This window comes from Pectobacterium betavasculorum, from assembly GCF_000749845.1.
Taxonomy (GTDB): Bacteria; Pseudomonadota; Gammaproteobacteria; order Enterobacterales; family Enterobacteriaceae; genus Pectobacterium; species Pectobacterium betavasculorum.
This window is the reverse complement of record NZ_JQHM01000002.1, coordinates 115344-173014: the sequence shown is the minus strand read 5'-3', so window position 1 is coordinate 173014 and position 57671 is coordinate 115344. Positions and strand designations below refer to the sequence as shown.

Here is a 57671-nt window from a genome sequence, read left to right as displayed (position 1 = left end):
GATATCGAAGCACTTAAAGAACACCTTAGCGAGCGGTTGCCGGCATATATGGTGCCGGCGGCCTATGTCGTGCTGGCGCAGATTCCGCTGACACCGAACGGCAAGGTGGACAGTAAAGCGTTGCCGGAGCCGGGGGAAGAGGCCTTTTCTCGGCAGGCTTATACGGCTCCACAGGGGCGTGAAGAGGTCGTGCTTGCCGGGATCTGGCAGGAATTATTGGCATTGGAGACGGTGGGCCGGCAGGACGATTTCTTCGCGCTCGGCGGTCATTCACTGCTGGCGGTACAGCTCATTTCGCGCATTCGCAGTGAGTTAAACCGTGAGCTGCCGCTGGCGGAACTGTTTGCCCGTCCGGCTCTCAAGGATATGGCGGCCTCGCTCGGCACGGCCGGGAAGGGCGCGTTGTCGGCCATTGAACCGCTGGCGGCGGGCGAGATGCCGCCGCTGTCGCTGGCTCAGCAGCGGCTGTGGTTCCTGGCGCAGATGGACGAAGCAGCCGGTGCCGCCTATGTGATAGCGGGCGGGTTCCGGTTGTGCGGAAAACTGGACGTCGCGGCGCTGCGTCAGGCGCTGGATCGGATCGTGGCGCGTCATGCGGCGCTGCGCACCCATATCGACAGCCGGGAGGGCGCGCCGGTGCAGGTAGTGGAGCCGGCCGATCGCGGTTTTCCGCTGCGGCTGTGCGATGCCACGGGCGTCGGAACGCCTGCGCCGTTTGCGCCGGTGTTCGATCTGACACGCGGCCCGCTGGCGCAGGGCGAACTGGTGCGGATAAGCGATGACGAGCACTGGCTGCGGCTGGCGCTGCACCATGTTATCGCCGACGGCTGGTCCGTCGGGGTGTTGATGCGGGAGCTGGGGACGCTGTATCAGGCGTTCAGCGCGGGCGATCCCGATCCGCTGCCGCCGCTGGAGATTCAGTACGGTGACTATGCGGCCTGGCAGCACCGGCATGTGCAGGCTGAGGTGTTGCAGGCGCAACAGCGCTACTGGGTCGAACAGTTGCGCGGTATTCCGGCGTGCCTGACGCTGCCGACGGACCGGCCGCGGCCCCCGGTGCAACGCTATGCCGGGGCGCAGATTGAGGCGAGGCTGGACAGGGAACTGACCGACAGACTGAAGACGCTGAGCCGGCGTCACGGCTGCACGCTGTTCATGACGCTGCTGGCCGGCTGGTCACTGCTGATGAGCCGGCTGTCCGGGCAGGATGAGGTGGTGATCGGCACGCCGGTGGCCGGGCGCGGGCGGCGCGAGATCGAATCGCTGATTGGGATGTTCGTCAATACCCAGGCGCTGCGGGTGGATCTGTCGGCGTCGCCGGATACCGGTGCGCTGCTGGCGCAGGTGAAGACGGCGTCGCTGGAGGCGCAGAGCCACGCGGATATTCCGTTCGAGCAGGTGGTGGAGGCGGTTGCGCCAGCCCGCAGCCTGTCGTACAGCCCGCTCTTTCAGGTTATGTTTACGCTGCAAAATATGCCGGATAGCACCGCTGAACTGGGCGGCGTGACGCTATCGTCGCTGTCTGTTGAGACGACGACCTCCCAATGTGACCTGAGCCTGGAGCTTTATGAACGTGAAGGACAGATTGGAGGACGATTGCAATATGCCACTGCGCTGTTCGATGAAGACACGGTACGGCGTTATCTGGGGTACTGGCAGGCGCTGCTGCGCGGCATGGCGGATAATGCTGACCAGCCGATACGGTCACTGCCGATGCTGCCGGAGGCGGAGCGACGGCAGGTGCTGATTGACTTTAACCAGACGAGCGCCGACTACCCATCCACTGCCTGTATTCATTCGCTGTTTGAGGCGCAGGCGAAGGCGAATCCTGACGCTCTGGCGCTGATAGACGGTGACCGACGGCTGAGCTATGGCGAACTGAACCGACAGGCCGACAGGCTGGCGCGCTGGCTGGCTGAGCGCGGGGTGCGGCGGGAAAGCCGGGTGGCGATTGCACTGGAGCGTGGTGTGGATCTGATTGTGGCGATCCTGTCCACCCTCAAAGCGGGCGGCACCTATGTGCCGCTGGATCCGAGCTATCCGCAGGAACGCCTGCATTTTATCGTGGCGGACAGCACGCCGCAGGTATTAATCACCAATACGCCGTCACATGCCGCTTTCAGCATCCTGCCAGCGGAGCTGATCGTGCTAGACGTCGATATAGTGCGCCCTTGGGATGACGCCGATTCTGACGCGGACGAGATGCCGACGTCGGCTGCGGTAAACGCATCGACGCTGGCCTACATTATGTACACTTCCGGTTCAACCGGGCGGCCTAAAGGCGTCATGGTGCAGCACGGCAGTGTGGTGAAGCTGGCGCTCAACAACGGCTACGCCGATTTCCGGGCTGACGATCGTATCGCCTGTCTGGCTAACCCCGCATTTGACGCCAGTACCATGGAGCTGTGGGGTGCGCTGTTGAACGGCGGCAGTATAGCGATCTTCAGCCGCGACACGGTGCTGGACGCCAGGCTTTTCGGCGCACAGTTGCGCGAGCAGCGGGTCAGCATGCTCTTTATGACCACCGCCCTGTTTAATCAGTATGCGCACGCGTTGCAGGATTATCTGCCCAGCCTACGTTATCTGCTGGTGGGTGGCGAGTCGCTGGATCTTGGCTTTATCCGCCATACGCTACGCCACGGCGCGCCGCAGAACTTCATGCACGTCTACGGGCCGACGGAGACGACGACCTTCGCTACGGCCTATCGGATGAACGAGACCGATCCCGACAGCCCCTGCATGCCGATTGGACGGCCGATAGCCAATACTGCTGTCTACCTGCTGGACGAGTATAAGCAGCCGGTGCCGATCGGCGTGACGGGCGAGGTTTATATCGGCGGTAGCGGCGTGGCCCGCGGTTATCTGAACCTGCCTGAACAAACGGCGGAACGTTTCCTGAGCGATCCATTTGCGGTCGAGGTGGGGGCGCGGATGTACCGAACTGGGGATCTGGCGCGCTGGCGGGTCGACGGGACGCTGGAGTTTCAGGGGCGTAACGACTTTCAGGTGAAAATCCGCGGGTTCCGTATCGAGCTGGGGGAGATAGAGTCGGCCTTGCAGGCGTGCAATGGGGTGACGCAGGCGGTCGTGGCGGCGCGAAACAGCGGGGCCGACAAACAGTTGGTTGCCTATTACACCGCCGGCGACGGCGCGGAAATTAGCGCCGGGGAGTTGAAAGCGCAGCTTGGCGCACGGTTGCCAGCGTATATGGTGCCGGCGGCTTATGTGAAACTGGAGACGATCCCGCTGACTGTGAACGGCAAGGTGGATCACAAGGCGCTGCCCACGCCGGATGAGTACGCTCTGGCGCGCGGCGATTATGAAGCGCCGCAGGGGCGTGAGGAGCAGATTCTGGCGGTTATCTGGCAGAATCTGCTGGGCGTTGAGCAGGTGAGTCGACACGATGACTTCTTTGCGTTGGGCGGCCATTCGCTGCTGGCGGTACGTTTTATCAATGAGGCTCGCAAACAGGGTGTTGAGCTGACGCTATCATCGCTGTTTGCTGCACCACAACTGCGACTACTGGCTGAGAAAATACAACGCGGCGACGCTCAGAATGTTCACGAGCGGGCGGTAGCGTTCCGCGCCTCCGGTTCTCAGCGTCCGCTGTTTATCGTGCCAGAAGCCAGCGCTGAAATGCTCTACGGTCCGCTGCTGGCCTCCTGTATTGACAGTGATATCCCTGTCTATGGGCTGATGGGACCGGATCGCAACCTGCCGACATTCAAAACACTGGAAGGCGCGGCGGCACGCTATGTAGGGATAATCCGCTCGACCCAGCCGCAAGGGCCTTATAGGCTGCTTGGTTGGTCGTTCGGTGGTACGTTGGCTTACGAGATTGCTGCGCAACTGTTGGGACAGGATCAGCAAATCGAATTTCTGGGCATGCTGGATACCCGCTTGCCAGAGCGAGGCGATGGACACATCGTGCCGATGGATGAACTGTTCGCGCTGAGCGATGATGAAGCGATGATTGACTTCCTTATCCGAGGCGATATTGAGGCAATCGTGGGAGCGGATTGCCTTGAGCGTGCGGGTAGACCGGTGAGCTGGCAGGAACACTATCAACTGGGGCAAAAGATGGGGATGTTGCCGGCAGGTTGGTCGCCGGACTACTACCAAAACTGGATACGTCACCGTCTGGATTTGTTGCGGGTAAAATATCATGTCCCCACGCTGCCAGTGAATCTCGATCTGTTTATCGCGCGAGATGAGCCGAACGACGGCGGCCAGTATCTTGGTTGGGATCGGGTGCTCCCTCGCGAGGCGATCCGTCTCTTTTCGCTGCACGGAGAACACCGGATGCTGGTGTCAGAGCCCTATGTCCGTGAAACGGGTAAAATGGTTTCTGAAGCGATTCAGGCTCGCAGTCAAGGGCGTATCGCTGTGCCAGACGCGCGCGACGACGGACATGAGCCGATAGTGCCCTTACAGACAGGCGAACGCAATAGCCCAACCTTACTGTGTGTTCATGGCGCTGGAGACAATGTCTTCGCCTTTATTGATCTGGTGAAATCGGTGGCGAGTGACTGGACGATACTTGGGTTGCAGGCCCGCGGTCTGTGGGGGGATGACGTACCCCACTCCAGCGTGGAGACCGCTGCCGAGCACTACTTTCAGGCGCTTCGCCGCCAGACGCTCTCTGGTCCGCTATATCTGCTGGGGCACTCGTTTGGCGGTTGGGTGGCGCTCGAGCTGGCGACGAAACTGGAGGCGGAAGGGATTGCCGTCGAGTCGCTGGTACTGGCGGATTCGGACGCTCCAACGGGCGATGCGCGGGAGTATACCGACCTACAGGCGCTGACTGAACTGGTTGAACTGTTTGAGATGCAAGGGTACCGGTTAGGCCTGGATGCCGCTTCTCTCGGCGGGATGACGCACTCCCAGCGGCTTGTCGCGCTGCACCGTAGCCTGATGGCACAAGGGCTGATGCCGGAAAATACCCGCTTAAGCGTGGTGGAAGGCATTTTCCGGGTATTCTCGGCGAATATTCGCACCCGATATGCTCCAGCCAGGCTACCGGCGGTTACGCCTTATCTGATACAGGCTTGCGACGCAGATAACGAGCAACTGGAGGGATGGCAAACGCTGTTTCCTCAATTGCGGTATGCGCGCAGCGAAGGCAATCATACCCAACTGCTGAAATCGCCCTGCTCCGCATTGCTGGTTGAGGCACTGTTGCAGAAATAGGTTAGGAGGATAACAACCCAGCCCGCGTGCAATTTGATATTGGCGCGGGCGGTGGGTTTGCTGATGAAACGGGTTGATAACGGTAAGATTGACGCTGCTAACGATCTCTGCGCCAGCCCTTGCACCACAGGTATCAGAAATAATCATTATTTATTAATGATTATTTCTTTTGGGATAGGTTATTAGTCAGTCAATGACTGTTTGCAGTCGTGAGTTTCTCTTCATGAGAAATGCTTGAGCCGAGTTTCGGAGCGGTTGCATTGACCAGTACCGCTGCATTGCCGAATATACCTCCGTTTAATAACTCTTGGTGCGCATAAGGTATTTCATCAAAATGAAAGACTTTGTTCATGGTGGGGATGATCTTTCTTTGATTAACAAGATTAAGAAACTCATTACATTCACGGATATTGGCATAGTGAGAACCTTGTATTCTTTTTTGATGCATCCATAAATGGCGCACGTCAAAGTCACAATTATAACCAGAGGTCCCCCCCACTGTGACTACCATACCTGAGTGATCGCAGATTTGTAGTGATGTAGGGAAAGTATCTTGTCCTGAGTGCTCAATGACCAGCTTGGGCAGTTCTTTTTTTCCTAAGGCCTTAAAGAAGTCGCGTCTGAAATTGGCGAATGCTCTGGACCATGACGTATGTTCATCGGAAGTCACATCGGGAAGCCGGCCGAAATGTGAGTATTTTTTCCTGACGATATATCCTACGGCTCCCAGTTTGCGAACATATTCTCCTTTCTCTTCACTTGACACAACCGCGACGGGGAGCCCGCCGAGGGCTTTCACAATTTGTACCGATAATGAACCCAATCCTCCAGCTGCTCCCCATATGAGAACAGCATCGCCGGGTTTGACGTTATTTGGTGCCCAATGAGTGAGTTGCTTGTAGGCTGTGGGTCCATTGAGCATCAGGGTTGCGCTCTCTTCCCAGGTCAGAAAGTCAGGTTTGGGAAAGCACTGGTAGTCTTCAACGATTGTGAATTCTGCAAATGATCCGTAATTCCTTTCATAACCGTAAATTTCTTGACTGCGGGTAAACATCGGATCGTTCGAAAGGCGTGATTCAAGCGAGGTAGCGTCATATACCGAGCAGGAAACCACCACGGCATCACCGATGCTGACGTTACTAACATTATGACCAACAGAATAAACAATACCTGCCGCTTCTGAACCACCAATATGAAACGGCTCAGCATCTTTATTTCTTTTACGTCGCGCTGAGATAACATCGACGGGTTTTCCTAATGCGGCCCAGACATTATTATAATTCAGTCCTGCCGCCATCACTTTAATAAGAACCTGATTAGGTAATAATTTCGGAATGCTGACGATTTCCTGCTGAATGGCAGTAATAGGATCGCCATAACGCTCTGGACGAATCAGATAAGCTTTCATCTCTTGAGGAACGGAATAATTTGTCGTCATGTTGAACTCCTTGTCGCAACGAATATATCTATCAATCTGTTTTTATATCAGATCGCGTTGGTGGCATTACTCATCCGTGAAACGCCATGACTGGCGTTCCACTAACACGTATATACCCGTCATACTTCAAGCTGCTTGTGCGTTGTCTGCCCTTACTCACCCCAGTCACTTACTTGTGTAAGCTTCTGGGGACTCGCTCGGTTGCCGCCTTCACGCAACTCGAATTATTTAGGGTATAAATAAAATCGTTCTGCTACGCTTTAATAAGTGATTTTCATGGTATTACCTCAGTCGCTTTACTCTTGAGTACAATGCCGGTTCCTGTTGCGCAAATACCGCCTCTTGCGCTGATTAGCGTGGCAGAAATAAAAGCGACATTATTGTTTTTATTATCGACGTGCGCCTCGACTCGACATGGTTTTTTACGTATCACACGTAAAATTTTGACAGAAAGTTCAACCACGCCAGCGGGTTCACGACCCAAAGCGTTAAATCCACATAGGCCTATTGCTGACTCCAGCGCTGCGCTGATAACAGCACCGTTAATACCGAGAGAGGTGAGTACCCCAAAGCCTCCTTGATGGCAGGGGTTGTCGTCATTTATTTCCATAACAATGGCATCGTCCTTTATTTCAATAATGTTAAATCCCAAGGCCTTAAATAAAGCAGAATTATTGAAAAGAGAAGCCAGGTCATTTTCAGTCATAACCATTCTCCTGCATCACGATTCTCGTGATAGCTGATTTTTTCACCACGCCAATATATTGATTATTCATTTTTAATATATTCAGTTTTTCGCTTTCTTCTCGCCGAATCACTCTTCTTTAGGATCGGTTTTTTTTCTGTTTCACCAAGTAAATCAGATAAGTTTTTTGCCGTATGAGCGACATATTCCGTTAGCAGTTCAAAATGGCTCCCCGGCGTGATGATGCTTTTCACCAAATTTGGCCATTCATTCGCCCAACGTTCCGGTTGTGCGGACGCGGGATAATCTCTGGCCTGAAGCAGCAGCGTTGGTGTTTTCACGTGAGAGGGGGTCCACTGTCGGCCGAATAATTCGAGATACCAGGCCATCGCCATGACAGAGGTGTCCTCATCCGACCAGAATTCGCCTTTGGCTGCAAACCATGTACGCAGTACATCGCCCATTGTGGCTTCATTCATGGCTGATGGCGGAAAGCTGTCGATTAATACCACCGCTTTAGGCTGTCGGCCGCGAGTCTCCAACTGGTGAGCAGCGGCATGCGCGACGAGCCCGCCAGTTGAAAAGCCTACCAGCGTAAAATCGCGTCCTGATGTATCTCTTTCTATTGCCGTTGCCAGCGCCGCTGCCGCCGCGTAGTCGTTAGCGGGCAAGGGCTCGCCATGATATCCCGGCAACGGCACGGTCAGTACGCTGTACCGATCGCTCAAGGCTGAACTTAAGCGCTGATAGGTTAAATTTGCTGCGGCGGGAATGAATGAGTTAAGGCAAACCAGCAGCGGTTTCTCCCGATCGTTACGCAGCCACACTGTCTCTGGTGCGTGTTGTTCATGCTGTTGATGCGAGAAATGCTCGCGTAGCCGCGCTGCGCTGGCCAGCACGCTAAGTCCTTCCTGCGTCATGTTTTGTTGCACAGCTCGCCGTAGCAGGTGGTAGAACCTGTCGGCGTCTTTTTTTATATCAACGTGTGCCTCTGCTGCGCCAGCGTGCTTTTCCCCGGCCAGAATGCTCAGTAAGAATTGCGCCAGCGCTTGCGGCGTCGAATGGTCAAAAATTGCCGTGGCGGGAATACGGACGCCATATGTTTGTGATAATCGGCTTCCCATTTCCACCGAGGTAAGAGAGTCGAATCCCAGCGTAATGAATTCCACGTCGCTTCTTATGGACTTCGGATCGGGATGGCTCAGAACCTCACCTGCGCATTGAATGATCACGTTAAGCAGATAGGGTAACCGCTCTTTTTCCGGCATGTTTGCGATCTGTGGCGATGCACTGATGCTGTCCCTTGCTGCTGTGCGAGCAGGGAGTACCTCCGCCAATAGCGGGATGTCGCCTTGCTCGCGTAGCGCTTCCAGATTTAAACGTGCAGGTATCAGCAGCGGTGGATGGTTCACCACGTGTGTGCCGACAACGGTATCCAGGAAGGCCAGGCCTTGTGGGCGAGAAAGCGGGATTTGCCCTGTTGCGATAATATGTTGTATATCGTCGTCACCAAGTTGCTCCCCCATTTCCGAGCGTTCGGCCCACATTCCCCAGGCCATTGCGGTCGCAGGAAGACCCTGATATCGCCGATGGTACGCCAGCGCATCCAAAAAGGCGTTGGCGGCGGCGTAGTTTCCCTGTCCTTTCTGCGCAAGAATACTGACCGCGGAAGAATAGAGAACGAATGCCGCAAGGTCGTGATGCTGAGTGAGCTGATGAAGATGCCATGCGGAAACAGCTTTAGACTGTAAAACGTTATCTATCTGCTCTGCACTCATTGTTTTCAGTGTCGCCGTATCCACACTTCCTGCTGTGTGAATGACGGCGGTGAGCGGATGTGCCGTCGGTATGGTATCAAGCAGTGAGGCCACCGCCGCCGCGTTGGCGATATCACAGGCGACAATCGTCGCCTGTGCGCCAAGCTCGGCGAGGTCTTTTAATAACGCACTGGCGCCTGGCGCGTCCTTACCGCGTCGGCTGGCAAGAAGCACGTGACGAACGTCGTGATGCTCCACCAGATGTTTCGCGATGACTTTGCCCAGTGCGCCCGTACCGCCGGTGATGAGTACGGTGCCGTCAGGGTTAAGGTTACGGCTTGAGTTTTCCGGCTGGTCGGCGTGGTTGTAACCGGTAAGGTCGCCATTGTCGGCGGATTTTACCAGTCGCGGGGCGAGTATTTTCCCCTCGCGTAACGCCAGTTGAGGCTCATGGGACAGCGTGTTAATCGCGGTATGAATAGAAGACAATGCTGTGTTTTCTACCTCATTGATATCAAGCAGGCAGAATCGTCCTGGATATTCAAGCTGTGCGGTGCGTACTAATCCCCACACTGGGGATTGGGCCAGATTCGGGACATTCTCTCTATCATTAGTCGCTATTGCGCCTTGCGTCACGATAAGAAGGGGGACATCTGCGCTACGTGGCTCGTCGATCCACGTTTGCAGCGCATTAAGTACGCAGTGTGTCGGGTTATGATCGATAAACTCAGGGGTATCGTCGCCATCCGGCGCGATGAAGACGGCGATCTCATCTGGTTGTGGTGAGAACGTCGCCAGCGCTTGATGCATATCGTCATACGTGCAGGAAGCATCGTGCTCCTTGATGAGTCTGGATAAACGCTCCCGTAACCTGTTTTGCGGAACAATCCAGTGAATTTTCGGCTTTGTGATGGATGAGTTCGGTGCAATCTCACGCCATGCCAGACGGTAAAACGGCGGGCGCGATGGGGAAAGGCGCGGTGAGTTTGACGATTTCAGCACTATAGAGTCGATGATTGCGGCTGCTCGACCGGTATCATCCGCGAGTCGTAACGCATATTCGCTGTAGCCTGATGTCGATGGCTCAGTGGTTGTTCGCATCAGGTGGCCTCGCAGACGCTGTGCGCCCCTGATGTATTGCCGTATCCCGCTAAGGGAAAAAAGTAAACGGGGCTGAATGTTTTCTTCGCCTGGTTTCAGTTGCTCCAGTAATGCTGCTTGCATTCCCGCGTCTAGCAGGGTCGGGTGCAGAATGAAATCCTCTCCCAGTTCCGCATGACTCTCTGGCAACGTGGCTTCGATATACAGTCCGTCTTCGTGCTCCCACACGTTAATGAGCCTTTGAAACGCGTTACCTAGAATCACACCCTGAGCAGCGAGGTGTTCATAAATCGGGGTAAAATCAACGGGTTTGGCGTTGGCGGGCGGCCAGTTTTCATTATGGAAATCCGGCCACTCCGGTGATAACTTTTCGTCTGGTACAAGACGGCAAGTGGCATAGCGTTTCCAGTGCCCCATCTGATACCCGTCCGGTTCTGGATCGCCAGGCTGATGAAAATAGGCTTCCACCGTTCTACCGCCATCCGCTTCCGGCGGGCTGACATGGAGTTGGATGGACGTGGGAATACACTCATTCAGAGGCAAAATCGCGTGCAGGAAGAGATCGTCAAGACGCTGGCAGCCAATCTGCTCCCCGATAGACAGTATCATCTCTGCGGTCATCGTCCCCGCGCCTGCGGGGACGTCGGCGACCCGGTGCTCCAGTATCCAAGGCTGTCTGGCGGCGTCTAATTGTCCGGTAAAAATCCAGCTTTGCTGCGCGGCGTTGTCTATGCCGGCGTGTAAAAAAGGATGTTTAACTGTAAAAAAGCCACCATCTAACGTTGGTCGTGCTGGTGGCGCTTGCAACCAATAACGACGGTGCTGGAAGGGATAGGTGGGCAGCGGCACGATCGGTGTCTGGACGAACAGTTTTCTCCAGTCCAGCGGTTGCCCTTGTGCGTACAGTCTGGCCAGCGCGGCAAAGAAGGAGCGCCACTCATCCCGCTCTTTACGTAAGGGGGCAATCCACGCCGCGCTGGTAACGCCGCCGGATTCACTGACGCTACTGGCTCGCCCCAGCGCCGTCAGCACGCCGTCAGGGCCGACTTCCAGCGCGATGGCGGTATTGTGTGCCTCAAGCCATTGGACGGCGGCGTCGAATCGCACCGCGCAGCGGGCCTGATTCGCCCAATACTCAACGGAACAGGCCTGTTCGTTGGTTAGCCGTTGACCGGTCACCGTTGAAACAATGGGAATAGCGGGTGGCTGAAACGACAGCGTTGACAGCGTGCGGCGTAAGGCATCAGCGATGCCGTCAATATGGGGCGAGTGAAAGGCGTGGCTGGTTCTTAAACGGTGCGTGCGGTAGCCGCGTGACTGCCACTGTTCGGCGATATTTAGCACCTTGTCCGTGTCGCCGGATATCACCACAGCAGACGGCGTATTAATCACGGCGATCGTGACGTGTTCTTCATGTCCTTGCAACGACGGCAACATCTCCGCCTCGCTGGCTTCAATGGCAACCATCGCGCCATCGGCGGTAATGGACTCCATCAGCCGTCCACGCGTTGCAACGAATGTCGCGGCATCGGCCAGACTGAATACGCCAGCGATATAGGCGGCGGCGATTTCGCCGATGGAGTGACCGATCAGTACATCTGGCTGTACGCCGAGATGCATGACTGTTCGGCATAACGCGACCTCGAACGCGAACAGCGCCGCCTGGGTAAAATCGGTGCGATCCAGCAGTACGGCATCGACGCTGCCTTTTTCGGCGAACATCACGGTTTTAAGCGGTTGAGGCAGATGGGGGTCGAGGTGCTGACAGATTTCGTCGAGCGTTTGAGCGAATACCGGAGACAGGCGGTATAACCCTCTTCCCATCGTCGGCCACTGCGAAGCCTGTCCGGTAAAAAGAAACGCGACGCTGCCTGACGGAGAACGGACGCCTTGAATGATGCCGGGCGCGTAACGATTGGCGGCCAGTGCCTCCAGCGCGATGAGCGCATTGTTACTGTCTTCTGCGGTAATCACGGCACGATAGTCAAAATGGGTGCGGGTGGTGGCTAGCGAATAGGCGATGTCGGGCATCGAGCTCGCATTCTGAGTCAACCATGCGTGCAACTGTTTGGCCTGAGCGCACAGCCCGTCTGGTGAGGCCGCAGACAACGGTAGCGCGATGCCAGGCACGGGGAAAGCCCTTGCAGGTGCGGCTTCTTGCACCGGAGGCGCAATTGACGGAGCCTCTTCGAGAATAAGGTGAGCGTTGGTGCCGGAAAAGCCAAATGATGATACCGCTGCGCGTTTGGGACGCCCGGTATCAGGCCAATCGCGTGCCGTGTTGAGTAATTTAATGTTGCCTCGTGACCAGTCTATTTTTCCGGAGGGTGTCTCGGCATGCAGCGTTTTGGGCAAGCGCCCGTGCCCGAGAGCCATCACCATCTTGATGACGCTGGCGACGCCAGCGGCAAGCTGGGTATGGCCGATATTGGATTTTAGTGAGCCAAGCCATAGCGGTTGATCGTCAGACCGATGTTTGCCATAGGTGTTGAGCAGTGCATGTGCTTCAATAGGGTCGCCAAGCGTGGTGCCAGTGCCGTGCGCCTCTACGACATCAATATCGGAAAAGGTCAGCTCCGCATTATTCAGCGCCTGACGGATGACCTGTTCCTGCGCAGGGCCGTTTGGCGCAGTCAGCCCGTTGCTGGCACCATCCTGATTAATTGCGCTCCCTCTAATCACGGCGAGTACGCTGTGACCCGCTCGTAATGCGTCGGAGAGTTTCTCCAGCAAAATAAGCCCAACGCCTTCAGAAAACCCCGTTCCGTCGGCATGGTCAGAAAAGGCTTTACATCTTCCGTCGGCGGCAAGACCGCCTTGACGGGTGAACTCGGCAAAGACCTCTGGAGAAGCCATAATCGTTGCCCCGCCTGCGATAGCAAGCGAACACTCGCCGCTCTTCAGTGAGCGAATGGCTTGATGGATCGCAGTGAGAGACGCAGAGCAGGCGGTATCTACCGTGATAGCCGGACCGTTAAGTCCCAATGTGTAAGCGATGCGCCCGGAACTGATGCTGCTCAGGCTGCCTTGTAAGCGATAACCGTCGGCGGCGGGGTTGCGCCGCTCGATATCGCTGAGATAGCCGTTGTGCGTGGCGCCAATAAAGACGCCGGTCTGACTGTTTTTTAGCGTGGCGGGAACGATACCAGCACGCTCCAGAACTTCCCAACTCACCTCCAGCAGTAGGCGTTGCTGAGGATCCATCGCCAGTGCCTCACGATCGGATATCTTAAAGAAGCCCGCGTCGAAGCCTGCTGCATCCTCCAGAAACCCGCCTTTCCAGGCGTTGGCGACGGCGCTGAGTGCCGGGTTTTGTTCAAAGAGCGTCTTCACGTTCCATCCCCGATCGGCAGGGAAGGGGCCGATGGCGTCCTCATCATTGGACAACTGTTGCCAAAGCTGTTCGGGAGAATGAATGCCGCCGGGTAAACGACAGCCCATTGAAATAATGGCGATAGGTTCATGCGCCGCCTGCGTCAAATCCTGATTACGCTGTTTCAACTGTTCGTTCAGCAACAGGCTGTGGCGTAACGCTTCAACCAGACGCGGATCGGTGGTTCCTTCGCCCGCGGCGGTATTTTTCGTGGCGTGACTATCTTTTGGATGCGTCATAGCATTTTCTCCTTGTCAGACAGAGCCATAGACACCAGCTCTTCCAGACTTGCGGACTCAATATCGGTAACTTGAGGCTTTTTCGATGCGTCCTCCACGGGGGCGATGCCGTTTGCTATCTGAAGTAATTTATCCAGCAAGCCGGCATCACGTAGGCTGGCAAGCGGAATGCCGGCAATACGCTCGCGTAAGTGCGATTCATCCTCTTCCGCCATCACGGCGTTGGTCGTCGCATCCTGCCCCGCGAACAGTTCCGCATCGAGATATTCCGCTAGCGCGACAGGGGTCGGGTAGTCATACGTCAGGGTTGCCGGTAGACGCAGGCCGGAAACTGCCGCCAGACGGTTGCGTAACTCCAGTGCCATGAGCGAGTCGATACCGCTCTCTTTAAATGACTGTTCGGGCGCGAGAAGTGAACCGTTATCAAGGCCAAGTATGCTCGCGATGTTATCGGTGATGGCGGCCTGTAACTGTTTTAGCCGAGCACTGGATTCCAGCGTGGATAGCAATTTTCGTAGGTCGGGCATTTTTTCTCCGCCCGATGACGACCTACGCGCGATTGCGGGACCCGCCAACCGCTCAAATAACGGATGAAGGCGCCCTGACTGTGCATTTTTACGCAACATCTGCGGGTTCAACGGCGCTGCGGTATAAACCGCGTAAGGTAATGCCAGCGATGCGTCGATCATCGCATTCCCATGTTCTGGTGTGATAGGCGCCAGACCCGTTCGCGCGATCCGCGCGTTGTCGGTATCGCTGAGCCGGCTCGATAGCCCGGTGACTGGCTGCCACCAGCCCCAGGCAAGGGACGTGGCACTCAAACCCTGCTGGCGGCGGTTATGTGCCAGTGCGTCCAGTGCGTTGTTCGCAGCAGAGTAGTTGCCTTGCCCCGGACTACCCAGCGTTCCCGCGCTGGATGAGTAGAGAACGAAAGCCGCGAGATCATGTGTGCGGGTTTTATGGTGCAAATGCCAAACTGCGTCGATTTTGGGTGAAAATACTGTATCGAGGCTTTCCGCTGTCAGGTTGGCGATGGTGGCATCGGCCAGTACGCCAGCGGTATGGAACACGCCGGTTAGCGGATGTGTGGCTGGAATCGCTGCGAGTAGTTTATCCAACGCCTGAGGGTCGGTGGTATCGCAGGCGACGATCTTGACTGTTGCCCCTGCGCTTTCCAGTTCTGCTTGCAATTGTACCGCGCCATCGGCGCGTAAGCCGCGACGGCTGGCCAATATCAGGTTTTTGCTCTGGTGTGACGCCACCAGATGCCGAGCGAGCAGCCCTGCCAGCGTCCCCGTTCCTCCGGTAATCAACACCGTACCATCGGGATTGAGTTGCTGGGGGAACGTCAACACCACTTTGCCAGTATGACGGCCTTGTTGCATCAACCGGAATGCGGATACCGCTTCTCTGATATCAAAGGCGGTGATTGGCAAGGGCGCTAGTGACCCCGCGCGCATTAACGATAACAGCGTGGTAATCATCTCCGCGGTCAGTTCGGGATCCTTGTCCGGTCGGTCAAGATAGTGATAAATCAGATCCGTAGGAAAATCCTCGCGAATATCGGTTTTGCCCAGTTCGACAAAGCGACCCCCTGAAGCCATTAGCGACATAGAGGCATCGATAAACTCTCCGGTAAGCGAGTTGAGCACCACATCAATCCCTTTATCACTCAGTAACGGACGGAATTGCCCGGTGAACTTAAGGTTGCGTGAACTGGCGATGTGATCGTCGGCGATACCGAGCTGGCGCAGGACTGGCCATTTATCTGGATGTGCGGTGGCAAACACTTCCGCCCCCAGGTGATGCGCCAATTGAACGGCTGCTTGGCCGACACCCCCTGCCGCCGCGTGAATCAATACACGTTCGCCCTGACGCAGCGAGGCGAGTTGCATCAACGCGTAGTAGGCGGTAAGAAAGGCGATGGGGATGCCAGCGGCTTGCGCGAAAGTCCAGTCGTCAGGAAGTCGGAAAGTCGTCGCTCGGTCGGCGATGACCGTTGGCCCGAAAGCGCCTTCAGTCAGCACCATCACGCGATCGCCAATGTTGAAGTCTTCAACATTCGTCCCGACTTCTGTGATGACGCCGGATGCTTCTGTACCGAATTCATGCTGCGGCGCGATTAATCCCAGTGCGCATACGACATCATAGAAATTAACGCCGGCCGCACGCACGCTGAGTCGAATCTGTTCCTTACCGAGCGGCGCGCCAGCTTCAGGAGCGGGTTTCAACACCAGATTGTCGAGATTTCCGGCGTCCGAAATATCCAGACGCCACAGAGCGCTATCGGACGGTGGGGTTAGCAGTCCGGTTTTCACTGTTCTGGTCAGATGCGGAATGAGCAGTTGCCCCTGACGCACTGCCAATTGTGGACGATCGCTAGCCAGCGCTGCGCTGAGTAATGCGGTATCGATGAAAGGACGATCGGTATCAAGCAGAACGAGGCGGCCTGGATTCTCGTTCTGTGCCGAGTGGAGTAACGCCCATGCGCTGCTCTGTGCGACATCCAACTGTTCATGTGAACCGTGTTCTGTCGCATGGTGCGTAATCACCAGCAGCGTGGTGTTGGCCATGCTTTCATCGGCCAGCCAGGGTTGCAGATGGTTGATAACCTGTTCGCACATCGCACGAGTGGAGAGAGGCACATCGTCAGTCTGCGCCGGATTGTTACCTGGCAACGGCCAAACGAGTACCGTTGGTGCCGTGGATGACGCCAGTGCCGCGTTTAAGGCCGACAATGAATCATAGCGGGTGGCGATGTCTAGCGGACTGGTGTCGGTGGGATCGGTATCCAGCAACGCCCAACTGGCGGTTGAAGGAACATCTTTTGCTTTAGATGCGCTGGGCAGAGGGCTCCAGGTCGTGCGCAGCAGATCATACTCCGGCTGGATGCGTAACTGATTACGCAGATTATCCCGCGTAGTTTCCCGTAAGCTAAGCGTTTCAATGGCAACTACCGTTTCGCCCGACTCATCAGTAGCAATCAGGCTGATATTCTCTGGCGTTTTCAAATGCAAACGTGCGCGTAACTGGCGTGGTTGTTTGTCAGCTATCGTCACACCGCTCAACGCGAACGGGAGTCGCAGCGTTGTCGCATCCTCGTTTTCGCTATCGGGCAGCGCCATGGTATGCAGTACGGTATCGAGCAGCGCAGGATGCAGAAGATGTCCGTTCGTCGACAGTTCTTCAGGCAAACTGGCTTCGGCATACAGGCTATCGCCATTGCGCCAGGCTGCGCTAAGCCCTTTGAAGGCTGAACCATATTCATATCCAGCGGCGGAGAGCCGTTGATGAAGGTGGGCGAGATCCAGCGGCTCACTGCCGACTGGCGGCCAGTCCGCGTTGTCGAATGGGCGTTCCTGTTTTGAGGCGTCGCGCTGTAATAACGCGTTGGCGTACAGTGTCCATTCCGGGGTGTCGATCTCCTCGTCGCTATGGCGCCGGGCATGGATCGTAACGGTACGTTGCCCGCGATCGTCAGGCCGTCCGACTTTGAGTTGCAGATCCAACTCCCCTTGTTCAGGCAGCACCAGAGGAGTTTGTATCACTAATTCCTCGATTTTTTGGCAGTCCGTCAGTAACGCGGCATAGCGCACCATATCCAGATAAGCGGTTCCAGGAACCAGAGCAACACCGGTGGCGGCGTGGTCGGCGAGCCAGGGCTGGCTGGCTAGCCCGATACGTCCTGTCAGCAGCACGCCTTCGTCGTCTGGAAGGTCGATGATAGCGCTGAGTAATGCATGCTCCGTCGGGCGTTGTCCGACGGTGGCGACATTGCTGGCGGCGGGAGGCGTCAGCCAGTAGTGACGATGATCGAAAGGATAGGTGGGGATGTCCACGAGGTTGGCGGTAGGGTGAAGCGCACGCCAGTTGAGGTTATGCCCGTTGACGTACAACTGTGCCATTGCCTGCGTCAGGCACTCAACGGCGGGTTTGTTGCGCTGCATCGAACCGACGATCGTTGCCGTGTTGTCTGTCGTTTCTTCGAGCGCCGGCAGCAGCACGGCGTGCGGGCTGCACTCCAGAAAGGTTACTTTACCCGTTTTGCTCAATGCCGATATCGTGTCGAAAAAACGTACCGGGCAGCATAGGTTGTCACACCAGTATTTGGCGTTGAGGGTTGTGCCATCAAGAAGCGTATCGGGCGTGTGGCCGTCCACGGTGCTGTAAAAAGGAATGCGGGTGGCGCTAGGTTTTAAACCGGAAAATAGCTCCATCAGAATAGGGCGTAACGTATCGAGCTGCGGAGAATGGCCTGCGACATCCACCGCAATGCGTTTGGCGCGGATTCGCTCTTTTTTACAGCGACGGAGCAGCGTCTCGATTGATTTGGCATCGCCTGAAACCACGGTTGATGACGGGCTGTTGAAAACCGCGAGGGTAATTTCCCCATCATCTGGAGTGAGGAGGGCGCGAGTCTGTTCTTCGGAAAGGCCGAGCGTGGCCATGGCGCCGTGCCCTGACTGGCTGAGCATAAGTCTTGAGCGTAACGCCACGATCCTGATCGCATCTTGTAGCGACAAGGCACCCGCGATATAGGCGGCAGCGATTTCGCCCTGAGAGTGCCCCACGACGGCGTGCGGCGTAAATCCGAAAGATTGCCAGAGGCGAGCCAGTGCGGTCATCACCGCGAAAAGCGCTGGCTGCACGACGTCAACGCGGTCTAAAGGCGGAGTGTCTGGGCTGCCACGCAGCACGTCAATCAGCGACCAGTCGACATACGTGCGCAGCGCGTCATCAACCTCGTCGATAGCCTGCCGGTAAACGGAAAAGGCGTTATACAGCTCCATTCCCATTTCAGGCCACTGCGACCCCTGGCCAGGGAAGATAAATAACAGTTTTCCTGATTCGCCAACGGGTGAGGCACCGACAGTTAGCGTCGGGTGATCCTGCCCGTTTTCAAGCGATTGTAGCCCTTTTAACAGAACTTCTTTTGATTGACCCCTGACGGCGGCGCGGAAGGGGAACTGACTACGTGAGATACCGAGTGAGTAACCCACGTTAATGGGATCAAGCGCTTGTTGGTTAGTCAGATACTCCCGTAGTTGCGCGGCTTTTTTACGCAGCGCCGTATCGGTTTTTGCGGCAATTGGCCAGAGCATCTCCTGTGGCGCAGCGGTAGCCTCGGTTTGCATGTGGCCATCCGACGTCGATACTGGAGATTGTTCCACGATGAGGTGACTATTGGTGCCAGAGACGCCGAATGAAGAGATTGCCGCACGATAGGGCCGATCGCCGACCTGCGGCCAAGGGCGCGAAGCTGAGAGTAGCTGTATCGCGCCGCTTGACCAGTCGACTTCGTGAGAAGGTTCCGTAATGTGCAGACTGCGCGGCAACATATTGTGGCGGAAAGCCATCAGCATCTTGATTATCCCGGCAACACCGGCGGCAGCTTGCGTGTGTCCGATGTTGGATTTGATTGACCCCAGAAGTAACGGCTGTTCGGCTGAGCGCTGACGGCCATAAGTTGCCATCAGCGCATTCGCTTCGATAGGATCGCCAAGACGAGTACCGGTGCCGTGCGCTTCTACCACATCGACATCCTGAGGCGTCAGGCCTGCGTTGACCAGGGCGTGGCGAATCACCTGTTGTTGTGCGGAGCCATTGGGCGCGGTCAGTCCGTTAGAGGCACCATCCTGATTGACTGCGCTGCCGCGGATGACGCCCAGAACCGTATGCCCGTTGGCCTGTGCCTGAGACAGCGGCTCAAGTAATAGCATGCCGATGCCTTCCGAGAGCCCTACGCCGTCCGCTGACGCAGAAAAGGCTTTGCAACGCCCATCGGGCGCGAGCACGCGCTGTTGGGAGAAGTCGATAAGTACACCGGGTGTTGGCATAATAGTGATACCACCCGCTAATGCAAGTTTACAGTCATTGCTGCGCAGTGCTTCACAGGCTGTATGGATAGCCACTAACGAGGAGGAGCAGGCGGTGTCAATTGTGACCGCGGGTCCATGCAGGCCAAGGCTATAGGCTACTCTGCCGGAGGCGACGCAAGTGGCGGTTCCCATATAGCCGTAGCCTGAAACGTCTTCTGAGGCATGCTGAATCTGGGATCCATACTCTGTCGCCATGATGCCGGCGTATATTCCGGTGTTGGAACCATATAAGCTCGACGGTTCGATGCCTGCCCGTTCAATGGCTTCCCACGAGACTTCCAGCAGAAGTCGTTGTTGAGGTTCCAGCGTCAGGGCTTCACGTGGTGAGATGCCGAAAAATCCGGCGTCAAACAGCGGAGCGTCATATAAAAATCCGCTGGTGCGGGTGGATATTTTACCTAGTCGGCCCGGTTCCGGATCATACAGCTTGGTGATATTCCATCCACGATCCGACGGGTAATCACCGATTGCGTCTCGCTCGTTAACGAGTAAATCCCATAATGCTTCTGGACTGTTTACGCTGCCGGGATAACGGCACGCCATACCGATGATGGCAATAGGTTCATTGTGGTTACGTGTCTCTAGTGTCTCCTGCTCGTCATCGGATGATGAGAGGCCAAGCGCTTGTCTCAGATATTCGCTTAATGCACGCGGTGTCGGGTGGTCGTAAACTAGCGTGGAAGGGAGTTCTATCCCTGTGGCGACTGAGAGTCCACGTGAGAACTCGACAACGGTCAATGACGTAAATCCAATATCACGAAACGCCTGCATGTCCGAGGAAAAGGTTTCGCCCAGTAGCGCGCTGATTTCTCGTGATACGAGTCCTAGCAGGATGTCGTATTGCTCCGATGGGCTACGATCTTGCAGCGCTAACCGATCGATATCGTCGTCTAGCGCCGTATTAAATGCATTAGCGGAAAGCGAAGAGGGCTTATCGGCCATGGACGCTGTTTCATTTGCGTTGGTTAGTGCAGTGCGATAGTGCTCTGCGTGCTCAGGAATAAGTTGATCGAATACGCTTGCCCAATCAACCGATGCGCCGTTGATAAATGCGTGAGTCAATGATTGAAGGAAACTCTCCCGATCGCTTTTCCGGCGATCGAGCGTGGAGATGGCTGCACCTTTAACGCCGGCTTCGCGCAGATGTTCTTCTATGATGGAGGTCAGAACGGGGTGCGGGCTGACTTCAATAAAAAGACGATGCCCGTCGTTGATCAATGCCCGGATGCTGTTTTGGAACAAAACAGGCTCCCGCAGGATACGAAACCAGTAGTCTGGCTGAAAATCTTCGGCGCTGTAGCGCACACCGGAGACGGAAGAATAGTATGCCGCATGCGCTGAAGAGAGAATATTGTGCGGCGCGTGCGCTATCACCTCGGCTTTCAGTATGTCCACCTGAGGGGAGTGCCCTGCAACCTCTCCACCCGGCACTTTCCAGGCCCAGAATCCCGCTTTAGTTAATTTGTTGAGTAGGGCGTCGGTGTCTGCTGTGCCGCCACTTAATGTAACGCTTTTATTGCTGTTGATAGCGGCAATAGCCAGCCTGCCATCCCACTCTTTGAGTAATGGCGTAACATCGTCAACGGAGGCTGCGACCGATACCATCGCACCTTGTCCTTCAATGTTTGAGAGCGTTTTCCCCCACAGTGTCACCAGTTTGGTGGCGTCCTCCTGGCTTAAATAGCCAGAGGAATAGGCTGCCGATGCTTCGCCGACAGAATGTCCGACCACGGCAGCTTCATGGATGCCAAAAGCTCTCCATGCATCCGCAAGCGCGGAGGATATCGTGAACTGTATGGGTTGGATTTGTTTCAGACGTGAGAAAGGCTCACCCGCCGCCAGTGTATCTGCTGGGTTCCAGTTCAGGTTGTCCTGAAATAGCGCACCGTTTATATCCGCGCTTTGACGATAAGCGGGCAGTGCGTTGAGTAATTCAGAGGTCATTCCTGGCCACAGCGGTCCCTGCCCGGAGAAAACCAGCACTGGGTTTTCCCCCGCAGCAGCATTCCCTGTTAAAACGTTGCGCGCTGCGCGGCCCTGCGCAAGTGACGTCAGCCCTTTGATCAACCCGGCTTTATCCGTCGCGAAGATGGCGCTACGAATTTCCTCATGCGGAACGGCGAATTGATGCAGGCAAAACGTCGTTAATTCAGCGTCTGATAGGAATTCGATCTTGGTTCGCCAATGTTCGGCTACGCTGGCGAGAGCCGACGCTGATTCGCCAGAGAGTATAAGTGGCAGGTTTAAGGCATCCATACGTGAACTCCTGTTATTTGGTGGCGACGTTTTGACGAGCGGTTTTTCTCCACCCGATGTCTGAAGAGGAATACAGCGTGATAATTTTCGGCTGCTCACTGCGAAGCAGAATTTTTCCAAGCTGGCGTCGAATTTCTCCTTCGCTCAGTGAGCTGTCTTGACAATAGACATCCAGCGTGAATTCCACACCGCTGGTCTCGGCGGCGTCGTTATGTACCCAGGCTTCCGCATGAGAAACGCCTGCAATGGTTTCGGCTATTTCACTGATCGATTTCAAACACACCTTTTCGCCGCGGCTCATGACATAGGTTGGGTTGCGCTGTTTAAAGAAAAGATAGCCGTCCTCATCAATGGTGAAACGATCGCCGGTATGGATGATGCGACGCTCTCCATGGCGTGGTGTATCAATACCTTCATCCAGACTGCGGATTCGTCGAATCATGCCGGTATAGGTTTCAACGATGAGTTCGCCATCCTTGTCGTCAGGGTTGTCCTTACGCAGGTGAACATTAACTTCAGGGAAAGGCTTACCAACGGACGCATATTTATCGGGTGATGCGCGATGCGCAGCCAGTGTTGCAACACGCGGCCCTGCCTGAGTCAAACCATAGGTGAGATACAGTTCGATTCCGGGATTACGGGATAGAATCGCTTCAACTGAACTGGCTGAGAGAGCATCTCCGCCGATGGTCAGACGTCGTAGCGGAGTTGGGAGCTGTTCGGAACCGGATTGCAACCAGGCATTAACCATTGTTGGCGTAATGGATGACTGGGTGATTTGATAGGTTTCAATCGTTCGTTCGTAGTTGCCTGGCGTGAAAGGGGGGCCGGCAATAATCGCCGTATTTCCTAGCGTAAAAGAGGAGAGTAGTTGTGCGACGAAAGCATAGGAGTAGTACATCGGTAGATTGATCAATATCCGATCTTCCACGCGCTGTTCAACGGCTTGCGCATGATTTCTTGCATTACGAAATAAATCGTTGATATGAAATAAGCAGCCGCTGAAGATACCGGACGTTCCTGATGTGAGAAGAATGATCTCGCCCGGCTGATAACGATGTTCACGGGATATCTCTACGCGAATCAACTGACCCGATTGCGGCAGAGGCTGCGCAGGTTGCGTTTGCGCCAGCCCAGAGGGAAGGTGTAATGCGATCAGGTTTCTGGCGCCAACTACCTGCGCGATACGATAAATACGAGACGCTGGTGCAGAAGACGGCAGCAGAACGGGAACCGCGCCAATGGTCAACAGCGCAAAAATGATTACGGCGAAGTGCACGCTATTCGGGATTGCCACCATTACGGGATTGCCTGGTTCAATCCCTTGTTCACGAAGATGTTTTACCAGATCGACGAAAATCAACGATGGCGCATCATGCGGATTGGCATCGACCTGAATAAGCCCATCCAGAAAGTGCTGGGCGGAGCTGGGTGTGATTGTAGGTTGGGACGTCATTGATGTTCCCCTCCGTTCAGGGTGACGACAACGCTGCGAATCTGGTGGCCTGATTCGTCGACACGATGTTCGGTAATAATGACGTGAGTTGCCGAACCCTCATCCAGCCAGAGTTGCGCTAATGCTGTGGCATAGGGCTGCATGTTGTCCGGTGGCATACTCCATACGATACTCGGACCACTAAATCGTAGAAATTGCGCTGGAAGTCCGATGATCATCCCAGGACAGGCACCGGAAAAACGTAGAGGTGAAAGGTGTCCTGAGGGAAGTGTTTGTGAAATGTCGTGTATGGTCTTGAGAGTACATTGGTCGCTAATGGCGATATGCCCTACAGAAGAGCAGGCCGATGTGATGACATCTCGGTGCTCGTTGATAGCTTGCTCAACGGCTTCAAGAACAAGCCATGACAAAGGGTCTGCATAAAGTGAGGCTTTTTGTGCAGGTTTGTACGTATATAAATCAGGCGTACTTGCCATCCCATGACCCACGATATTGAGTGCTTTCAGGGTTAATGTTTCGACATTTGTCATCGTGCTGCGCTCCCTGCACTTTGGAAAACCAGACAGGTGTTAAATCCACCAAATCCAAGCGTTATGCTCAGCCCGGCTGTTGCCGTGCAGGGCATGTTTTTTTGATTGGCGATAGGTAAATCGGAGGGGGTAATGGGATCATACAATCCATGAATGGGGGGAAGCCGTTGTGTTCTTAATGCCTGTAGCACTGCAATGGCTTCAATGGCTCCCGTTGCGCCGAGTGTATGCCCAAATGCTCCTTTTGTGGCGAATAGCGTCGGCGGGTGTGGTAAGGGTGAAAAAAACGCTGAGTAAGCTTTTGCCTCAACACTGTCGTTAACCTGTGTTCCTGTACCATGAGCGTTTATAATGGAAATATCTTCCGGTTTTAAACTTGCGCTATTTAGCGCTCGTTCTACGGTAAGCATCACATTTTGCCCTGATAAATCGGGCGAAACTGCACTGGCTGCGTCGTTTGCGGAGCCTGCTCCTGCGAGGATTCCGTAAGGCTTAGCACCGCGACGTTTAGCATGCTCTTCGGATTCCAGTATCAGAAATGCAGCACCTTCACCGAGTACAGTACCGTTGTGGCTGATATCGAACGCACGTAAACCATCGGTAGACATTGTGCCTAGCCGTGAATGGCTGAGCCGTTTCCCCAGAGTCAGGACATCTGCTCCCCCGCATACACATATTTCGGTAAGGCCCGCCTTGATAAAGCTCAGCCCCGTTAAAATGGCATCAGAGCCAGCTGAACAGGCTGTACTTACCGTGATAGGAGACTTGACACAGCCGACTGCTTTGACAGCTTGTGTTGACCATTCTGATAACGAGAAAGTATCGGGTGAATCTAAATGATGGCCGTAGCTGGTTCCTAAAACTGGGAGAATATCTGGGTCATCCGCAGGAATAGAAGCATCCTCAAGCGCTTTACGTAAGGTTTTTACCGTTAATGCGTGTTGACGTCTTGCCCCGTCCCATTCTAAAGGGATGTCTGGTATTGGGGCTGCAAGGTTACTACGTAACGATAATGTGGAGTCCAGGTCGGTTATACCGGAGATACCCTCTAGCAAGTATTGCCAGACAGTGGGTATTTCATCACCTAACGCTGTAGACCAAGCCATACCGGTAACCCAAACAGGTGAGTGATGATTTACCATAACTGCTCTCCTAGCGTGGATATATTCTCGCGCACTAGCGAGCCTTTTAGCATTCCGACCGTTTGACCTGAGACTTCTGCTTTACAGGAAAAGGTCAGGAATTTATCTCGCAAACTTTCGCAATTGAGATTAAAAATAATTTGATCTCCGGGTACAACCACCCGTGTAAACCGAGATTTAATTGAGCCTACTAGCGTGATTTCATCATCAGCTAGCGGTGATGTTGAAAGCTGAAATAAAATAATTGCCGATTGTGATATGGCCTGCACCATATGGCTTGCCGGAAAAATAGCGCGTTCGGGAAAATGGCCAGCGATAGCATCTGTCTGACCCGAAACAGCCATAAGTGTTTTAATATATTTCCCTGGCTCGTAATCAAGAACACGATCGAGGTACACCATAGGATGTCGGTGTCTTAGCCATCCTTTAAGCTCCGTAAATCCCATTAATCGTGGTTGACGGCCATCTTTATCTTGGGATTGAATACTCATTGATTTTCTCCCTGATTATTTGATTTTAGGATTAGCTCTGAAATCAATTTTGTGAGCGTTTGAATTGAATCGAAATATTGAGGGGTAAAGTATTCATCTTCAATTTTGATGTTAAAGGCATACTCACACTGGGCTCGTAATTCACTGAACCCTAAGGAATCTAGACCAAGACCATCACGCATATTGATATCTGTTTCAATTTCTGAACGAGGGATGCCAATAAATAGATCGTCGATTAGAATTCCGATAATTGTGTTCTCGATATTTTTCAAAGTGATGACTCCTTTTGGTTGATAAGTTTTTAATGCATTAGATGTTATTGGTGTTATTTATTCATGGTTTATGAATAAATATCATAAGGTTTTTATATTGCTTGCTTATTTATAACGTCAGACGTTATTTTTTTCCTGACTCTTCAATGAATGGTATTCATCTGATAGTTTCCTACGGCTGATTTTTCCCGTGGCGTTGATAGGTATTTCTTTAATGAAAATGTATTCAGATGGGTTTTTGTAATGAGCAAGATTATCGGATAAGTATGATGCTATTTTTTCTGCATTAATTGAGTGGTCTTTTTTTTGTTGAATTAATGCAATAATACGTTCCCCAGCTAAGTTGTCTGGGATGCTAAATACTATTGAGGCGGCGATGTCGTTGTGTTGAATAAGAATGTGCTCAATTTCTATTGGGTATACTGGATAGCCCTCTATTTTTATTTGTTCTTTTTCTCTCCCGAGAAAAATTAAATTTTTATTATTTCCCAGTCGAACAAGATCACCGGTAGCGAGCCATCGATCAGAAGGAAATCGCTCAATATCATGTCCATTCCAAATCCCGATGGTTTTCGCCGGAGAACGAATGAGAAGTTCTCCACCACTTGATTGAGTTTCCTTTATTTTAATTTCTACGTCAGGTAGAGGCCAACCGATAGAAGGTTCGTTGATAGCGTAAAGATCGTGATGGTATATTACAGGTCCTCCTAATTCTGTTTGCCCATAAGAGCTTTGAAGACGAGAACCAAAAAGCTCGAAAAATTTCTGGCTTACTTCTGTTGCGCAGGAATCCCCCCCCGCAACACAAACCGTTTCACTAAGATCGAGTGAATTATTGTTCCTCTCTGCTTTTTTAAGAATTTTATGGAAGTTTGAAGGTGTTCCTGCAATCCATACTGGCTTTGTTTCATTTAATTTTTCTGTAATATTTTCTATGTCGATTTCTGAAAATAATAGTACTGAATAACCCTTGTGAAGAGCAGCGAGAGTAATAAGTATACTCCATGGGCTGATGAGATCGACTAAGCTAAGAATAGCTGGATTATCACCATCTGCTTTGGAAGGCTTGGGGTTTATGGTTGTTTTTGTTAAATTGATAGCATCAATTAGTGTTTTTTGTGAATAAACAATGCCTTTGGGGTGTCCTGTCGTCCCTGATGTATAAAATATAGATGCGATGTCGTCCGTGTAAGTATTATCTTCTGAATCATCATAAGATTGTGATATGATGTCTTCCCAATCATATGTATTATTTTCTTTGTCTTCACTTTTGAGACCGATTACCCATTTTTTTTCTAGCGTTGTGCATGATTCAATTTCTTTTTTTGTTTCATAAAATCTTTTTTTATCACCGATGTATGCACAGGATGAGCTATGTTGAATTAAATTTTTTACTTCTTTAGTTGACAATTTTAGGTTGAGAGGAACAAAGATAACTCCAGTTTTCAGACAGGCATAATATGTGGCTATAAGTTCAAAGCAGTTTCCCATGTGGATGGAAATTCGGTCTCCTTTTATTATCTTGGCATTCTTAAATCCTGCGGCTATTCGTTGGATTAAAAAAAGTAAATTAAAAAAAGATATATTGTGATTCATTGACTTTACTGCTATTTCCTTTGAGTGCAAAAGAGCGTGCTTTCTAAAGGATGAGAAAGTATTCATAGTTGCTTCCATTGCTCCATATAAAACTTAATAAAGTAAACTAAGTAACTGAGTTGCGAGATTTGTGAAGTAATATTTACTTTTGTTTATAGATGATACTTATCGGTTTAAAAATGGGAAAATAGTTATTGTTACTATTCTTTTTTTTCATGATTTAATTTATGGTTTTTTTTGAGATTATTCTCATGGTCAATGATTTTGAAGTAAGAGATAGCTAGTGTGCGTTTATTGGGATGTTTTTATATAATGGAGATGAATAAATGGACTGGACTAATATCCCTCCTCTTTACGCATTAAAGGCTTTTGAATCAGCAGCCAAGCATCAATCTTTCACTTTGGCTGCGAGTGAGTTATTTATTTCACAAAGTGCAATTAGCAAGCACATAAATACGATAGAAATTTTTTTTGGCAGGAAGCTTTTCTATCGTAAGGGACCAAAGGTTTTTTTAACTAAAGAAGGTGAGTCTTTTGCTGGGGATCTTCGCCATGCATTCGAAATACTAAGCAAGGCATGCGAAAATATTCACCGTGCCGGAAAAGTATTAACTATAAGTAGTCCATATACTTTCTCTATACGCCAGTTCATTCCTGTCTTAAGGAAATATAAAAATCAAGATGGCTTCCCAATAGTCACTGTCGAAACTATAAACGATGAATGTTCTTATCCTACGATCGATTCAAAGCATCATGACGCAACAGTAAAATATGGAGATGGTAAATTTTCTAATGAATGGGACTGTACTTTACTTTCACCAGAATGTTTAATTGTTGTTGTGTCTCCAAAATTGTTACATCTCTTTGAAAAGGATAATAGAATCCGAATTGATCTTGTCCATGTTAAATCAAGAGAGTTAGATTGGTTTTTTTGGTGTGAAGAAGCGCGTTTGAAAGAGCGGTTTCAAGTTATCAATAAGTATGAATTTGAGTCGATGGATTCAGCTATTAATGCTGTTATAAAAGGATTGGGAATAGCGGTTGTTGATATTGGTATGGTTTATGATGAATTAATTGATGGCGTTTTATTAACACCATTTAAATGTGCTTTTTATTCAGGTAAAGGATATTATTTTTTGAAGAGTAGTGATGGTGCTAATGATTTGTCTTCCTTGCTAGAATGCGTGAAGTTAGATTTATCTAGTAGAGGTTTAGCAGGGCTGTGCTTAAATGACAAATGTACTGTTAATAATCATAATTGTAGATTGCTAGTGTCAGAGAGTGTTAATAAATAGCTTTGCATCATCGTGCTAAACTTGCCGCAAGTTCACTCCGTCAGAACTGAGTTCGCTAGATGGTGGCGTGGTTTAGGTGAATGATGTTTCCTATCGACAAAGTATTTATCGGATAACAATAATTCGTTGTTTGTTATTTTTTGAATTTGGTCAGTAGCTAAATATTTTAACTCTAAAAATTTCCAAAGTGCAGAATTGGTTTTTAATGACGAAAAAAAGTACTTTCCGTTCCCACAAAAATTACAGGTCTTATGCCGTCAGGCGACGACGAATGAAAAAGACGCCGATGTTGTGGTGTCGACCGCGCATCGTAGCAAAGGACTTGAATGGGATACGGTGGTTTTAAACGATGATTTCTCGGATATTACCGACCCGTTGCTATCTGAAGCGGCTAGAACGGATGAAACCAATTTGCAGTATGTGGCGACCACCAGAGCCCGGAAATCTCAAAAAGTGTGTGGAACTAAAACCGGCGTGCTTACGCTATGAGCTCTATTTTCTTGCATTGCGACGCTCGGTTTTCAGCTTCTACAGTGAGGCATCTACTCAGGTGCTTCGCGATACTATACGGCGATTTGCTGATGAGAAGACGACCCAGGCTTTGACCGTGCTAGTGAATGGTTTTGTGATTGAGGGTCTGCTGTCCGCTCATACCCCAACGAGTCAGGCGTTGATCACTGCGATGAGTGCAGTGATGACGGGGCAGTCGAATGATCGAGTGATTTGTGAGGATCGCTTTCGGTAGTGATAAAAGAACACTTCTGTAAAACTGGCTTTTATTCGATATATATCGTCCTGATTTCAAAATAAGCGCCACAACAAGATGGGGGATAATCAACGCCATAATTCCCTTCTAGACGTGGTTGTAACCCAAATGAAGACGTTCTTAATCCTCTTTTTGCATCAGGCCAGAGCATTTCTACTGATTTATGCCTGTTTATACCTCGGCATCGGGCTGTCTGCACTGCTACCTATTACGCTACCCGGCAGCATCATCGGTATGCTGATCCTGTTTCTGCTCCTGTCATTGCAGATTATTCCAGCGCAGTGGGTCAAACCAGGTTGTCATCAGTTGATCCGCTATATGGCGCTGCTGTTCGTGCCTGTAGGCGTCGGCGTAATGCAATATTTCGATCTTCTACGTGCGCAGTTCGCTCCGGTGGTTGTCTCTTGTGCTGTTAGTACGCTGGTGGTGCTTATCACCGTAAGTGCGTGTTCGCATTTAGTTCACCGACGCCAGTCGCCCCACCATCCCACGAAAACTCAAAAAGGGATAGATCATGCTCTATGATATCGTCTGGTCGCTGCCGCTGACGCTAGTGGTGTTTTTTCTGGCTCGCCTGTTGGCAATACGTTTGAATTCACCGCTGTTAAATCCGCTTCTGGTTTCCATGGTGGTGATCATTACATTTCTACTGATCGGCCATATTTCGTACGAACACTATTTTCGTGGCAGTTCAGTACTCAATAGTCTTCTGCAACCGGCAGTGGTGGCACTGGCATTTCCGCTATACGAACAGTTGCATCAAATCCGCATGCGTTGGAAGTCGATTATCTTTGTGTGCTTTATTGGCAGTATGACGGCAATGGTGAGTGGCACCTGGATCGCACTCAGTCTTGGGGCGACGCCAACAATTGCTGCTTCCATTATGCCGAAATCAGTCACTACGCCCATTGCGATGGCTGTGGGCGGCAGCATCGGTGGTATTCCCGCTATCAGTGCCGTATGTGTCATTTTTGTCGGTATACTCGGTGCCGTATTTGGGCACATATTGCTTAACGCCATACACATTCACACCAAGGCGTCACGCGGTCTGGCGATGGGGACGGCGTCACATGCGCTCGGTACCGCCCGCTGCGCGGAACTGGACTACGAAGAAGGCGCATTTAGTTCACTGGCATTAGTGATTTGCGGCATTATCACTTCACTGATGGCACCACTGCTGTTCCCGCTGTTAGTCGCGCTTGCACGATAACCATCAATAGCGCGTCGGCGGCACGCCAAACATTTGGCGGAAAGCAAAGGTAAACGAGGCGGTGCTGGCATATCCCAAATCCAGCGCCACCTGCGTGACACTACGATTGCTTTTTAACATCACTACCGACTCAAGCAGTCGCATACGTTTCTTCCACTCACTAAACGCGACTCCGGTCTCCTTTTTGAAATGGCGGGAGAAAGTGCGCACCGACATGCCGGAAAACGCTGACCATTGCTCAATGCTGTGGGCTTCATCCGGGGCCTGCTGTATCTTGTGACAAACTTTAATCAACGAAGGAGAATAAGGCCACGGCAGCGATAAGCCTGCATCTGGCAGTTGCTGTAATAACGTAATCAACACTCGCACAAGTTGAGCATCATTTCCTTCAGGAGCGTACTGTTCCGGCACGTGTCCCGTCGCGTAGTGGATAAATTCACGGATGAAATCACTCACTATCACAACTTTACAGCCTTTATGGTCTATAGCTGCAAAATTGGATTCGATGTAGAGGCTTTCCAACAGCACATCACTGCTTGCCAAAATACGATGCGGCACATGGGCAGGGATCCAAACGCCATACAACACCGGAACAATCATCGTCTTACCTTCAATCTCCACCCGCATGCTTCCCTCTCGCGCATAGAGAAACTCAGCAAACGGGTGTTGATGCAACTCCACTTCCGTCTCTTTTCTCAATGTATAACTGCGGAAATACACCGGACGCGGTAGCGATAGCAGCACTGGGGCTGGCTGCCCAGCAATTGGCTGGCTGGGGGATGACACGACCAAACAACACATAAAAACCTGACCTCAACTCGATGAAATTTGTCTTGATAGCGTAACGCCGGCAAGGCGGGTTTATTGAATAATTAGCGGGTAATCGGCAGGTTTCTGACAGAGACAAACACGTTACCACCCATACATCGGCGTAATCATTTTTTTTCGTAACAGATTATTCGCCGCGTGATGCATACATTACGTTGCCGACAACAGCAGGTTATTTTTTGCAACATCAAGGCCTTAGTCGCGAGTAGCTTTTTCTAACTTATTGAATAAAAAGTTAAAGGGAAAATGATGGGTAATGAATGTACCGTCGAGGATAGTAGTGAACAAAGTGAATGGCAGCGTAGGCATCCCAATACTCGCAGTGGCAACTTTGATTTATCCATTATTAATGGAAGTTGGGTCGCATCAAATGGTGGCAGAAGCCTGAAAGTCGACTGTTTTAAGTGGTAGCAAAACAAAATTTTCATATGGCGATATTGAGTTAAATATCGTCATTCTTCTCCGTATTTAGCACTGTACATACCTTATTATATTTGAAAGGGCTTTGTTCAGTGGCTACTGAGATATTTCCTGGTACAGCGTCGTCACCCAATGACGATGCGCCGCGCGCAAAAACGACTTCTTGGGGGCGTAATGCCGATCAGTTAAGGATCGGTTGAACGATCCAGTCATTGTGTAAAAATCCGGAAATGTCTTTCGTTTCGAGGGTGCTTTTTGCTATGTAGATTAGGTCCCGCCACTTGCGGTGTACTTCTCAACACCCATTTTAACCTCTTCAGCAAACGGATCATCTTCTTGAGTTTTAGTGAACGATGGTATTACGGTATCTGTAACAGAGGACTCAGTTGTCATGCCTCAAATCCTTACCTTTGGTTAACGGTTTTCGCCACTACTTTGCAAAAACCGAGAACCAGAGACGACAAACAACTGAATATCAGTGATGAGAAATTTAATTTACAGGAGAAAGAACAGATTATTTATTATCAAGGATAGACACTAAAAGTTTTAGACTCAATCATCTTGAGCATTCGCCTCCCCCACAGATAAGATATCCCCCAAATAATATGTTCTTAATAGTTTTTTCGTTTTTATATCTATCAATTCCAGCCGGGCACTAGAATATACAGAAATATTTAAATTCTCCCTCGTTATTACTTGATTGGATATACCCCCAACATCCATTATACGAGAAATAGCACGCCATCTAAAATGATGTCCGTCGTAACGAGGGTAATAATTCATTGCTGCACCACCCGTTAAATATGACAGATATTCAATAGCAACCTGAGCATTTCCCCTACTAGCGACCATCTGTGCGCTAACTGCCTGACCAGGTTCGAGGTAAACTTCCACACCTGCACCAGTACTTAGTTCGATAGTTTGTGATTGCTCACCACCGACTCCCCACTCATGCGTATAATCAAAAGATGTGCTACCACCAATCCCCAATATTTTATATTCAATTTCCTGTCCTACAGAGATTGAATGAGAAGATGACCAACTAGATGACACCGTATTAGATACAGTTGTAGATAGATTTGCATTAAAGGTTGCACCAATAGAGCTGTTATTTACTAGTTCTTTCTCTGAAACCAACTCAGGTACAGCATTATGTCCCACGAACCTAGCTGTTCTGACACTGGTATTTCTTTGTGTTTGAGCCCAATTATAAGTAACAAAAAGATCATTCCAGGGTGTTGGGCTGCGCAAGAAAGCATCCGTGGGTTCTTTTCCGACAAGTAATCCGCATGCTCTTTTCAACTGAGTATCTTCAAGATTAAATGTGCGGCGTTCTACATCTGTAATAATACCTGATGTAATACCGCTACCATTAACCACACTATTTTCAATATTTTCTTGGATTATTACATTTATTCTCATTGTCATTTTCACGTTCTCCTTTATACACACAAAAAATAGAATTAAAAATATTTCAAACCTTAAATGCATGCAACACAACCAATCAAACAACATACCATCCAAAAAAACAACAATAAAATAAAAAATAATTAGAATATGAATTATTAAAGAAAAACACTTGCCAAATATATGATATGTAGTTAAAAACTCTGGCAACAAAAAGTAATTTTTTTCAATAAATTGTTAGCTATGTATTTCAAACATATAGAAAAATCACACTTTAGCATCCCTGGTGATAAAAAACCGACCAGATACATTGATAATAAAAAACCGATATAACATATCAAACTGATCTTGATGTTTACATTAACACCTGCAATTATCAATAATCACAAGAGGGAACACTGAGTTATCTATTAATTATTCAACTTATTTAGCTGCCGATAATAAATAAAAATAAGACGAATATTAATATGAAGTCCATCATGCCCCTCTGTACTCCGTTTGCAGGCTTTCGATAAATTTCGGCAGTGCGACCTCAAACCCTGCATGAGTACCATCGTCATTAGATGAACCTGCAAACTGGCCAGGCTCTCCATAAATTTCCAGCCCTTTGATTTTCATATCGTCTTCGGCTTTGTTGAATAAATCGAACTTTTGCCAAACGGCAGGATCAGATCACGCATCATCCTGATAATACAGGCGGTGCCGTGGCAAAGCAGAAGTACAAAATCACCAACTGGAAGACCTACAATAAAGCCCTCATTCATCGTGGTTCCGTCACTTTCTGGCTGGACGAAGAAGCCATTCAGGTGTGGTACGAGTCAGCAACGCCCTCATCACGAGGCAGACCTCTGCGTTATTCAGACCTTGCCATCACGACCGTTCTGGTCGTTAAGCGCGTTTTCCGGCTGACCCTCCAATCGCCTTAACCAACTGTGCCAGATGTCGGGTTTCAACCTGAGCGATATCCAGCGTGCCAATCGCGGGGAAAACGTAGCGTTTCAGGCTGGTGAGAATTTTATCGGCGTGCGCGTCCGACCAGAGCTTGAGGCAACTGCTGTGCCATGCAGTGGCGATATATTGAAAGGTGTGGGATTCCTCAACGGTGGGATTGTTCGTTTTGCGAAGTTGAGAAGGACTAATGCCGGACGCCAATAGCTTACGTGCCGCATCACGCTTTTCGCGGGCTTCTGCCAGTGTGATTTGAGGGTAGGGGCCAAAGGCCAGACGGCTTTCTTTACCGCCGAAGCGATAGCGGAAATACCATAGCTTAGCGCCGCGGGTGGATACCGTGAGGTACAGGCCTTGCGAGTCAGTGAGTTTGTAAGATTTTGCGAGGGGTTTCGCGGATCGGACTTTGCTGTCAGTTAACCTATGAGGGTCACTCCCGTTCATCGAACTGAATGACCCGCAATCTGACCCACAAATTCCCCGATACGAAGGGATAAATCAAAACGCATCGGAAAAGATTCTCACGCCAACTTATTGAATCACAACAACATAGGGATTGATAAGGAGGCATAAAAAAGGAAAGGTGGTGCCCGGACTCGGAATCGAACCAAGGACACGAGGATTTTCAATCCTCTGCTCTACCGACTGAGCTATCCGGGCAACGGGGCGCATTAAACCGTATTGGCCGCGTGGCGTCAACGGGTTTCTGTCACAAAGCGGAATGCCTGCGCTATTTTCAGGCAATTGTATTATTTGCTAGCCAATTTCTGGCGATCCTTTCAGCACGCTTAGCGTGGTAATGTTTATTTCTGGGCCTTGTTGCATGTTTCGTTGCACTTTTTACCACGTGGAACGCGGGCTGCATTGTTGAATTTGATGAAGAATAATGCCACTATTGCGCGGTTTTTAACGTCTCGTTCACCTGAACGTCCCTTTAAGCGTAGTTAGCGTATAGCTAAAAGAGGATCGCCGATATGTCAGATTCATTGCTCATGGTGCAGAACGCTCGCGCCAGCTCGTTGATGACGTCATTGCGTGTATCTTCTTGTCACCACTGCGCGGTTTACTTTTCTTCCCGTCGATTATCCTCTTTCACCATGCGGTGAGGCGTTCGTTCGCTCGCTGTTAGGCATGAGTAAAAATAGAGTGCGGCTCTGCTTTTACTGATGTCTATCGGATGGTGCTGGTCCAGTTTTTCCATTCTTAGCCTACAGTTTACCTGTAGGGATCATACGCTTGTCGTTATTGATTGGCATTGTGATTGGTCGGGATTGTTATCCCTGAACGGTGTCTTCCAGGCACGTACATTTACCCTTAACCGTTTGGGTTTGGTTACATGAAACAGTTAAAAATTGCGGCGAATGCAGCGGTTGCCACCCGTTTAACCACGACGCGTGAGATTGTCGCGTTGAGTCAGACTGACTTCACTGATGTGGCGGCGGTCGTGGTTTCTATTGAGGAAGCCCGTAGCGGTATCCTGTCGATATTGCAGAACACCGGTTTTACCATCCCGGCGTTTGTCGAAGAGCCTGATGAAGATAAAGAGTCAGATGTTCTGCCTGCGGGCAGCGAATGGCTGATTCTTGATGATGAAGGTGAGCACGCGAGCGTGCTGGAGCGTGCGGCGAAAGCCTATCAGGATGCGCTGCTGCCACCGTTTTTCGATACGCTGACCAAGTACGTCAAAATGAAAAACACGACGTTTGCCTGCCCGGGGCATCAGGGCGGTCAGTTCTTCCGTAAGCATCCGGCAGGGCGTCAGTTTTTTGAGTTTTACGGTGAGAACGTTTTTCGTTCGGACATCTGTAACGCCGACGTCAAACTGGGTGATTTGCTGATCCATGAAGGGGCAGCGAAGAAGGCACAGAAGCACGCCGCGCGTGTGTTTAATGCCGATAAGACCTATTTCGTGTTGAACGGCACCTCCTCTGCGAACAAAGTAGTGACGAACGCGCTGTTGGCGCGTGGCGATCTGGTGTTGTTTGATCGTAACAACCATAAGTCCAACCATCATGGTGCGCTGATTCAGGCAGGGGCGACGCCAGTCTATCTGGAAACCGTGCGCAATCCGTTCGGCTTTATCGGCGGTGTGGATGCGCACTGCTTTGATGAAGCCTATCTGCGCAAGCTGATTGCGGAAGTTGCACCGGAACGCGCCAACGAACCGCGCCCGTTCCGTCTGGCCGTCATTCAGCTTGGTACCTATGACGGCACGATTTATAACGCGCGTCAGGTGGTCGATAGCATCGGGCATCTGTGCGACTACATTCTGTTTGACTCCGCCTGGGTGGGCTATGAGCAGTTCATCCCGATGATGGAGCAGTGCTCGCCGCTGCTGCTGGATCTGAATGAAAACGATCCGGGCATCTTCGTCACCCAATCGGTGCATAAGCAGCAGGCGGGTTTCTCTCAGACCTCGCAGATCCACAAAAAAGATACGCACATCAAAGGCCAGCGCCGTTTTTGCAACCATAAACAGCTGAATAACGCCTTTATGCTGCATGCGTCGACCAGCCCGTTTTACCCGCTGTTCGCCGCGTTGGATGTCAATGCCAAAATGCACGAAGGAGCCAGCGGGCGTCGTATGTGGATGGACTGCGTGAAGCTGGGCATTGAGGCACGTAAGCAACTGCTGACTCGCTGTTCGCTCATCAAGCCATTCGTTCCTGTAACGGTTGGTGGGGCGCTCTGGCAGGATCATGATACAGATACGATCGCGCAGGACGTGCGTTTCTTCAACTTTGAACCGGGCGAGAAATGGCACGCGTTTGAAGGATACGCAGAGGATCAGTATTTTATCGATCCGTGCAAATTACTGCTGACGACGCCGGGTATTGATGCAATTAGCGGCGATTATACCGAATTTGGTATTCCGGCGACGATCCTTGCCAACTATCTGCGCGAGCACGGCATCATCCCTGAAAAATGCGACATGAACTCGATCCTGTTCCTGTTAACGCCAGCGGAAGACGGTGCCAAAATGCAGGAACTGGTCAATGCGCTGGTGCATTTTGAAACGCTGATCGCCCGTGATGCGCCGCTGAGCGAAGTGTTGCCCAGCCTGTATCAGAAATACAAAGAGCGCTACCGTGGTTATCGGCTGCGTCGGCTGTGTCAGGAAATGCATGATTTTTACTCTCAGCACAATGTGAAAGATCTGCAAAAAGCGATGTTCCGCAAAACCGAGTTTCCGTCAGTGGCGATGTTGCCGCAGGATGCCAACAGGGAATTTGTGCGCGGGAATATCGAGCTAATTCCTATCGACGAAGCTGAAGGACGTATCGCAGCAGAAGGGGCGTTACCGTATCCGCCGGGTGTGCTGTGTGTCGTACCGGGGGAAGCCTGGGGCGGAGCGGTACAGCGTTATTTTCTGGCGTTGGAAGATGGGATTAACCTGTTGCCCGGCTTTTCACCGGAATTGCAGGGCGTTTACAGCGTCGCGGAAGAGGATGGCAGCAAACGGCTGTACGGATACGTGGTAGAAGAGTTATTACATTTATCTTCAGACCGTTGACAAGCTTATTTACCGAATGAAAACGGGAGTAACGGAATAATAGAAGAGTAAAGCGTTTGCGCCAGGGACAAAAACGTCAGGAACGTTTTTGAACGTCGCTTGCGACGGCCCTGAAAGGCTGAATCTCAGGGATGAGATTCATATCTGCGCAAGCCGAGCTTGCAGCGTCTTTACGATCTATCCGTTACTCTCGCTCTACGGACTGTGTCAGCAACCTCAAACTCAGGCTCGGAAACGAGCCTGAGTTTTTCTGTCTTAACGCAGGCTGGCTCCCTGCTGGTCGGCGAGTTTCACAGCTTCACGCTGCTTTTTCAGCCCGCGCCAGCCGATAATCAGCATGGTCGCCAGTACCGGAATCGTCGCAATCGTCCAGGTGCCGTTCGGGTAATCAAACGCCATCAGTCCTAGTACGCTCACCAGAAAAGCCAGCGTCATCCATGATGTGACTGGCGCTCCGGGCATTCTGAAGGCAACCGGTTTGGCTTTCCCTTGACGAATCGCTTTACGCAACTGCATCTGGCACAGAATGATAAATGCCCATGAACAGATAATGCCAAGCGAGGCGATATTCAGGACGATCTCGAACACCTGAGACGGCACCACGTAGTTCAGCACCACGCCGATAATGTGGATACAGACGGTCACCAAAATACCGGTATAGGGTACAGATTGGTTGCTCATTTTCGACAAAAAGGCAGGAGCTGAGCCACCCAGCGATAGCGAGCGTAGAATACGACCCGTCGAATACAGGCCAGAGTTCAGGCTGGACAGCGCGGCGGACAGCACCACGATATTCATGATCGTACCGATATAGGGAACGCCCAGCTTACTGAAGAAGGTGACGAACGGGCTTTGTCCAGCCTGATACGCATTCCACGGCAGCAGGCAGACCAATAGCACGATAGACCCGACGTAGAACAGGCCGATACGCCAGATGACGCTATTGACCGCTTTCGGCAGCACCTGCTCAGGATTTTTACATTCGCCCGCCGTGGTCCCGATGATCTCGATACCGGCAAAGGCAAATATCACCCCCTGAACCAGCACCAACGCGGGCAGAATGCCGTGCGGGAACAGGCCGCCGTTATCGGTAATCAGGTGCAGGCCGGGCGTGTTGCCGTCCAGTGGGCTACCCGTACCGAGATAGACCGTACCGACCACCAGAAAAATGGCGATGGCCGTGACCTTAATCAGCGCGAACCAAAATTCCATTTCGGCAAACCACTTCACGCCGATCAGGTTCATTAGCGTGACGATGGACAGCGCGCTTAGCGCGAACAACCACTGGGGGATATCGGCAAAGGTGCCCCAGTAGTGCATGTAGAGTGCGACGGCAGTGATGTCGACAATCCCGGTCATCGCCCAGTTGAGGAAGTACATCCAGCCTGCCACGTAGGAGGCTTTTTCGCCTAGAAACTCACGCGAATACGAAACGAAGCTGCCGCTGGTGGGGCGATGAACGATCAGTTCGCCCAGTGCACGCAGGATGAAAAAAGAGAAGATACCGCAAACCAGATAGACCAGTGCCAGCGCTGGCCCCGCCATTTGCAAACGTGCGCCCGCGCCAAGAAACAGTCCGGTGCCGATGGAGCCACCAATCGCGATCATCTGTACGTGACGATTGCCGAGAGTTTGGTGATAACCCTTTTCGTGGAGGTTCTGCCCAGCGGCATGATGCTCGCTATGAGGAGAGGTATGTTGTGTCATTGATGTCGGTGTTTTCCTGTCTGTCACGCATCCCGTGGTGACGTTCGCTATTATTATTTAAAACTCAAATGATTATGTTTTTACCTGCGACATTTCTTATTGTGCGTTGAACGCATGGCAGAAAACAACGGCAGCGATGCTACCTTTTCCTGCGTCCTGTGGCAAAAAATGGAGAGAAGGAAAGTGTGTCAGAGGATGAGGGCGTGTGGGAGACTCAACGGGAAATAAACCTCACCGCCCCAGCTACGCAATGGATATCCGGGGCGGGATGAACAGAAAAAGGTGATGAATTACCCGCTAGTATCCGCGCCAGCAACGTAGCGAGATACGGCGTTACTGTCTTTCGTTAAATTTTCTGTGAATTGGCCTGCATGGCATCTTCTTCCGCCTGCCGTAAAATGGCTTTGGCAACCCACTGCGTGACATCCTGAATGCTGTCCTCCTCCAGATTCCAGATATCTTTCAGTACCAGAAAAACTTCGGAACCATAAATGAGCGATAAGGCATAAATCACCCGCTGTTGCGCGTCTGGCGGGATTTTTCCTTCCAATGGTTCGGTGGCAATTTTGAGCAGCCGTTTACGATTCCCGCGTGTCAGCGTATCGGTATGAAGACGATTAGAACGGCGGTCTGCCCATTGTTGAAGTGAAAGGTGCAGTGCGGCACGCAGCGCACCTTCATGCTCCAGCATCCTTGGGTAAGCAAAACGCAGCAGTTCGGCAACGCGTTCGCTGGCGTCTGGTTGTGTCGGATGCCAAGCCAGAATCGGACCAAGGCTTTCGCCAACAACGGCTGAAACTAATGCGCTTTGCGTGGGAAAATAACGGTAGGCGGTCGCGCGTGAAAGTTGAGCCGCAGCGGCAATATCGGTAATGGAAGGGAATATGCCTTGATCAAACATATTCATGGCGGTATCAATCAGTAAACGACGGGTTTTCGCCCGTGTTGATGTCAGTTTTTCATCCTGTTCAATCACATAGACCTCATTGAATTTTTCTGGGCGCAAGCTATCAGGCAGCACGGCGTTATCGCCTGAACTATAGCAAATTGAGTGATTCTTGTGCCACGTCAAGCTTTCTTACTGGTAATGTGTTGGCATACATAACATTTTGAGACTTTTGTCTCATTTGGGTATTTAATGATTTGTCTTTATGATACTCAGGTCTCAATATGGCGATAAATTAATCTTTTCTGTTTTTGGTTTCTTATAGTTGTTAACTATATCAATATGTTAATTGTTTCGCTAACGGTGGGAGGGATACCAAATGGGAAGTGAAGTTGGCAGCGTTTATATTGCAAGTACAGCGGATACTAAAGGGAAAGAACAGGCTTATGTCCGCAATCTTATTATCGCGACGGGCTTGAAAACGGTCACTGTCGATCTGTCAACGCATTCACTGACGTTGGATACAACAGATATCAGCGCAGAAACGGTGGCCTCTTACCACCCGGAGGGGGCGTCGGCGGTGTTCAGCCACGACAGAGGGCGGGCGATTAGCGCCATGGCCATCGCATTCGAACACTTCATGCTGTCGCGCGATGATATTGCCGGGGTACTTGGTCTTGGTGGTTCCGGCGGTACGGCGTTGATCACGCCCGCCATGCAGGCTTTACCGATTGGTATGCCCAAGCTGATGGTCTCGACGATGGCCTCCGGCGACATTTCCGGCTACATCGGTGCCAGCGATATCAGCATGATGTATTCCGTTACCGATGTGGCGGGTCTGAACCGTATTTCTCGTCAGGTTCTCGGCAACGCGGCGCACCAGATTGCCGGAGCCGTGAAGTTTCATATTCAGGAACACCATGAAGATAAGCCCGCTATTGGCCTGACCATGTTTGGTGTCACGACACCCTGTATTCAGGAAGCCAGTAAATTGCTGGAAGCGGAATTTGACTGTCTGGTCTTTCACGCGACGGGCAGCGGCGGCAAAGCGATGGAAAAGCTAGTGGACAGCCATTTGCTCACTGGCGTGCTCGACCTCACCACGACTGAAGTGTGCGATTTACTGTTTGATGGCGTGCTGGCCTGTGGGCCGGAACGGTTTGATGCGATAGCTAAGACGCAGGTGCCTTACGTGGCATCCTGCGGTGCGCTGGATATGGTTAATTTTGGTTCTCCTGCCAGCGTGCCGGAGAAATACGCACATCGCCTGTTCTACAACCACAACGCGCAGGTCACCCTGATGCGTACCACGATAGACGAGAACATTGCGATGGCGCGCTGGATTGGAGAGAAGCTTAACCGCTGTGAAGGCGAGGTTCGCTTCCTGATCCCAGAAGGTGGCTTTTCCGCACTGGATGCGCCGGATCAGGCATTCTGGCATCCAGAAGCGCGTGACGCGTTTATCAGTACACTGGAGAGCGTCGTCCAGCAAACGGCAAGACGACAGATTATTCGTCTGCCTTTCCATATCAACGATCCTTTATTTGCCCACGCGGCTGTCGATGCGTTTCGGGCGTTATTGAAATAAGAAGAGAGAAGCATGATGTCAGGCATAAATCGTCAGGAACTGCTGGCAAAATTCCGCGCAATGATCGCCCGCCGTGAACCGATTATTGGTGGCGGTGCGGGAACGGGGCTTTCTGCAAAATGTGAAGAAGCGGGCGGTATCGATCTGATCGTGATCTACAACTCAGGACGCTATCGTATGGCGGGGAGAGGTTCGCTGGCTGGCCTGTTGGCTTACGGCAACGCGAATGAGATCGTCGTGGACATGGCTAAAGAGGTACTGCCGGTTGTGAAGCATACGCCGGTACTGGCGGGGGTGAACGGTACCGATCCTTTCTGTCAGTTTGATAAGTTTCTGGATGACCTGAAAGCGCTGGGTTTCTCTGGCGTACAGAATTTCCCAACCGTGGGTCTGATTGACGGTAATTTCCGCGCCAATTTGGAAGAAACGGGTATGGGATATGCGCTGGAAGTGGACATGATTCGTCTGGCACATGAAAAAGACATGCTGACCACGCCTTATGTGTTCAGTGCGGAAGATGCGGTCGCAATGACGAAAGCGGGCGCGGACATTATTGTGCCACACATGGGATTAACGACCGGCGGCAACATTGGGGCAGAAACTGCGCTTAATCTGGCAGATTGTGTTCCATTGATTAACCACTGGGCGGATGCGGCGAAGGCCGTGCGTAAGGATGTGATTGTGCTGTGTCACGGCGGACCGATTTCAACGCCGCAGGACGCACAGTTCATTATGGATCACTGCCCGCAGTGCGATGGTTTTTACGGTGCCAGCTCCATGGAGCGGTTGCCGACAGAAACAGCGTTAACAGCGACTACACAGCAATTCAAAAAAATTAAACGTTAACAGACTTTTTTGGCTCTATACCTAAGCTGACGTCCTAACGCAGGAAGAAAAACGGGTAAATTTTGCGCCAATATCAGGGAATACGGTCAGCTTATGCTGGCCGTAGTTTTTTGTGTATTAAGAAGAGGTACTAAATAGCGTTTTAGGTCGCATTGGTAAGAAAGCCATTGTTATAAATACTGTTTTTCACAGTGCAGAAACTTCGGAGAAATAGATATGACATGGCGTATCACGATAGGATTGCTCACAAACTTACTACTCAGTTTTGCTGTTATGGCGGATGCCGGTATTGGATTTCAACAAATAACGTTGGCCGATGGGGACAATAACCGGCCGTTGGACGTCGCCGTCTTTTATCCGGCTTCGTCATCACAACAGATAACGACAGTGGGGGGAAATGTTGTTTTTCCCGGTATCGCCGTGAGCCAAAATGCTGCGCCTGAAGCTGGTGAACATCCTTTGATTGTGGTTTCACACGGTTACGGTGGGAACTGGCTTAATCAGCTTTGGCTGGTACAGGCGTTGGTTACACAAGGCTATATTGTCGCGGCTCCTAATCATCCAGGAACCACTACTAAAGATATGCGGATGGAGAACGCTCAGAAGCTGTGGCAACGGCCTAATGACATCAGCCGTGTCATTACGGCATTACTCGCTACGCCAGAGAAAACGGGGCAGGTTGATGCGAAGCGCATTGCGGCTGTGGGGCACTCGTTAGGAGGATGGACGGTGCTTGAGCTTGCTGGTGGGCGTTTCAGCGTAGAACAATTTGAGCGAGATTGTCTGACGCATGTCGGGCTAGCATCCTGCAAAGCCTATGAAAAGATGCAGATCGCAAAAAGTGCCTCATCGCGTGCGCAACTTGATAAGTCACTTGCAGATCCGCGCATCAGCGCGGTGGTCTCGCTGGATATGGGGCTGGCGCGAGGGTTTACCGCAGAGAGTCTGGCGGCGATAAACATTCCCATCCTGATTATGGCGGCGGGGTATCCCAATGACGAGCTGCCCGCTGAGCTGGAATCCCACAATTTGGCGCGGAAGCTGTCACCCGCGCATTCAGCCTATAAGGAAATTGCTGACGCAACGCACTTTAGCTTTATGCAGCTTTGTAAGCCGGGTGCCGTTGAGATCATCAATGCTGAGAACCCAGGAGACGGCATGATTTGTCTCGACGGCGGTGAACGTTCGCGTGAGCAGATTCATCAGGAAGTGGCAAAGGATATCAGCGATTTTCTTCAGGCGGCGTGGCGGAAACGGTAGCCTGTTCCCGAAGTGGGTACTGACTACGCCAGACGCTAGGGCTCATGCCCGTTAGCCGCAAAAACTCTCGGTTGAAGTTTGATTTAGTCTGAAACCCGCTCTCCAGCATGATATCCGTGATGCGCGCATCCGTTTGGCTGAGAAGGCGCTTAGCCTCCTCGATTCGGTATTCGTTAATTACCTGCGAGAAATTACGGCCGTGAACGCGGTTGATGGTTTCGGACAGGCGTCTGAGTGGGATTCCCATGCGTCTGCTCAGGCGCTGAAGCGTCATCCCCGGATCGGTATACAACGCATGAGTGCGAATGAAATCATCTAACGTTTTCGCCAACTGGTGTTCATCATCGGTAGCGGGTGGCGCTTCCGGCTTCTGATTATCGGTAACGATAAGCTCAGCTTGCGGGCGTGCAGAATGCGTGACGATAAGCATTGCCAGGATCGCCAGCATGACAATGTGGAATACGGCAATGATGGTTACCGCGTGACTACCGTTGTTAAAGGCGATATCCAGTGCAATCACCAGATCGATAGCGCCGGAGATAAGGACATACAATCCTGCTATAAACGGTGCGCTCTTCCACATGGAGGCGGTCGTTTGATGGCGAGCGGTGTAAACCAGCGAGACTCCATAACCGAGGTAAACACTTACCAGCGTTATATCGATAAGCGGAATAGTCGTTCTACTTTGGATTACGCCTGCACCAAGGGTGAATAAAGGCGGTAGCAAATGGAGGAAGAACGCTTGTCGTCTACGGGGTAAGGTGTCAGGTTCGTGCTTGCTGTAGGGGAAAAGGCAAAGCCATAGCAGCGACGGAATTGATGCGGCAATCGCAGGCTGGATGAACGTAGGGAAAGCGACATTACTGCCCCAGCGTAACGCCACCAATGTCAGGGCAATACAGCTCACACCGATGAATATCACCTCTGCTTTGGTATTGCGTCTTTTAGTTTCTTTATTCTGAATCTTAAGAAACTGGATGCGAAAAAACAAAATAACCAGCAGAAATGCGGTAATAAACGGTAAGGGAATCGTGGTCATATTGTTCGTCTGGTGATGCCGCGCTGCCGGAGTAAAACCGGTAGCGCGGCGTTCTGTGGCTTATGTGAATTAACGGCGATAATTTTTCTGTGCCGTGTTCACTTTGTACAGGTAACGACGTGATTCACCAGACGGGTGCTTCGTCGTCAGCGTTTGGTAGACATCGCTCGGTGACATGTTGTTGATAATGCCAACGGCGCGATCCCGATCGCTGGAGAAGACGCGCAACACGCTGCCTGCGCCACCGTTATAAGCAGTGATGACGGCGTAGCGTTTCGACGTTGGGTTTTCAATACCGGCCAGATAGCTGTTCTTCAGAATTGACAGATAGGCCGTACCAGCATCGATATTTTGTTCTGGATCGAACAGGTAGCTACGGCTTGGCTGACCCCATTTTCCTTTCATCTTGAAGACATCACGGCCTGCGCTGTGCTGCACGACCTGCATCAGACCCAACGCATCGGAACGGCTGACGGCGTAAGGGTTGAAGCTGGATTCTGTCTGCATAATCGCCAGAATCAGCGACTCTTCAATGCCGTAACGCTCAGAAGCTTTACGCACCAGCGGCAGGTATTTGTGTGCACGCTTGTCCAAATGGTTAGGGACGAGCTGGATCGTGACCGACCAGATAACATGCAGGCCGGAGGTGCGTTTTTGCAGACGGTTTTGGATCAGGTAATCCGCGAAGCTGGCGGCACGGCCTTCCCAGCGGATCGCTTGTCCGGTGTTATCCAGTACCTGCCCGTACAGCAGCGGTTCGCGGCTGATTTGAATATCGTTAGCGTCGGAATACAGATCGGTGTTACTGGCGTCATCACCCATCAACAGAGTAGTGATAATCGCCTGACGCAGGCTGGCGACGGAGTTGGTCGCCGAAAGAGTTTCTATAGTGATCGAACCGGCATCAAAGTTGATGTGGCTACGCGTCTGATATTGATCGGTGTATTTTACGTAGTCTTTCGGACCGGCGATCAGAACTTCATTAATCCCCCAGATATTTTCGATGTTGTTGGCAAATTGCCCCATCAAAATATCGAAGGCGTTGGTATCCTTGAGAAACTCTTCGTTGTCGGTATTCCCTTTGTTTCCCGAACAGGAAACCAGCAGTGGTGCAATCACTAGCAGAGCTAACATTTTCTTCATATAACAAGCCGTGTCGGAATAGGGACGCAAGCGGGCTCGAAAGCCCGCAATCTCAATGGCTCGGAGGCGTATAGCCTTCGATGTGAACGTCCTTCCCTTCAAACAGGAACTTGATCATTTCCTGTTCCAGTAGCTTACGGTCGTCAACATTCATCATGCTGAGTTTTTTCTCGTTGATCAGCATGGTTTGCTTGGTTTGCCACTGCGCCCAGGCTTCTTTAGAAATTTCGTTATAGATGCGCTTACCCAGATCGCCGGGATAGAGCTGGAAATCCTGCCCTTCAGCGTCGCGTTGTAAAACGGTACAAAAAATCGTTCTGCTCATGCTTCTTCCTCATCAATTGCGCAGGCATTTAAAAGCGTTGACTGTGGGTGAGCCAACTCCCTCAGCAGACGTTCTACCGGGGCGGCGAGTCCGACAGACGGCGGCTGCGCTAAGTTATACCAGAGACCCGCACCTTCATCCATGCAGGACCTGTTTTGTGAGCGATCGGTCTGCGATACGTTCAACCAGAGCGGAACGATATCCAGATGAAAATGGCTAAATGTGTGGCGGAACGCGACAAGCTGTTGCAATCCATCAGGATTCAGACCACGTTGTTGCATCCAGAGTTCCAATTCCTGACGTTCGCTAAACTGTGGGAAGCAAAATAACCCGCCCCATAGACCCACGCCAGGGCGCTGTTGCAGCCAAACCTGTGAGCCTTGTTGCATCAGCAGGAACCAGCCGGTTTTCTCCGGCAGCGTCTGCTTCGGTTTCTTGCCGGGGTATTGTGCCCAGCTGTGGTTGGCGTAGGCGACGCAGCCAGTACTTAATGGACACAGCTCGCACTTGGGGCGGCTGCGGGTACAAACCATCGCGCCGAGATCCATCATCGCCTGATTAAACTGGCTCACGCCTTCGGCGGGGGTGACATCCTCGCTTCGTGCCCACAGCTTCTTTTCAACCTCTTTCTTGCCCGGCCAGCCGTCAACGGCGTAGCAGCGTGCCAGCACGCGCTTCACGTTGCCATCAAGAATGGGATAATGCTGACCGAGAGAGAGTGACAAAACTGCGCCTGCGGTAGAGCGCCCAACGCCCGGTAACGCGGCGACTTCGTCAAAGGTAGTCGGGAATTTGCCGCCGTGGCGTGAAACGATGGTCTGTGCTGCTTTATGTAGATTACGCGCACGGGCGTAGTAGCCCAGCCCAGTCCATAAGTGGAGCACTTCATCCAGCGGCGCTGCCGCTAGTGCGTTGATGTTGGGAAAGCGTTCCATAAAGCGTTGGAAATAGGGGATAACCGTGGTGACCTGCGTTTGTTGCAACATCACTTCGGATAGCCATACTTTATAAGGAGTTTTCTCAAGCTGCCATGGCAGGGTTTTGCGGCCATAGCGTTGATACCAGTCCAGCACCTGATGTGCGAACTGTTGCGCTTGCATCATAAAATGGGATCACTATCCGACAGGTAAAAGTTTGATAGCGATTCCAGCACAGAGTGAATGTGCTGTAAACCGGAACTTTCCGAGGCTGTGGGCTTGCTAAACCACGGTATCCTTGCATAATGCGCGTTTCCTTAATGAAATCGGACAGCAAGTAAGCACTCTTTATGATTAACAACGTCATTTCACCGGAGTTTGATGAGAACGGACGCCCGATGCGTCGTATTCGTAGTTTTGTCCGCCGACAGGGGCGTTTGACCAACGGGCAACAGCTGGCGCTGGATAACTACTGGCCGGTGATGGGCGTGGAATATCAGACCGAGCAGGTAGATTTTAACGCGCTATTTGGGCGCGATGCACCCGTGGTGCTGGAGATCGGTTTTGGGATGGGCGCATCGCTGGTAACGATGGCGGCACAGCATCCCGAGCAGAATTTCCTCGGTATCGAAGTTCACCTGCCGGGCGTAGGGGCCTGTCTCGCTGCCGCACAGGATGCGGAAATCAGCAACCTGCGCGTGATGTGTCACGATGCGCTTGAGGTTCTGGTGAAGATGATCCCTGATGGTTCACTGTCCATGGTTCAACTCTTCTTCCCAGACCCGTGGCACAAAGCTCGCCATAATAAACGTCGTATCGTGCAGGTGCCGTTCGTCGAACTGGTGCAGAGTAAGCTGAAAGTTGGCGGAGTGTTCCATATGGCAACAGATTGGGAACCTTATGCGCAACACATGCTCGAAGTGATGACGTCTGTCGCCGGGTACCGTAATCTTTCCGATAATAATGAGTACGTTGTGCGGCCGGAGTCCCGTCCGCTGACGAAATTTGAAGCACGCGGCCAGCGTTTAGGGCATGGCGTGTGGGATCTGATGTTTGAGAGGATAAAATAAAATGGCACAAGCTCGTAGCCGTCGTTTGCGTAAAAAACTGCACATTGATGAGTTTCAGGAATTAGGTTTTTCGGTCAGCTTTCGCTTTCCAGAAGGCACTGATGTGGAAGATATCGATAAGCTGATGGATAAGTTCGTCGACGATGTCATTGAACCAAAAGGGCTGGCATTCGAAGGCAGCGGTTATTTGCTCTGGGAAGGCCTGATCTGTCTGCAAAAAATTGGTCACTGCACCGAAGAGCATCGCCAATTGGTTAGCCGCTGGTTGGAAGAGCAGAAACTGACGGACGTGAAAGTCAGCAATCTGTTCGATATCTGGTGGGATCTGCCGGAACACCTGCTGTAATCCTTGGTCTTATCAAGGAATGCCTGAGCTGATTCTGGCTCAGGCGTTATCCGCCTCATCAAAGGGCACATTGCCGCTTTCTCGCCACTGCCGTTGTTTTCTTCAGGAGAAAATATGTCGCGTAAAATGACCTTGGGTTTATTGATGTTGTTGTCCTGGCAAGCGCAGGCGGCTTACCAGTGCAACGTGAATCCGCAGGACGACATTATTATCAGTCCGCAGCACGTACAGGTCGTGGGTGCTAGCGGCAATTTACAGCTTTCTCCGCAGGGCGATATTGTGCGTAATGGTACGCCGTTGACCCTGAACGCCGAACAGCGCCAGAAATCCAAAGCCTATCAGGCAGATTTACGCCAGCAACTGCCGTGGATCGACCAGGGGGCGCAGCAGCATCTTGAAAAAGCACGCGTCGCGCTGGATAAAGTGATCGTGCAGGAGCTTGGCAGCGACAGCAATGTGCGCAATCGTCTGACTACGCTGGATAAACAGCTTAAACAGCAGATGAACCGTATTATCGAACACCGCAGCGATGGCCTGACGTTCCACCATCAGGCGATTAAGCAGGTTGAGCAAGATGGCAAGCAGATCGTGCAGCAAAGCATGGGTGGCGTCTTGCAGGACAGCCTGAACGAAATGGGTGTAAAACAGATGTCCAGCGGCGGCAACCCGCTACAGGCGATGATGGGCAACCTCGGTGGTTTGCAGAAAGCGATTCAGGCCGAGTGGAATAATCAGGAGCTGGAGTTCCAACGCTTCGGCAATGACGTATGCGGCCGCGTCACGTCATTGGAAAACCAGCGCAAGAGCCTATTGCAGTCGCTGAAGTAAGCGCGCAGTAGGTCTAGGTAATTGCAGTGTTTCTACAAACATGAAAAAAACCGGGCGATGCCCGGTTCAGACCGTTGGCAAACCGATTTGCCGAATGAAAACGGGAGTAACGGAATAGAAGAGTAAAGCGTTTGCGCCATGGATGGCGCAATCCGAGCTTACAGGGACGTACTTGCAGCGTCTTTACGATCTATCCGTTACCCCCGCTCTTCAGGCTTTGTCAATAACCTCAACCGGGCGATGCCCGGTTTTTTTGCGTTTATGGTGCAGGAAACGTGAAGCGCCGGTGGATAGCTTCCAGCTCATCTAAGATCTCACCGTCCAGCGTCAGGTTCTGGCTGTCGAGGTTGATTTGTAACTGTTCCAGCGTGGTTGCGCCCAGTAGCGTACTGGCGACGAACGGCTGCTGGCGCACAAACGCCAATGCCATTTGCGCCGGATTCAGACCGTGCTTTTGTGCCAGTGCCACGTACTCGGCAACCGCTGCCTGAGCCTGTGGGCCAGTATAGCGGGTGAAGCGGCTAAATAACGTGTTACGGGCATCAGCGGGTTTCGCGCCATTCAGGTATTTACCGGTCAGCGTCCCGAACGCCAATGATGAATAGGCGAGAAGTTCCACCCCTTCATGCTGGCTGATTTCCGCTAAGCCGACTTCAAAACTGCGGTTCAGCAGGCTGTAGGGGTTCTGAATCGATACAATACGCGGCAGATCGTGTTTTTCCGCCAGATGCAGATAACGCATCACGCCCCACGGCGTTTCGTTGGAGACGCCGATGTAGCGAATTTTACCGGCACGCACCTGCTCACTCAGCGCTTCCAACGTTTCTAGCAGCGTCACTACCGACTTGTCGTCGGTATATTGCGGTTTATCATCAGTATATTGATAGTTCAGCTTGCCAAAGCAGTTGGTCTGGCGTTGTGGCCAATGCAACTGGTAGAGATCGATATAGTCAGTGTTCAGGCGTTGCAGGCTGGCATCCAGCGCTGCGCGGATGTTTTTCCTGTCTAATGCCTGTTGCGGGCGAATGCTATGATCGTTTCCGCGCACAGGGCCGGAGACTTTGCTCGCCACAATCAACTTTTCGCGTCCGCCACGGGATTTCAGCCAGGAGCCGATATAGCTTTCGGTTAATCCCTGTGTCTCTGGGCGAGGAGGAACGGCGTACATTTCTGCTGTGTCAATCAGGTTAACACCTGCGGCAATGGCGTGATCTAACTGGGCATGAGCGTCTGCTTCGCTGTTCTGTTCGCCAAAGGTCATCGTACCAAGACCCAGCACGCTCACTTCTAAAGAACTATGGGGAATACGGTGATATTGCATTGCCAGCTTCCTTATGTCTGAAAATAGCAGGCGCATTTCCCGTCATTTCCGCATGATTTGCTGCGATTCCAATGAGTTTGGGGAGACACACCTGAATTCGACTATAAACGAAGCTGTGGTGAGTGGGGAAGTTTCTTCTGTTATCCCTTTCGGATTATTCTTGATAGGACTGCCCGATGCGAGAAACTCGTTTCGGGCTGGCTGCGATCTTAGCGCTGTACGATCTGGGAGACTTGGTCACTGTTGATTTGTTTCTGGTTACCTTGCTCATCGGTATAACTAAGTAAACCCGTATCTTTATCTAACACGGGTTTCCCCTGTGTCAGGAGCATTTGTCCCTCTTTTGTCGCCATTACGTAGTTACTGGAACAGCCCACAAGGGTGAATAATAACGCCAGTGTTACCGCCATTTTCATCTGAATTTTCATCAATTAACCCGTTAATAAGTGCCAAAACTTAAGGTGAGTCTAGCAAATGGTTGTGGGAGATAACGTAGGAATAATGGAAAAAATTCGGTTGGAGGGAATTAATTTTGTGTAATCAGGCGGCGGGGTGCCGCCTGATGATGACATCTTTATCGCGAAAGCGCGTTATACGGCGATTAGTGCGCCGTTTTCTCTTTCTTACTGCGTAACAGGTTCAGTGCCTCGACGGACATCGAGAAGAACATGGCGAAATAGATATAGCCTTTCGGTACGTGAACGTCGAAGCTTTCCAAAATCAGAGTGAACCCGACAAGGATTAGGAACGACAAAGCCAGCATTTTGACGGACGGATGGCGTTCGACAAACTCGCCGATAGGACGTGCAGAGAACATCATCACGAGAACGGCGATAACGACGGCTGCCATCATAATAAATAGATGGTCAGACAAGCCGACAGCGGTAATAACCGAATCCAGACTGAAGATAATATCTAACAGCATGATCTGCACGATCGCGCCAAAGAAAGAGTACGTCTTGGAAGTATGATCTTCTGAACCGCCTTCGACAGTTTCGTGAATTTCCATGCTGGACTTCCAGATCAGGAAGAGTCCTCCGAAGAACAGGATCAGGTCACGTGTGGAGATTTCATTGCCTGCTACGGTAAACAGTGGGTCGGTCAGACGCATGACCCAGGCAATGGACGCGAGCAGCCCCAAACGCATTAACATTGCACCCATCAGACCGATGCGGCGTGCTTTGTTTTGCTGGGCTTTAGGCAGTTTGGCGACAACCAGGGACAGGAAGATAATGTTATCGATCCCAAGAACGATTTCCAGAATAGTTAGCGTTCCCAATGCTAACCATGCGTTCGGATCAACAATCCAATCAAACATTATATCAATACACCTTAAACGAAACGTAAACGATATTATACTCTGCCAGCTCGGTGCATAGGCAAGTGAAAGTGTGATGTCGTGAAAAGATACTCGTCATACTTCGAGTTGCATGTGCGTTGGCATCCCTTTTTGCTCTGGGTCGGCGTCAGGCGTTTCCCTGAGTCGTGTTCCTTTGTCACATGATATGCGGCATATGGCATATCGTGGGGTCTATAAGGCTAGTGTACGATGAAGCGCCATGCTGATGAAGTAGGGTGCTAATAGAATATAGTGCTAATTAAATTCAGTTGCTGAGCTGCATAAAGTGGCGGGCCAGTAGCGGCGCGGTAAAGGTTTTTTTCAGGTAGAACCCGCGCGGTAAGGTCAGAATTGGTTGACCAAACTCGCCAATGGCCTCTGTTAATGCTCGACTATTTGCCGCTTTGGGGCGTAACTGTAGTACTTCACCATGGCGGGCGGTGATGCTTTCTACCCGGCCAAGCACAATCAGGTCCATCAACTCTTCCCAGTCACAGCGCAGTTGTTCCTCTTCTTCTTCATTGGGGCTCCAGATCAGCGGCGTGCCAATACGGCGTTCTCCCAGCGGGATGTGACGCGAACCTTCCACTGGAATCCACAGTACCCGTGCGAGCTTGTGTCGTACGTGGCTGATTTCCCACGTTACGCCGCTATTGCCTGTTAACGGTGCGACGCAGACGAAGGTGGTTTCAAGCGGTTTACCTTGTTCATCAATAGGGATGGTTTTTAGCTCAACGCCAATCTCAGGGAAATCCTGCTCGGGTTTGCTGCCTGCACTCGCGCCCAGAAAGCGCTCCAGCAAGACGCCAATCCAGCCTTTGTCGCGTTTCAGGTTGGCAGGAAGAGGCAGACGAGCGATGCCCGCTAATTCCGCAAGATTATAACCCGCGAGGGATTGAGCACGCTCCAGCAAAGCTTGCTCATTTCGCGGCGCAGTCGTGTGAACTGTAGGTGAATTCATAGCGTGTAGCTCGATGTTTTTCCGCTCAAAAAAAATACAACAGATAGAGAATGCCAATGCACAGTCTGCAAGACTGTGGAGAGAAACAATAATAGCATGATTAATAGCGCTTTTTTTTAGTGTGATAACGATCACTCAATATCGTTTTACAAACTGTGCACTTGTAGCCACCAACAATAAACAGGATCTTACACTAGGTTATCCACAGATTTCTTGGATAACCCACATAAACATGAATCACTGGTTCCATTTACAGCCTTGACTCCTAGCATTTTTGCTGTTTTTGCCTATTTATTGCCTGAGTTTGAGGCATTCCCTGTGGATAAAATCGGCATAGTGCGATCTTTCGCCAATCTTGCGTTGTATGCCATTTGAACAAAAAATAAGGGTCTGCTGTTTCACGTAAGATGGTTTGTAATTTAATGAATAGAAAGCATTATTTTTTAATTCACATTAATATTTTTTCTTCATGAGAAATGAGTTTTACTTACTTCTTCATGGGTTCTGCACAAAGATGTCCACAGAAAAAGTGAATAAACTGCGGATTATGGCCTTCACATGTTTATAACTTTGATCTTATCTGTGGGTTATCTTACTTTTATTCGTATCACATGCTTTCTAAGCAGTGGTTTACCGCCTGACGGGAGTGTGAAACAATCAGGTCATCTTTGCATTGATGTTTATCGAGGTAGTCCGGTGATCGATGATGATGGCTACCGCCCAAACGTTGGTATTGTAATTTGTAATCGGCAGGGGCAGGTGATGTGGGCCCGGCGCTACGGTCAGCACTCATGGCAGTTTCCGCAGGGGGGAATTAACCCCGGTGAAAGTCCCGAGCAAGCGATGTACCGCGAACTGTTTGAAGAAGTCGGGTTAAGAAAAAAGGATGTGCGTGTGTTGGCATCTACCCGTAACTGGTTACGCTATAAATTACCAAAGCGTTTGGTGCGTTGGGATACAAAACCGGTCTGTATCGGCCAAAAGCAGAAATGGTTTTTGCTACAGTTGATGTGTAATGAGTCGGATATCAATATGCAGAGCAGCGGCACGCCGGAATTTGATGGTTGGCGCTGGGTGAGTTACTGGTATCCGGTACGTCAGGTCGTCTCTTTTAAGCGAGATGTGTATCGTCGCGTGATGAAGGAATTTATCAGCCCGGTGATACTGCTTCAGGAGAGTGTTGCGGCTCGGGTGGCGACTCCATCTGGTCCCCGGCGAAAAAGAGGGTAATTCAGGCACATTATGCTCACGCGCTTGCGAGAAATTGTCGAAAATGTTGCGGCAACGGCCCGCCTTAGTGATGCGCTGGACATTCTGGTCAATGAGACCTGTCAGGCTATGGACACGGAAGTCTGTTCCATTTATCTGGCCGATCACGATCGTCAATGCTATTACCTGATGGCGACGCGCGGGTTGAAAAAGCCGCGTGGCCGCACGGTTACGTTGGCGTTTGGGCAAGGCATTGTCGGGCTGGTCGGGCAACGTGCTGAACCCATCAATCTGGCCGATGCTCGTACGCACCCCAGCTTCAAATATATCCCCTCCGTAAAAGAGCAACATTTCCGTTCTTTTCTCGGCGTTCCCATTATTTACCGTCGCCACCTGCTGGGTGTGCTGGTGGTTCAACAGCGTGAACATCGTCAGTTTGATAAAAACGAAGAATCGTTCATGGTGACGCTGGCCACGCAGATGGCCGCTATTCTTTCCCTTTCGCAAATAAAAACACTTTTTGGTCAATACCGTCAGACGCGCGTTAAGGCGTTGGTCGCTGCACCCGGTGTGGCGATTGCCCCCGGCTGGCAGGATTGTACCCAACCTTCTCTGGAACAGGTTTTCCCCGCATCCAGTTTGGATAGCGAGCGTGAACGTTCCCGTTTAACGCAGGCGTTAGAAGAGGCGACAACAGAATTTCGCCGTTTCAGCAAACGGTTTAGCACCAGCGCGCAGAAAGAGAGTGCGGCGATTTTCGATTTATATTCGCACTTGCTGAATGATGCGCGCCTCAAACGTGAACTATTTCAAGAGGTGGACGCCGGTAACGCCGCCGAGTGGGCAGTGAAACTGGTGATCGAACGTTTTGCGGCGCAGTTCACCAATTTGCAGGACACCTACTTACGCGAGCGCGCTGGCGATCTGCGTGCGTTAGGGCAACGACTGCTGTTTCATCTCGACGATAACGCGCAAATCATGGGGCAATGGCCTGAGCGCTTTATCCTTGTTGCGGATGAATTAACGGCCACGCTGCTAGCGGAATTGCCGCCGGAGCGGCTGGCGGGCGTCGTTGTTTATGACGGCGCTGCCAATTCGCATGCGGCGATTTTGGTGCGGGCCATGGGCATTCCTACGCTGGTTGGTGCGGATATTCAGCCAGAATTACTGCATCAGCGGCAGTTGATTATTGACGGCTATCGCGGTGAGCTGTTGGTGGATCCTGAACCAGTACTGGTGCAGGAATACCAGCGTCTGCTGACGGAAGAAAACGAGCTGACTCGTCTGGCCGAAGGCGAGATGGATCAGCCCGCCGTGCTGAAAAGCGGTGAGCGCATTCAGGTTATGCTGAATGCCGGATTAAGCGCCGATCATGAAAAACGTTATATTAATCAGGTTGATGGCGTTGGGTTATACCGTACGGAAATCCCGTTTATGCTGCAAAGTGGGTTTCCGTCCGAAGATGAGCAGATGGCGCAATACCAAAGTATGTTGGATCTTTATCCTACACGCCCCGTGATGCTGCGTACGCTGGATATTGGCGCGGACAAGCCGCTGCCCTATCTGCCTATCAGCGAGGAGAATCCATGTCTCGGCTGGCGGGGTATTCGTATTACGCTCGATCAGCCTGAAATCTTTCTGATTCAGGTACGTGCCATGCTGCGTGCGAATGCACATATCGGTAATCTCAATATCCTGTTGCCAATGATCAGCAGTCTGGATGAAATCAGTGAGGCACGTCGCCTGATCGATCAGGCCGCAGGCGAGGTTGAGGAATTACTGGGCTTCCCACAGCCCAAGCCGCGGATTGGGATCATGATCGAAGTGCCATCGATGCTGTTTCTGCTCCCTCATCTGGCTTCCCGTATCGATTTTGTTTCGGTCGGCACCAACGATCTGACGCAGTATCTGCTTGCCGTCGACCGGAACAATGCTCATGTGGCGTCGCTCTATGACAGCCTTCATCCTTCGATGTTACAAGCGCTGAATATGATTGCAGTCGAGTGCGAACGGCATAACATTCCGCTTTCTGTGTGCGGTGAAATTGCAGGCGAAGCACTTGGCGCACTGCTATTGACCGGGCTGGGTTATCGTTCTCTCAGCATGAACGGGCGCAGCGTTGCGCGAATTAAATATTTGCTACGCCAAATTACGCTGACCGAGTCGCAGGCACTAGTGAAGCAATTGCTGAATGCACAAAGTGCGACGGAAGTCCGACAGTGGGCGGCAATCTTCATGGAAGAGCGCGGGCTGGGCGGTTTGATTCGCGGTGGGCGCTAATGCGTAGTGTTCTGCGGCGAAGTGATCCCTCATTACGAGTATTAATGTTTTACAGAACTTTTCCCGTTCACGAGCAACGAGCGCGGGAGCGTATGCTATCATTCGCCACCGCGGTTCGCAGGAACGGATTCATTCTCCTGCCTTTTGCCTATCAATGACGATCCCGAAAGCAGGGATAACACAATAAAATATGTGGTGAATGATGACGACAAGCTATCTGGCGTTTCCTCAGTTTGATCCCGTGATTTTTTCAATCGGCCCGCTAGCGCTGCACTGGTATGGGCTGATGTATCTGGTGGGTTTTGTATTTGCCATGTGGTTGGCGGTGCGTCGGGCCAATAAACCGGGTAGCGGTTGGACCAAGGACGAAGTCGAAAATCTGCTGTATATGGGGTTCCTTGGGGTGTTCGTCGGTGGGCGTCTGGGCTATGTCCTGTTTTATGCCTTCCCGTCATTTCTTGAAAATCCGCTCTATCTTTTCAAAGTCTGGGATGGCGGTATGTCGTTCCACGGCGGCTTAATGGGCGTTATCTGCGTCATGCTGTGGTTTGCTCATCGAACCAAACGTCATTTCTTCCAGGTTGCTGATTTTATTGCACCTTTGATTCCTTTCGGGCTCGGTGCCGGCCGCTTGGGCAACTTTATCAACGGCGAGTTGTGGGGGCGTGTCACGACAGATACCCCGTGGGCTATGCTGTTTCCTGGCTCGCGTAGCGAAGATATGATGTTGGCTGTCAGCAACCCGCAATGGCAGACGATTTTCAATCAGTACGGTATGCTGCCGCGTCATCCTTCCCAACTGTATCAAATGAT

39 protein-coding genes, 1 tRNA gene and 2 pseudogenes (2 of these 42 cut by a window edge) are annotated in these 57671 nt (G+C 51.5%); 16 read left to right on the top strand and 26 right to left on the bottom strand.

The features are described 5' to 3' along the window. Positions 1 to 5190, top strand: partial view of a non-ribosomal peptide synthetase gene (locus KP22_RS08350; RefSeq protein WP_052012497.1) — the 3' portion only. It extends 2820 nt beyond the left edge of the window; only the last 5190 of its 8010 coding nucleotides appear in the window; its start codon lies off the left edge, out of view; it ends in the stop codon at positions 5188 to 5190. 190 nt (positions 5191 to 5380) lie between these two features. On the opposite strand, the gene ccrA is transcribed toward KP22_RS08350, so the two are convergent. The 10 genes from ccrA to KP22_RS08300 form a co-directional block, all read right to left on the bottom strand. Next, complete coding sequence (gene ccrA / locus KP22_RS08345; protein WP_039308608.1) at positions 5381 to 6628, bottom strand: crotonyl-CoA carboxylase/reductase; 1248 nt, start codon at positions 6626 to 6628, stop codon at positions 5381 to 5383. Positions 6629 to 6902: 274 nt separating this feature from the next. Beyond that, on the bottom strand, positions 6903 to 7334 hold the full coding sequence (locus tag KP22_RS08340) for a PaaI family thioesterase (protein ID WP_039308611.1): 432 nt from the start codon (positions 7332 to 7334) through the stop codon (positions 6903 to 6905). A 62-nt stretch (positions 7335 to 7396) separates the two neighbouring features. Then, positions 7397 to 13783, bottom strand: coding sequence for a type I polyketide synthase (locus KP22_RS08335; protein WP_039323682.1), 6387 nt, complete (start codon positions 13781 to 13783; stop codon positions 7397 to 7399). Beyond that, positions 13780 to 21918: a type I polyketide synthase gene (locus KP22_RS08330; protein WP_039323679.1), complete on the bottom strand. Its 8139-nt coding sequence runs from the start codon at positions 21916 to 21918 to the stop codon at positions 13780 to 13782. Before KP22_RS08330 ends, KP22_RS08335 begins: the two co-directional genes overlap by 4 nt. Before the next feature lie 13 nt (positions 21919 to 21931). Further along, entirely contained in the window at positions 21932 to 23374 is a 1443-nt protein-coding gene (locus KP22_RS08325) for a class I adenylate-forming enzyme family protein (RefSeq protein ID WP_039323676.1), read from the bottom strand. Then, positions 23371 to 23904 carry a hypothetical protein gene (locus tag KP22_RS08320; protein WP_039308623.1) on the bottom strand — a complete coding sequence of 178 codons (534 nt, stop codon included), beginning with the start codon at positions 23902 to 23904 and terminating at the stop codon, positions 23371 to 23373. The genes KP22_RS08325 and KP22_RS08320 overlap by 4 nt, the downstream gene beginning before the upstream one ends. Next, positions 23901 to 25046 (bottom strand): beta-ketoacyl-[acyl-carrier-protein] synthase family protein, encoded by a 1146-nt coding sequence (locus KP22_RS08315; RefSeq protein ID WP_039323673.1) that lies wholly within the window; start codon positions 25044 to 25046, stop codon positions 23901 to 23903. Before KP22_RS08315 ends, KP22_RS08320 begins: the two co-directional genes overlap by 4 nt. After that, complete coding sequence (locus KP22_RS08310; protein ID WP_039308627.1) at positions 25040 to 25537, bottom strand: 3-hydroxyacyl-ACP dehydratase FabZ family protein; 498 nt, start codon at positions 25535 to 25537, stop codon at positions 25040 to 25042. Before KP22_RS08310 ends, KP22_RS08315 begins: the two co-directional genes overlap by 7 nt. Beyond that, positions 25534 to 25809, bottom strand: a complete 276-nt coding sequence (locus KP22_RS08305) for an acyl carrier protein (RefSeq protein WP_039308630.1) — start codon at positions 25807 to 25809, stop codon at positions 25534 to 25536. Before KP22_RS08305 ends, KP22_RS08310 begins: the two co-directional genes overlap by 4 nt. Before the next feature lie 117 nt (positions 25810 to 25926). Then, positions 25927 to 27471, bottom strand: coding sequence for a class I adenylate-forming enzyme family protein (locus tag KP22_RS08300; protein WP_039323671.1), 1545 nt, complete (start codon positions 27469 to 27471; stop codon positions 25927 to 25929). A gap of 260 nt (positions 27472 to 27731) precedes the next feature. Between KP22_RS08300 and KP22_RS08295 the strand changes: the two genes are divergently transcribed. The 4 genes from KP22_RS08295 (at position 27732) to KP22_RS08280 (ending at position 30676) form a co-directional block, all read left to right on the top strand. After that, a complete protein-coding gene (locus tag KP22_RS08295) occupies positions 27732 to 28700 on the top strand; it encodes a LysR family transcriptional regulator (protein WP_039323669.1) in 969 nt (322 codons plus the stop codon). Between the two features lie 144 nt (positions 28701 to 28844). Then, positions 28845 to 29189, top strand: coding sequence for an ATP-binding domain-containing protein (locus KP22_RS08290; RefSeq protein ID WP_425311581.1), 345 nt, complete (start codon positions 28845 to 28847; stop codon positions 29187 to 29189). Positions 29190 to 29574: 385 nt separating this feature from the next. After that, positions 29575 to 29991: a CidA/LrgA family protein gene (locus KP22_RS08285; RefSeq protein WP_039308642.1), complete on the top strand. Its 417-nt coding sequence runs from the start codon at positions 29575 to 29577 to the stop codon at positions 29989 to 29991. Then, positions 29981 to 30676: a CidB/LrgB family autolysis modulator gene (locus KP22_RS08280; protein ID WP_039323668.1), complete on the top strand. Its 696-nt coding sequence runs from the start codon at positions 29981 to 29983 to the stop codon at positions 30674 to 30676. The genes KP22_RS08285 and KP22_RS08280 overlap by 11 nt, the downstream gene beginning before the upstream one ends. 3 nt (positions 30677 to 30679) lie before the next feature. On the opposite strand, the gene KP22_RS08275 is transcribed toward KP22_RS08280, so the two are convergent. The 4 genes from KP22_RS08275 to KP22_RS22375 form a co-directional block, all read right to left on the bottom strand. After that, positions 30680 to 31477: a helix-turn-helix domain-containing protein gene (locus KP22_RS08275; protein WP_039308647.1), complete on the bottom strand. Its 798-nt coding sequence runs from the start codon at positions 31475 to 31477 to the stop codon at positions 30680 to 30682. A gap of 714 nt (positions 31478 to 32191) precedes the next feature. Beyond that, the gene (locus tag KP22_RS22880) at positions 32192 to 32317 is read right to left on the bottom strand and encodes a hypothetical protein (RefSeq protein WP_269321085.1); all 126 of its coding nucleotides are present in this window, start codon (positions 32315 to 32317) and stop codon (positions 32192 to 32194) included. 159 nt (positions 32318 to 32476) lie between these two features. Then, complete coding sequence (locus tag KP22_RS08270) at positions 32477 to 33352, bottom strand: hypothetical protein (RefSeq protein WP_039323665.1); 876 nt, start codon at positions 33350 to 33352, stop codon at positions 32477 to 32479. Positions 33353 to 33808: 456 nt separating this feature from the next. After that, complete coding sequence (locus KP22_RS22375; protein WP_156107270.1) at positions 33809 to 33949, bottom strand: hypothetical protein; 141 nt, start codon at positions 33947 to 33949, stop codon at positions 33809 to 33811. Between the two features lie 86 nt (positions 33950 to 34035). Here KP22_RS22375 and KP22_RS21605 point away from each other — a divergent pair. Beyond that, positions 34036 to 34251 (top strand): annotated as a pseudogene (locus KP22_RS21605) (transposase); the annotation flags it as partial. Here KP22_RS21605 and KP22_RS08265 read toward each other — a convergent pair. Then, positions 34247 to 34723, bottom strand: a pseudogene (locus tag KP22_RS08265) (tyrosine-type recombinase/integrase); the annotation flags it as partial. The pseudogenes KP22_RS21605 and KP22_RS08265 sit on opposite strands and share 5 nt — an antisense overlap. Positions 34724 to 34863: 140 nt before the next feature. Continuing rightward, positions 34864 to 34939 (bottom strand) — tRNA-Phe (locus tag KP22_RS08260). Positions 34940 to 35615: 676 nt separating this feature from the next. Here KP22_RS08260 and KP22_RS08255 point away from each other — a divergent pair. Further along, positions 35616 to 37793 (top strand): ornithine decarboxylase, encoded by a 2178-nt coding sequence (locus tag KP22_RS08255; RefSeq protein ID WP_039323663.1) that lies wholly within the window; start codon positions 35616 to 35618, stop codon positions 37791 to 37793. 255 nt (positions 37794 to 38048) lie between these two features. On the opposite strand, the gene ansP is transcribed toward KP22_RS08255, so the two are convergent. Beyond that, a complete protein-coding gene (ansP, locus tag KP22_RS08250) occupies positions 38049 to 39500 on the bottom strand; it encodes an L-asparagine permease (RefSeq protein ID WP_039301217.1) in 1452 nt (483 codons plus the stop codon). Between the two features lie 346 nt (positions 39501 to 39846). Then, on the bottom strand, positions 39847 to 40476 hold the full coding sequence (locus tag KP22_RS08245; RefSeq protein WP_039302790.1) for a TetR/AcrR family transcriptional regulator: 630 nt from the start codon (positions 40474 to 40476) through the stop codon (positions 39847 to 39849). Between the two features lie 289 nt (positions 40477 to 40765). Here KP22_RS08245 and KP22_RS08240 point away from each other — a divergent pair, with 289 nt between their 5' ends. The 3 genes from KP22_RS08240 to KP22_RS08230 all read left to right on the top strand — a co-directional run bounded on the left by KP22_RS08240 (position 40766) and on the right by KP22_RS08230 (position 44080). Beyond that, positions 40766 to 41974 (top strand): Tm-1-like ATP-binding domain-containing protein, encoded by a 1209-nt coding sequence (locus KP22_RS08240; protein WP_039301220.1) that lies wholly within the window; start codon positions 40766 to 40768, stop codon positions 41972 to 41974. Between the two features lie 12 nt (positions 41975 to 41986). Next, positions 41987 to 42820: a phosphoenolpyruvate hydrolase family protein gene (locus KP22_RS08235; RefSeq protein WP_156107269.1), complete on the top strand. Its 834-nt coding sequence runs from the start codon at positions 41987 to 41989 to the stop codon at positions 42818 to 42820. Between the two features lie 216 nt (positions 42821 to 43036). Beyond that, positions 43037 to 44080 (top strand): alpha/beta hydrolase family protein, encoded by a 1044-nt coding sequence (locus KP22_RS08230; RefSeq protein ID WP_039323661.1) that lies wholly within the window; start codon positions 43037 to 43039, stop codon positions 44078 to 44080. Here the strand turns inward: KP22_RS08230 and KP22_RS08225 are convergent. The 4 genes from KP22_RS08225 to mutY all read right to left on the bottom strand — a co-directional run bounded on the left by KP22_RS08225 (position 44043) and on the right by mutY (position 47690). Next, complete coding sequence (locus tag KP22_RS08225; RefSeq protein WP_039301225.1) at positions 44043 to 45119, bottom strand: helix-turn-helix domain-containing protein; 1077 nt, start codon at positions 45117 to 45119, stop codon at positions 44043 to 44045. The genes KP22_RS08230 and KP22_RS08225 overlap by 38 nt on opposite strands. Positions 45120 to 45188: 69 nt before the next feature. Beyond that, positions 45189 to 46262: a membrane-bound lytic murein transglycosylase MltC gene (gene mltC, locus KP22_RS08220; protein ID WP_039323659.1), complete on the bottom strand. Its 1074-nt coding sequence runs from the start codon at positions 46260 to 46262 to the stop codon at positions 45189 to 45191. A 52-nt stretch (positions 46263 to 46314) separates the two neighbouring features. Next, positions 46315 to 46587: an oxidative damage protection protein gene (locus KP22_RS08215; protein WP_011092575.1), complete on the bottom strand. Its 273-nt coding sequence runs from the start codon at positions 46585 to 46587 to the stop codon at positions 46315 to 46317. Further along, complete coding sequence (gene mutY / locus KP22_RS08210) at positions 46584 to 47690, bottom strand: A/G-specific adenine glycosylase (RefSeq protein WP_039301231.1); 1107 nt, start codon at positions 47688 to 47690, stop codon at positions 46584 to 46586. The genes KP22_RS08215 and mutY overlap by 4 nt, the downstream gene beginning before the upstream one ends. A gap of 164 nt (positions 47691 to 47854) precedes the next feature. On the opposite strand from mutY, the gene trmB reads away from it, so the two are divergent. From trmB to KP22_RS08195, 3 genes are all read left to right on the top strand, one after another. Further along, a complete protein-coding gene (gene trmB / locus KP22_RS08205; RefSeq protein ID WP_039323655.1) occupies positions 47855 to 48574 on the top strand; it encodes a tRNA (guanosine(46)-N7)-methyltransferase TrmB in 720 nt (239 codons plus the stop codon). Position 48575: 1 nt separating this feature from the next. Next, positions 48576 to 48920 carry a YggL family protein gene (locus KP22_RS08200; RefSeq protein WP_039301239.1) on the top strand — a complete coding sequence of 115 codons (345 nt, stop codon included), beginning with the start codon at positions 48576 to 48578 and terminating at the stop codon, positions 48918 to 48920. Between the two features lie 114 nt (positions 48921 to 49034). Further along, the gene (locus tag KP22_RS08195) at positions 49035 to 49748 is read left to right on the top strand and encodes a YggN family protein (RefSeq protein WP_039323651.1); all 714 of its coding nucleotides are present in this window, start codon (positions 49035 to 49037) and stop codon (positions 49746 to 49748) included. Between the two features lie 259 nt (positions 49749 to 50007). Here the strand turns inward: KP22_RS08195 and KP22_RS08190 are convergent, their stop codons facing one another. From KP22_RS08190 to mutH, 4 genes are all read right to left on the bottom strand, one after another. After that, positions 50008 to 51069 carry an NADP(H)-dependent aldo-keto reductase gene (locus tag KP22_RS08190; RefSeq protein WP_039301243.1) on the bottom strand — a complete coding sequence of 354 codons (1062 nt, stop codon included), beginning with the start codon at positions 51067 to 51069 and terminating at the stop codon, positions 50008 to 50010. Between the two features lie 209 nt (positions 51070 to 51278). Continuing rightward, the gene (locus KP22_RS08185; protein ID WP_039301245.1) at positions 51279 to 51497 is read right to left on the bottom strand and encodes a YgdI/YgdR family lipoprotein; all 219 of its coding nucleotides are present in this window, start codon (positions 51495 to 51497) and stop codon (positions 51279 to 51281) included. 173 nt (positions 51498 to 51670) lie between these two features. Then, positions 51671 to 52387, bottom strand: coding sequence for a TerC family protein (locus KP22_RS08180; RefSeq protein ID WP_039301249.1), 717 nt, complete (start codon positions 52385 to 52387; stop codon positions 51671 to 51673). Positions 52388 to 52673: 286 nt separating this feature from the next. After that, positions 52674 to 53369, bottom strand: a complete 696-nt coding sequence (gene mutH / locus KP22_RS08175) for a DNA mismatch repair endonuclease MutH (protein ID WP_039302796.1) — start codon at positions 53367 to 53369, stop codon at positions 52674 to 52676. A gap of 696 nt (positions 53370 to 54065) precedes the next feature. On the opposite strand from mutH, the gene rppH reads away from it, so the two are divergent. The 3 genes from rppH to lgt all read left to right on the top strand — a co-directional run. Next, complete coding sequence (gene rppH / locus KP22_RS08170; protein ID WP_039301252.1) at positions 54066 to 54599, top strand: RNA pyrophosphohydrolase; 534 nt, start codon at positions 54066 to 54068, stop codon at positions 54597 to 54599. A gap of 12 nt (positions 54600 to 54611) precedes the next feature. Beyond that, positions 54612 to 56858 (top strand): phosphoenolpyruvate--protein phosphotransferase, encoded by a 2247-nt coding sequence (gene ptsP / locus KP22_RS08165; RefSeq protein ID WP_039323649.1) that lies wholly within the window; start codon positions 54612 to 54614, stop codon positions 56856 to 56858. Between the two features lie 202 nt (positions 56859 to 57060). Then, positions 57061 to 57671 carry the 5' portion of a prolipoprotein diacylglyceryl transferase gene (lgt, locus tag KP22_RS08160; RefSeq protein WP_039302799.1) on the top strand. 256 nt of this gene lie beyond the right edge of the window, so the window shows 611 of its 867 coding nt (coding positions 1-611); the start codon lies at positions 57061 to 57063; its stop codon lies beyond the right edge, outside the window.

Coding starts and splice junctions, on each gene's coding strand:
- KP22_RS08225 (WP_039301225.1), bottom strand. CDS start 45,119: ATGACCACGATTCCCTTACCGTTTATTACCGCATTTCTGCTGGTTATT.
- KP22_RS08315 (WP_039323673.1), bottom strand. CDS start 25,046: ATGGTAAATCATCACTCACCTGTTTGGGTTACCGGTATGGCTTGGTCT.
- KP22_RS08200 (WP_039301239.1), top strand. CDS start 48,576: ATGGCACAAGCTCGTAGCCGTCGTTTGCGTAAAAAACTGCACATTGAT.
- mutH (WP_039302796.1), bottom strand. CDS start 53,369: ATGAATTCACCTACAGTTCACACGACTGCGCCGCGAAATGAGCAAGCT.
- KP22_RS08285 (WP_039308642.1), top strand. CDS start 29,575: ATGAAGACGTTCTTAATCCTCTTTTTGCATCAGGCCAGAGCATTTCTA.
- KP22_RS08240 (WP_039301220.1), top strand. CDS start 40,766: ATGGGAAGTGAAGTTGGCAGCGTTTATATTGCAAGTACAGCGGATACT.
- KP22_RS08215 (WP_011092575.1), bottom strand. CDS start 46,587: ATGAGCAGAACGATTTTTTGTACCGTTTTACAACGCGACGCTGAAGGG.
- KP22_RS08335 (WP_039323682.1), bottom strand. CDS start 13,783: ATGACGCATCCAAAAGATAGTCACGCCACGAAAAATACCGCCGCGGGC.
- mutY (WP_039301231.1), bottom strand. CDS start 47,690: ATGATGCAAGCGCAACAGTTCGCACATCAGGTGCTGGACTGGTATCAA.
- KP22_RS22880 (WP_269321085.1), bottom strand. CDS start 32,317: ATGACAACTGAGTCCTCTGTTACAGATACCGTAATACCATCGTTCACT.
- ptsP (WP_039323649.1), top strand. CDS start 54,612: ATGCTCACGCGCTTGCGAGAAATTGTCGAAAATGTTGCGGCAACGGCC.
- trmB (WP_039323655.1), top strand. CDS start 47,855: ATGATTAACAACGTCATTTCACCGGAGTTTGATGAGAACGGACGCCCG.
- KP22_RS08310 (WP_039308627.1), bottom strand. CDS start 25,537: ATGAGTATTCAATCCCAAGATAAAGATGGCCGTCAACCACGATTAATG.
- KP22_RS08270 (WP_039323665.1), bottom strand. CDS start 33,352: ATGACAATGAGAATAAATGTAATAATCCAAGAAAATATTGAAAATAGT.
- KP22_RS08295 (WP_039323669.1), top strand. CDS start 27,732: ATGGACTGGACTAATATCCCTCCTCTTTACGCATTAAAGGCTTTTGAA.
- KP22_RS08190 (WP_039301243.1), bottom strand. CDS start 51,069: ATGCAATATCACCGTATTCCCCATAGTTCTTTAGAAGTGAGCGTGCTG.
- KP22_RS08185 (WP_039301245.1), bottom strand. CDS start 51,497: ATGAAAATTCAGATGAAAATGGCGGTAACACTGGCGTTATTATTCACC.
- KP22_RS08180 (WP_039301249.1), bottom strand. CDS start 52,387: ATGTTTGATTGGATTGTTGATCCGAACGCATGGTTAGCATTGGGAACG.
- KP22_RS08325 (WP_039323676.1), bottom strand. CDS start 23,374: ATGACGTCCCAACCTACAATCACACCCAGCTCCGCCCAGCACTTTCTG.
- KP22_RS08330 (WP_039323679.1), bottom strand. CDS start 21,918: ATGGATGCCTTAAACCTGCCACTTATACTCTCTGGCGAATCAGCGTCG.
- KP22_RS08195 (WP_039323651.1), top strand. CDS start 49,035: ATGTCGCGTAAAATGACCTTGGGTTTATTGATGTTGTTGTCCTGGCAA.
- KP22_RS22375 (WP_156107270.1), bottom strand. CDS start 33,949: ATGAAAATCAAAGGGCTGGAAATTTATGGAGAGCCTGGCCAGTTTGCA.
- KP22_RS08300 (WP_039323671.1), bottom strand. CDS start 27,471: ATGAATACTTTCTCATCCTTTAGAAAGCACGCTCTTTTGCACTCAAAG.
- KP22_RS08280 (WP_039323668.1), top strand. CDS start 29,981: ATGCTCTATGATATCGTCTGGTCGCTGCCGCTGACGCTAGTGGTGTTT.
- KP22_RS08235 (WP_156107269.1), top strand. CDS start 41,987: ATGATGTCAGGCATAAATCGTCAGGAACTGCTGGCAAAATTCCGCGCA.
- mltC (WP_039323659.1), bottom strand. CDS start 46,262: ATGAAGAAAATGTTAGCTCTGCTAGTGATTGCACCACTGCTGGTTTCC.
- KP22_RS08320 (WP_039308623.1), bottom strand. CDS start 23,904: ATGACAAATGTCGAAACATTAACCCTGAAAGCACTCAATATCGTGGGT.
- ccrA (WP_039308608.1), bottom strand. CDS start 6,628: ATGACGACAAATTATTCCGTTCCTCAAGAGATGAAAGCTTATCTGATT.
- ansP (WP_039301217.1), bottom strand. CDS start 39,500: ATGACACAACATACCTCTCCTCATAGCGAGCATCATGCCGCTGGGCAG.
- KP22_RS08340 (WP_039308611.1), bottom strand. CDS start 7,334: ATGACTGAAAATGACCTGGCTTCTCTTTTCAATAATTCTGCTTTATTT.
- KP22_RS08275 (WP_039308647.1), bottom strand. CDS start 31,477: ATGTGTTGTTTGGTCGTGTCATCCCCCAGCCAGCCAATTGCTGGGCAG.
- KP22_RS08230 (WP_039323661.1), top strand. CDS start 43,037: ATGACATGGCGTATCACGATAGGATTGCTCACAAACTTACTACTCAGT.
- KP22_RS08255 (WP_039323663.1), top strand. CDS start 35,616: ATGAAACAGTTAAAAATTGCGGCGAATGCAGCGGTTGCCACCCGTTTA.